Origin of the sequence: Bordetella genomosp. 1, assembly GCF_002261335.1 — a bacterium.
Classification (GTDB): Bacteria; Pseudomonadota; Gammaproteobacteria; order Burkholderiales; family Burkholderiaceae_B; genus Bordetella.
Window position 1 is genome coordinate 446,036 of record NZ_NEVL01000001.1, and the last position, 55,686, is coordinate 501,721.

At 69.7% G+C, this 55,686-nt stretch carries 53 protein-coding genes, 1 tRNA gene and 1 riboswitch (1 of these 55 running past the window's edge); of the genes, 27 read left to right on the forward strand and 27 right to left on the reverse strand.

All coding sequences use genetic code 11. The features are described 5' to 3' along the window. The 7 genes from atpG to CEG14_RS02075 form a co-directional block, all read left to right on the forward strand. Positions 1–126, forward strand: partial view of a F0F1 ATP synthase subunit gamma gene (gene atpG / locus CEG14_RS02045; protein WP_094824683.1) — the 3' end only. Its footprint begins 780 nt before the window's first position; the window shows 126 of its 906 coding nt (coding positions 781–906); its start codon lies beyond the left edge, outside the window; the stop codon is at positions 124–126. 36 nt (positions 127–162) lie between these two features. After that, positions 163–1,566 carry a F0F1 ATP synthase subunit beta gene (atpD, locus tag CEG14_RS02050; RefSeq protein WP_094824684.1) on the forward strand — a complete coding sequence of 468 codons (1,404 nt, stop codon included), beginning with the start codon at positions 163–165 and terminating at the stop codon, positions 1,564–1,566. Positions 1,567–1,575: 9 nt separating this feature from the next. Beyond that, on the forward strand, positions 1,576–2,001 hold the full coding sequence (locus CEG14_RS02055) for a F0F1 ATP synthase subunit epsilon (protein ID WP_094824685.1): 426 nt from the start codon (positions 1,576–1,578) through the stop codon (positions 1,999–2,001). 354 nt (positions 2,002–2,355) lie between these two features. Continuing rightward, positions 2,356–3,366, forward strand: a complete 1,011-nt coding sequence (locus tag CEG14_RS26540) for a hypothetical protein (RefSeq protein ID WP_256985558.1) — start codon at positions 2,356–2,358, stop codon at positions 3,364–3,366. Between the two features lie 192 nt (positions 3,367–3,558). Beyond that, complete coding sequence (gene hemE / locus CEG14_RS02065; protein WP_094824686.1) at positions 3,559–4,632, forward strand: uroporphyrinogen decarboxylase; 1,074 nt, start codon at positions 3,559–3,561, stop codon at positions 4,630–4,632. Between the two features lie 521 nt (positions 4,633–5,153). Further along, positions 5,154–7,214: a primosomal protein N' gene (locus CEG14_RS02070; protein WP_094825253.1), complete on the forward strand. Its 2,061-nt coding sequence runs from the start codon at positions 5,154–5,156 to the stop codon at positions 7,212–7,214. Positions 7,215–7,296: 82 nt separating this feature from the next. Next, positions 7,297–9,360 (forward strand): UvrD-helicase domain-containing protein, encoded by a 2,064-nt coding sequence (locus CEG14_RS02075; RefSeq protein WP_094824687.1) that lies wholly within the window; start codon positions 7,297–7,299, stop codon positions 9,358–9,360. A gap of 539 nt (positions 9,361–9,899) precedes the next feature. Here CEG14_RS02075 and CEG14_RS02080 read toward each other — a convergent pair. Continuing rightward, a complete protein-coding gene (locus tag CEG14_RS02080; RefSeq protein WP_094824688.1) occupies positions 9,900–10,295 on the reverse strand; it encodes a CPCC family cysteine-rich protein in 396 nt (131 codons plus the stop codon). A 19-nt stretch (positions 10,296–10,314) separates the two neighbouring features. Continuing rightward, positions 10,315–11,388, reverse strand: coding sequence for an alpha/beta hydrolase family protein (locus CEG14_RS02085; protein WP_094824689.1), 1,074 nt, complete (start codon positions 11,386–11,388; stop codon positions 10,315–10,317). 227 nt (positions 11,389–11,615) lie between these two features. On the opposite strand from CEG14_RS02085, the gene CEG14_RS02090 reads away from it, so the two are divergent. Continuing rightward, positions 11,616–12,401 carry an enoyl-CoA hydratase gene (locus tag CEG14_RS02090; protein ID WP_094824690.1) on the forward strand — a complete coding sequence of 262 codons (786 nt, stop codon included), beginning with the start codon at positions 11,616–11,618 and terminating at the stop codon, positions 12,399–12,401. Positions 12,402–12,428: 27 nt separating this feature from the next. On the opposite strand, the gene CEG14_RS02095 is transcribed toward CEG14_RS02090, so the two are convergent. From CEG14_RS02095 to CEG14_RS26545, 3 genes are all read right to left on the reverse strand, one after another. Then, positions 12,429–13,751 carry an ATP-binding protein gene (locus CEG14_RS02095; protein ID WP_094824691.1) on the reverse strand — a complete coding sequence of 441 codons (1,323 nt, stop codon included), beginning with the start codon at positions 13,749–13,751 and terminating at the stop codon, positions 12,429–12,431. A 4-nt stretch (positions 13,752–13,755) separates the two neighbouring features. Continuing rightward, positions 13,756–14,490, reverse strand: a complete 735-nt coding sequence (locus CEG14_RS02100) for a response regulator (RefSeq protein ID WP_094824692.1) — start codon at positions 14,488–14,490, stop codon at positions 13,756–13,758. Positions 14,491–14,629: 139 nt separating this feature from the next. Further along, positions 14,630–14,764: a hypothetical protein gene (locus CEG14_RS26545; RefSeq protein ID WP_256985559.1), complete on the reverse strand. Its 135-nt coding sequence runs from the start codon at positions 14,762–14,764 to the stop codon at positions 14,630–14,632. A 257-nt stretch (positions 14,765–15,021) separates the two neighbouring features. Here CEG14_RS26545 and CEG14_RS02105 point away from each other — a divergent pair, with 257 nt between their 5' ends. From CEG14_RS02105 to CEG14_RS02115, 3 genes are all read left to right on the forward strand, one after another. Then, the gene (locus tag CEG14_RS02105) at positions 15,022–15,711 is read left to right on the forward strand and encodes a cytochrome c biogenesis CcdA family protein (RefSeq protein ID WP_094824693.1); all 690 of its coding nucleotides are present in this window, start codon (positions 15,022–15,024) and stop codon (positions 15,709–15,711) included. A 17-nt stretch (positions 15,712–15,728) separates the two neighbouring features. Continuing rightward, positions 15,729–16,259: a thioredoxin family protein gene (locus CEG14_RS02110; protein ID WP_094824694.1), complete on the forward strand. Its 531-nt coding sequence runs from the start codon at positions 15,729–15,731 to the stop codon at positions 16,257–16,259. 83 nt (positions 16,260–16,342) lie between these two features. Continuing rightward, the gene (locus CEG14_RS02115) at positions 16,343–16,699 is read left to right on the forward strand and encodes a VOC family protein (protein WP_094824695.1); all 357 of its coding nucleotides are present in this window, start codon (positions 16,343–16,345) and stop codon (positions 16,697–16,699) included. Positions 16,700–16,855: 156 nt separating this feature from the next. Here the strand turns inward: CEG14_RS02115 and CEG14_RS02120 are convergent, their stop codons facing one another. From CEG14_RS02120 to CEG14_RS02180, 13 genes are all read right to left on the reverse strand, one after another. Further along, positions 16,856–17,281: an organic hydroperoxide resistance protein gene (locus tag CEG14_RS02120; protein ID WP_094824696.1), complete on the reverse strand. Its 426-nt coding sequence runs from the start codon at positions 17,279–17,281 to the stop codon at positions 16,856–16,858. A gap of 161 nt (positions 17,282–17,442) precedes the next feature. After that, positions 17,443–18,108: a hypothetical protein gene (locus tag CEG14_RS02125; protein WP_094824697.1), complete on the reverse strand. Its 666-nt coding sequence runs from the start codon at positions 18,106–18,108 to the stop codon at positions 17,443–17,445. A gap of 2 nt (positions 18,109–18,110) precedes the next feature. After that, on the reverse strand, positions 18,111–19,115 hold the full coding sequence (gene dapD, locus CEG14_RS02130) for a 2,3,4,5-tetrahydropyridine-2,6-dicarboxylate N-succinyltransferase (RefSeq protein WP_094824698.1): 1,005 nt from the start codon (positions 19,113–19,115) through the stop codon (positions 18,111–18,113). A 56-nt stretch (positions 19,116–19,171) separates the two neighbouring features. Next, positions 19,172–20,302, reverse strand: coding sequence for a M20 family metallopeptidase (locus tag CEG14_RS02135; RefSeq protein ID WP_094824699.1), 1,131 nt, complete (start codon positions 20,300–20,302; stop codon positions 19,172–19,174). A 31-nt stretch (positions 20,303–20,333) separates the two neighbouring features. Continuing rightward, positions 20,334–21,239, reverse strand: coding sequence for an alpha/beta hydrolase (locus CEG14_RS02140; protein ID WP_094824700.1), 906 nt, complete (start codon positions 21,237–21,239; stop codon positions 20,334–20,336). Positions 21,240–21,241: 2 nt separating this feature from the next. Further along, positions 21,242–22,252 (reverse strand): ABC transporter ATP-binding protein, encoded by a 1,011-nt coding sequence (locus CEG14_RS02145; protein ID WP_094824701.1) that lies wholly within the window; start codon positions 22,250–22,252, stop codon positions 21,242–21,244. Then, positions 22,249–23,232 carry an ABC transporter ATP-binding protein gene (locus tag CEG14_RS02150; protein ID WP_094824702.1) on the reverse strand — a complete coding sequence of 328 codons (984 nt, stop codon included), beginning with the start codon at positions 23,230–23,232 and terminating at the stop codon, positions 22,249–22,251. Before CEG14_RS02150 ends, CEG14_RS02145 begins: the two co-directional genes overlap by 4 nt. Beyond that, positions 23,229–24,149: an ABC transporter permease gene (locus CEG14_RS02155; protein ID WP_094824703.1), complete on the reverse strand. Its 921-nt coding sequence runs from the start codon at positions 24,147–24,149 to the stop codon at positions 23,229–23,231. The genes CEG14_RS02150 and CEG14_RS02155 overlap by 4 nt, the downstream gene beginning before the upstream one ends. Positions 24,150–24,158: 9 nt before the next feature. Further along, entirely contained in the window at positions 24,159–25,136 is a 978-nt protein-coding gene (locus CEG14_RS02160; RefSeq protein ID WP_094824704.1) for an ABC transporter permease, read from the reverse strand. 92 nt (positions 25,137–25,228) lie between these two features. After that, positions 25,229–26,203, reverse strand: coding sequence for a succinylglutamate desuccinylase/aspartoacylase domain-containing protein (locus CEG14_RS02165; RefSeq protein WP_094824705.1), 975 nt, complete (start codon positions 26,201–26,203; stop codon positions 25,229–25,231). A gap of 121 nt (positions 26,204–26,324) precedes the next feature. Then, a complete protein-coding gene (locus tag CEG14_RS02170) occupies positions 26,325–27,956 on the reverse strand; it encodes an ABC transporter substrate-binding protein (RefSeq protein ID WP_094824706.1) in 1,632 nt (543 codons plus the stop codon). Positions 27,957–28,700: 744 nt separating this feature from the next. Beyond that, entirely contained in the window at positions 28,701–28,934 is a 234-nt protein-coding gene (locus CEG14_RS02175) for a hypothetical protein (RefSeq protein WP_094824707.1), read from the reverse strand. Positions 28,935–29,266: 332 nt separating this feature from the next. Beyond that, on the reverse strand, positions 29,267–30,130 hold the full coding sequence (locus CEG14_RS02180) for an NAD(P)H-hydrate dehydratase (protein ID WP_094825254.1): 864 nt from the start codon (positions 30,128–30,130) through the stop codon (positions 29,267–29,269). A gap of 107 nt (positions 30,131–30,237) precedes the next feature. Between CEG14_RS02180 and CEG14_RS02185 the strand changes: the two genes are divergently transcribed. Next, complete coding sequence (locus CEG14_RS02185) at positions 30,238–31,089, forward strand: enoyl-CoA hydratase/isomerase family protein (protein ID WP_094824708.1); 852 nt, start codon at positions 30,238–30,240, stop codon at positions 31,087–31,089. A 9-nt stretch (positions 31,090–31,098) separates the two neighbouring features. Here CEG14_RS02185 and CEG14_RS02190 read toward each other — a convergent pair whose 3' ends face one another. Both CEG14_RS02190 and CEG14_RS02195 read right to left on the reverse strand, forming a co-directional pair. Next, positions 31,099–31,848, reverse strand: coding sequence for an enoyl-CoA hydratase-related protein (locus tag CEG14_RS02190; protein WP_094824709.1), 750 nt, complete (start codon positions 31,846–31,848; stop codon positions 31,099–31,101). Next, positions 31,845–32,837: an NAD(P)H-dependent flavin oxidoreductase gene (locus CEG14_RS02195; protein WP_094824710.1), complete on the reverse strand. Its 993-nt coding sequence runs from the start codon at positions 32,835–32,837 to the stop codon at positions 31,845–31,847. The genes CEG14_RS02190 and CEG14_RS02195 overlap by 4 nt, the downstream gene beginning before the upstream one ends. Before the next feature lie 209 nt (positions 32,838–33,046). On the opposite strand from CEG14_RS02195, the gene CEG14_RS02200 reads away from it, so the two are divergent. From CEG14_RS02200 to CEG14_RS02215, 4 genes are all read left to right on the forward strand, one after another. Then, positions 33,047–33,673 (forward strand): TetR/AcrR family transcriptional regulator, encoded by a 627-nt coding sequence (locus CEG14_RS02200; RefSeq protein WP_094825255.1) that lies wholly within the window; start codon positions 33,047–33,049, stop codon positions 33,671–33,673. Between the two features lie 34 nt (positions 33,674–33,707). Beyond that, entirely contained in the window at positions 33,708–34,856 is a 1,149-nt protein-coding gene (locus tag CEG14_RS02205) for an acyl-CoA dehydrogenase family protein (protein ID WP_094824711.1), read from the forward strand. A gap of 121 nt (positions 34,857–34,977) precedes the next feature. Then, complete coding sequence (locus CEG14_RS02210) at positions 34,978–36,207, forward strand: CaiB/BaiF CoA transferase family protein (protein WP_094824712.1); 1,230 nt, start codon at positions 34,978–34,980, stop codon at positions 36,205–36,207. A 42-nt stretch (positions 36,208–36,249) separates the two neighbouring features. Beyond that, a complete protein-coding gene (locus CEG14_RS02215; RefSeq protein ID WP_094824713.1) occupies positions 36,250–37,773 on the forward strand; it encodes a 3-hydroxyacyl-CoA dehydrogenase in 1,524 nt (507 codons plus the stop codon). 121 nt (positions 37,774–37,894) lie between these two features. Here the strand turns inward: CEG14_RS02215 and CEG14_RS02220 are convergent, their stop codons facing one another. Beyond that, positions 37,895–38,803, reverse strand: coding sequence for a c-type cytochrome (locus tag CEG14_RS02220; RefSeq protein ID WP_094824714.1), 909 nt, complete (start codon positions 38,801–38,803; stop codon positions 37,895–37,897). A gap of 288 nt (positions 38,804–39,091) precedes the next feature. Here CEG14_RS02220 and CEG14_RS02225 point away from each other — a divergent pair. The 3 genes from CEG14_RS02225 (at position 39,092) to CEG14_RS02235 (ending at position 41,872) form a co-directional block, all read left to right on the forward strand. Next, positions 39,092–39,166 (forward strand) — tRNA-Arg (locus CEG14_RS02225). 569 nt (positions 39,167–39,735) lie between these two features. Next, entirely contained in the window at positions 39,736–40,716 is a 981-nt protein-coding gene (locus CEG14_RS02230) for a hypothetical protein (RefSeq protein WP_143277161.1), read from the forward strand. 79 nt (positions 40,717–40,795) lie between these two features. Next, complete coding sequence (locus CEG14_RS02235; RefSeq protein WP_094824716.1) at positions 40,796–41,872, forward strand: hypothetical protein; 1,077 nt, start codon at positions 40,796–40,798, stop codon at positions 41,870–41,872. Positions 41,873–41,944: 72 nt separating this feature from the next. Here CEG14_RS02235 and panB read toward each other — a convergent pair whose 3' ends face one another. Beyond that, the gene (gene panB / locus CEG14_RS02240; RefSeq protein WP_255032078.1) at positions 41,945–42,769 is read right to left on the reverse strand and encodes a 3-methyl-2-oxobutanoate hydroxymethyltransferase; all 825 of its coding nucleotides are present in this window, start codon (positions 42,767–42,769) and stop codon (positions 41,945–41,947) included. Between the two features lie 101 nt (positions 42,770–42,870). Here panB and CEG14_RS02245 point away from each other — a divergent pair, with 101 nt between their 5' ends. From CEG14_RS02245 to CEG14_RS02255, 3 genes are all read left to right on the forward strand, one after another. Beyond that, positions 42,871–43,782: a LysR family transcriptional regulator gene (locus tag CEG14_RS02245; protein WP_094824718.1), complete on the forward strand. Its 912-nt coding sequence runs from the start codon at positions 42,871–42,873 to the stop codon at positions 43,780–43,782. Positions 43,783–43,927: 145 nt separating this feature from the next. Next, complete coding sequence (locus CEG14_RS02250; protein WP_094824719.1) at positions 43,928–44,914, forward strand: Bug family tripartite tricarboxylate transporter substrate binding protein; 987 nt, start codon at positions 43,928–43,930, stop codon at positions 44,912–44,914. Positions 44,915–44,994: 80 nt separating this feature from the next. After that, a complete protein-coding gene (locus CEG14_RS02255; protein ID WP_094824720.1) occupies positions 44,995–45,936 on the forward strand; it encodes a succinylglutamate desuccinylase/aspartoacylase domain-containing protein in 942 nt (313 codons plus the stop codon). A gap of 47 nt (positions 45,937–45,983) precedes the next feature. Here the strand turns inward: CEG14_RS02255 and CEG14_RS02260 are convergent, their stop codons facing one another. The 3 genes from CEG14_RS02260 to CEG14_RS02270 all read right to left on the reverse strand — a co-directional run bounded on the left by CEG14_RS02260 (position 45,984) and on the right by CEG14_RS02270 (position 49,195). Further along, positions 45,984–46,529 (reverse strand): lipocalin family protein, encoded by a 546-nt coding sequence (locus tag CEG14_RS02260; protein ID WP_094824721.1) that lies wholly within the window; start codon positions 46,527–46,529, stop codon positions 45,984–45,986. A gap of 137 nt (positions 46,530–46,666) precedes the next feature. Continuing rightward, positions 46,667–48,253 carry a glutamate--cysteine ligase gene (gshA, locus tag CEG14_RS02265; RefSeq protein WP_094824722.1) on the reverse strand — a complete coding sequence of 529 codons (1,587 nt, stop codon included), beginning with the start codon at positions 48,251–48,253 and terminating at the stop codon, positions 46,667–46,669. Positions 48,254–48,289: 36 nt separating this feature from the next. Next, the gene (locus tag CEG14_RS02270) at positions 48,290–49,195 is read right to left on the reverse strand and encodes an alpha/beta hydrolase (RefSeq protein WP_094824723.1); all 906 of its coding nucleotides are present in this window, start codon (positions 49,193–49,195) and stop codon (positions 48,290–48,292) included. A gap of 41 nt (positions 49,196–49,236) precedes the next feature. Here CEG14_RS02270 and CEG14_RS02275 point away from each other — a divergent pair, with 41 nt between their 5' ends. After that, the gene (locus tag CEG14_RS02275; protein ID WP_256985561.1) at positions 49,237–49,800 is read left to right on the forward strand and encodes a hypothetical protein; all 564 of its coding nucleotides are present in this window, start codon (positions 49,237–49,239) and stop codon (positions 49,798–49,800) included. A gap of 27 nt (positions 49,801–49,827) precedes the next feature. On the opposite strand, the gene CEG14_RS02280 is transcribed toward CEG14_RS02275, so the two are convergent. Further along, a complete protein-coding gene (locus tag CEG14_RS02280; protein ID WP_094824724.1) occupies positions 49,828–50,064 on the reverse strand; it encodes a response regulator transcription factor in 237 nt (78 codons plus the stop codon). A gap of 117 nt (positions 50,065–50,181) precedes the next feature. Here CEG14_RS02280 and CEG14_RS02285 point away from each other — a divergent pair, with 117 nt between their 5' ends. Next, positions 50,182–51,075 carry an AEC family transporter gene (locus CEG14_RS02285; protein ID WP_094824725.1) on the forward strand — a complete coding sequence of 298 codons (894 nt, stop codon included), beginning with the start codon at positions 50,182–50,184 and terminating at the stop codon, positions 51,073–51,075. Positions 51,076–51,079: 4 nt separating this feature from the next. Here the strand turns inward: CEG14_RS02285 and CEG14_RS02290 are convergent, their stop codons facing one another. After that, a complete protein-coding gene (locus CEG14_RS02290; RefSeq protein WP_094824726.1) occupies positions 51,080–52,081 on the reverse strand; it encodes an Ldh family oxidoreductase in 1,002 nt (333 codons plus the stop codon). 125 nt (positions 52,082–52,206) lie between these two features. After that, positions 52,207–52,287: riboswitch (SAM riboswitch) on the forward strand. Positions 52,288–52,297: 10 nt separating this feature from the next. On the opposite strand from CEG14_RS02290, the gene metX reads away from it, so the two are divergent. The 3 genes from metX (at position 52,298) to CEG14_RS02305 (ending at position 55,573) form a co-directional block, all read left to right on the forward strand. After that, positions 52,298–53,581 (forward strand): homoserine O-succinyltransferase MetX, encoded by a 1,284-nt coding sequence (gene metX, locus CEG14_RS02295; protein ID WP_373454163.1) that lies wholly within the window; start codon positions 52,298–52,300, stop codon positions 53,579–53,581. Next, entirely contained in the window at positions 53,578–54,192 is a 615-nt protein-coding gene (metW, locus tag CEG14_RS02300) for a methionine biosynthesis protein MetW (RefSeq protein ID WP_094824728.1), read from the forward strand. Before metX ends, metW begins: the two co-directional genes overlap by 4 nt. Positions 54,193–54,310: 118 nt before the next feature. Next, positions 54,311–55,573 carry a muropeptide transporter gene (locus CEG14_RS02305; RefSeq protein WP_094824729.1) on the forward strand — a complete coding sequence of 421 codons (1,263 nt, stop codon included), beginning with the start codon at positions 54,311–54,313 and terminating at the stop codon, positions 55,571–55,573. Positions 55,574–55,686 lie beyond the last annotated feature (113 nt).

The window sequence follows — 55,686 nt, forward strand, 5'->3', positions numbered from 1 at the left end:
ATGAAGGCCGCCTCGGACAACGCCAAGAAGGTCATCGGTGAGCTGCAACTGGTCTACAACAAGACCCGTCAAGCCGCGATCACCAAGGAAATTTCGGAAATCGTAGGGGGCGCTGCCGCGGTGTAACCCGGCAGTATCCCGTCAAAATATCAAGGAATCGACATGAGCAACGGAACCATCGTTCAGTGCATCGGCGCCGTGGTGGACATTCAGTTCCCCCGCGATAGCATGCCCAAGATCTACGAAGCGCTCACCCTGGCCGACGACGAGGGTTCCTCGTTCGCGGAAAAGGGCCTGACGCTCGAAGTGCAACAACAGCTCGGCGACGGCGTGGTGCGTACCATCGCCCTGGGTTCGTCGGACGGCCTGCGCCGCGGCATGAAGGTCGCCGGCACCGGCGCCCCGATCTCGGTCCCCGTGGGTCACGGCACCCTGGGCCGCATCATGGACGTGCTGGGTCGCCCGATCGACGAAGCCGGCCCGATCGCTTCGGAAGAAAAGCGCGCCATTCACCAGGCCGCCCCGAAGTTCGACGAGCTGTCGCCCTCCGTGGAACTGCTCGAAACCGGCATCAAGGTTATCGACCTGGTCTGCCCGTTCGCCAAGGGCGGCAAGGTGGGTCTGTTCGGTGGCGCCGGCGTCGGCAAGACCGTGAACATGATGGAACTCATCAACAACATCGCCAAGCAGCACAGCGGCTTGTCGGTGTTCGCTGGTGTGGGCGAGCGTACCCGCGAAGGCAACGACTTCTACCACGAAATGGAAGAGTCGAACGTTCTCGACAAGGTCGCCATGGTGTTCGGTCAGATGAACGAACCCCCGGGCAACCGTCTGCGCGTGGCACTGACCGGCCTGACGATGGCCGAGAAGTTCCGTGACGAAGGCCGTGACATCCTGTTCTTCGTCGACAACATCTACCGCTACACCCTGGCCGGTACCGAAGTGTCGGCACTGCTGGGTCGTATGCCGTCGGCCGTGGGCTACCAGCCCACGCTGGCCGAGGAAATGGGCGTTCTGCAAGAGCGCATCACCTCGACCAAGACCGGCTCGATCACCTCGATCCAGGCCGTGTACGTGCCTGCCGACGACTTGACCGACCCGTCGCCCGCCACGACCTTCCAGCATCTGGACTCCACCGTCGTGCTGTCGCGTGACATCGCCTCGCTGGGTATCTACCCCGCCGTGGATCCGCTCGATTCCTCGAGCCGCCAGCTCGACCCGCAAGTCGTGGGCGAAGAGCACTACGCGGTGGCCCGTGGCGTGCAGCAGACGCTGCAGCGCTACAAGGAACTGCGCGACATCATCGCGATTCTGGGCATGGACGAACTGTCGCCGGAAGACAAGCAATCGGTCGCCCGCGCCCGCAAGATCCAGCGCTTCCTGTCGCAGCCGTTCCACGTGGCTGAAGTGTTCACCGGTTCGCCGGGCAAGTACGTGCCGCTGGCCGAAACCATCCGTGGTTTCAAGATGATCGTCAACGGCGAGTGCGATTCGCTGCCCGAGCAGGCCTTCTACATGGTCGGCACGATCGACGAGGCCTTCGAGAAGGCCAAGAAACTGCAATAAGGACCTGTTATGGCTACCCTGCATGTCGATGTGGTCAGCGCGGAAGAAGCGATCTTCACCGGTGAGGCGAAGTTCGTGGTTCTGCCTGGCGAGTCGGGCGAGCTGGGCATTCTGCCCGGCCACACCCCGCTCATTTCGCGCATCCGCCCCGGGACGGTCAAGATCGTCCGTGCCGACGAAGGCGAGGAAACCATCTTCGTCGCCGGGGGCATTCTGGAAGTGCAACCTGGCAGCGTGACCGTCCTGGCCGATACGGCCATCCGGGCCGCTGACCTGGACGAAGCCCGTGCCGTGGCGGCGCGCGAAAAGGCGGAAGACGCCCTGCGCAACGCCAAGAACAAGGAAGACATCGCCGTGGTCGAGGCCGAGCTCGCCATGCTGGCTGCGCAAGCCGCCGCGGCCCGTCGTCTGCGTTCGGGCCGTTCTTCGCACTGATCCATTGCGGTACGCCGGGTCTGTCCCGGCACACGACAAAGGCGGCTTCGGCCGCCTTTGTCGTTTCCGGCCTCCGCGCAGGAAACGAGGCGCCGCGCGCGGGTTGGCGCATCTGCCGCGCCCTCGGCTCGTGCCAGGCCGTGGCCGCGCTGCGCGCGTGCGCCGGTGCGGCCACGTCGGCGGGCTCGGGCCTGCGTCCGAATCAGGGCAGCGCGGGGCGGGCGCCTGCCGCGCCGCAACACCCGGTATGCCGCCCGGGCGCTACGCGTAAACCGCATTGCGGTCACCGCGCATAGGCAGCCCCGATCGACCTCTCTAGCCTGTGGTTTCGTTCCACCACACCAGGAGGTCGTCATGCGTGAGGTCCGAGAGTATGCGGTCGTGATGGCGCCAGGCCGTGGCGACTGGGTCGAGCAGTGGCTGACGGCGCCCAGCCATCAGGCCACGGCGCGTTTCTTCCCGGTCGATCCCTGCGCGCATGGCGATGGCTCGCCGTGCTGGCTGGCCCAGGCCACGCTGATGCTGCGCCGTTTCGATGCCTGCCTGCTGCCGGTCGAGCCCGCCACCCTGTCGTGGGCCCGCACCGCGATGGCCGGCGCGCGAGCGCATCTTGGTACGCCGGTGCTGGCGCTGGTGCGCAAGGTCCGCGCCGCGGGCGTCCTCGATCTCACCGAGCTCGGCGTGGCCGATTACCTGATCGCGCCGCCGGGCGCCGAAGAGCTGCGCGTGCGCACCGAAATGGCGCTGGCACGCCAGCGCGTCCGGCCCTCGCTGGCAGACGTGCTGCCGGAGATCCCGGCGCCGGCGGCCGCGCCCGCTCAGGTCACCAACGGGCTGGCCTGGCGCTACGACGTCGCCCAGGGGGTGTTCCAGGATCCCGCCGAAGAGGCCGAGGCGCAGTCCGATGCCGCGCTGGCCGGCCCACAGGCCGCCGCGCCCGTCTTCACCCCGCCGGGCGTGGTGTTCGATATCGCGTCGGTGCAGTTGCTGCGCGAGCATCTGGCCGTGTTGCGCGAGCCCGCGCCGCGCCTGATCGACCCGCATGCCGAGGCCGACCCGGATACCGATCCCGATGCCGACTCGCCCGTCGGCGCCTGGGACGACACCGATCAACTGATCGATTCGCCGTTCGGGCAGGCCAAGGCCGAGATGGCGGGGCGCTTCGAGCGCGCCTATCTGCATCGCTGCCTGCTGCGTCATGGCGGCAACGTCACGCAGGCCGCGCGCGCCTCCGCCAAGCACCGGCGCGCCTTCTGGGCGCTGATGCGCAAGCACCAGATCCGTGCCGCGCCTTACCGCGCGCTCGAGCAGGGCGCCATGTCGCCCTGGCTCGACGCCGACGCGATCAAGGCGGCCTTGCGATGAGGCCGCCGCGCATCCCGGCGGTGCCCGTGCCCGCGTCCGCGCCCGCGCCCGCGTCCGCGTTCGCGCTTCTCGGCGCGCGCCGCGGCAGCGCCGCGCGGGCATTGGCGTGCATGCGCGGCGCGTTGGAGGCAGGTCAAGGGACACATCCGATTCGGGCGGTAAAATCCAGGCTTCCCTTTGACGAGGTCAGTCGTGTCCGCTCCCCTGAAGAACGATGTGTTCCTGCGCGCCCTGCTGCGCGAGCCCGTGCCGTATACGCCGATCTGGCTGATGCGTCAGGCGGGCCGCTACCTGCCGGAATACAACGCCACGCGCTCGCGCGCCGGCTCGTTCATGGGGCTCGCACAGAATCCCGACTACGCCGCCGAAGTCACGCTGCAGCCGCTGGCGCGCTATCCGCTCGATGCGGCCATCCTGTTCTCCGACATCCTCACCGTGCCCGATGCGATGGGCCTGGGCCTGTCGTTCGCGCCGGGCGAGGGCCCGCGCTTCGCCACGCCGGTGCGTACCGAGGCCGACGTGGCGCGCCTGGCCGAGCCCGATCTGGATCGGCTGCGCTATGTGTTCGACGCGGTGCGGGTGATCCGGCGCGAGCTCGACGGCCGGGTGCCGCTGATCGGTTTCGCCGGCAGCCCCTGGACCATCGCCTGCTACATGGTCGAAGGCCGGGGCAGCGACGACTATCGCCAGATCAAGACCATGCTCTACGCGCGTCCCGACCTGGTGCATCGCATGCTCGAGATCAACGCGCGCGCCACCGCGGCATACCTCAACGCCCAGATCGACGCGGGCGCGCAGGCCGTCATGCTGTTCGACAGCTGGGGCGGCGTGCTGGCCGACGGGCTGTACCAGCAGTTCTCGCTGGCCTACACCCGACAGGTGGTGCAGGCGCTCAAGCGCGAAAACGAAGGCCGCCGCGTGCCGGTCATCGTCTTCACCAAGGGTGGCGGCCTCTGGCTCGAAGAAATCGCGGGCTGTGGTGCCGATGCCGTCGGCCTCGACTGGACCGTCAACCTCGGGCAGGCGCGCGAGCGCGTGGCCGACCGGGTGGCGCTGCAGGGCAATCTCGATCCCATGACGCTGTTCGGTGGCGCGCAGGCCATCCGCCAGGAGGCCCGCCGCACGATCGACGCATTCGGCGAGGTGGGCAAGGGCGGCCACGTGTTCAATCTGGGCCATGGCATTTCGCAGTTCACGCCGCCGGAAGCGGTCACCGAACTGGTCGACGAAGTCCATGCCTACAGCCGGGCTTTCCACAGTAAGTGAGTGGCCGCTAGCCCCGAAATGGGCGTAAATTGAGCATGGCCCCTTATAGTTGTGCACAGCAGCGACGCCATCGGTGTTTACCCGTGAAACAAAGGCCCGGCTCTTGCTTTACAGCATAAGTTCATGAATCAAAACGATTTTTCGCGAGGGTTGGCAAATGGCGGGGCGGGAGCCTCAAAATTTCCATCCTCCGAAATTCGGCTTGTTCGGCGTTTTTCCCCAAAGTTATCCACAGGCGCTCCGATTTTGATCGCACTTCACTCGGATCCGCGTCACCTTAGCGTCATCATCCAGAATTCACTTTAAGTTTGAATCCGTCCCTGCCCCTTCTCGATCTGTTGTCCGACCCCGAGTCGGCCGCAGCCTCGGCCCCCGGCGATGTCGGGCCCGGGGGCGGTGAGGCGCCTGCGGCCCCGGCCAAGCCGCCCAAGGGGCGCAAGCGCAGCGCCTCGCGCACCGCGGCGGGTCGCGACGCCGACGGCGCCGATCCGGCGGCGGCCGCGCCGGCTGACGCGCCCGAGATCGACGCCGGGCCGCCGGTCTGGCACCGGGTTGCGCTCGACGTACCGCTCGACGGGCCGTTCGACTACCGTGCCACGGAGCAGATTCCCGCCGGTTCACGCGTGATCGTGCCGTTCGGCCGGCGCCAGATGGTGGGCGTGGTGGTCGGCCACCCCGACGCGCCCGCGATCGATGCGGCCCAGGTCAAGGCCATCGAGCAGGTGTTGCAGGATCTCCCGCCGTTTCCCGACGACTGGCTGCGGCTCGCCACCTTCGCCGCCGAGTACTACCAGCGTCCGGTGGGCGAGGTGATGCTGCCGGTGTTGCCGGGGCCGCTGCGCAAGCCCACGGCCTACCAGGGCAAGCGGTCCGGCCTGGGGCCGGTGGCCCGCCTGGACGCGCGCAAGACGCGCAAGGCGCGCGGCGAGGCCACGCCCGACCAGGCGCCGTCGCTCAACGAGGCGCAGCAGCAGGCGGCCGACGCCATCACGGCCATCGAGGGCTTCAAGGCGGTGTTGCTCCATGGCGTGACCGGCAGCGGCAAGACCGAGGTCTATCTGCACGCCGCCGCCCACGCGCTGGCGCAGGGCCGCCAGGTGCTGCTGATGGTGCCCGAAATCAATCTCACGCCCCAGCTCGAGGCGGCGCTGCGCGCGCGGCTCGAGGCCGTGGTCGGCACCGACGGCGTGGCGGTGATGCACAGCGGGCTCTCCGACGGCCAGCGTGTCGAGGCCTGGGCGCGCGCGCAACGGGGCCAGGCGCGCATGGTGCTCGGCACGCGCATGTCGATCTTCGTGCCGCTGCCCGACCTCGGCCTGATCGTGGTCGACGAAGAGCACGACACCTCCTACAAACAACAGGAAGGGCTGCGCTATTCGGCCCGCGACCTGGCCGTGTGGCGTGCCCACGACCGCAACGTGCCGGTGGTGCTCGGGTCGGCCACGCCTTCGCTCGAAACCTGGAACCACGCGCAGCGCGGGCGCTATCTGCTGCTCACGCTGCCCGGCCGCGCCCGCGCGGCCGAGCTGCCCAGGATGCGGCTGGTCGACACCCGCCGGCTGCAACTCAAGCACGGCATGTCGCCGCAGCTGATCGATGCCATCACCGATCGGCTCGCCCGGGGCGAGCAGGCGCTGGTGTTCCTCAATCGGCGCGGTTATGCGCCGGTGCTGCATTGCGCGTCGTGCGGCTGGATCACGCACTGCCCGCGCTGCTCCACCTACACCGTGCTGCATCGCGGCCAGGGTAGCGGCTACCGGCTGCATTGCCATCACTGCGGCTACCAGGCCCAGGTGCCGCGCGCCTGCCCCGAATGCGGCGACCAGGATCTGCAGCCGATGGGACGCGGCACCCAACGCATCGAAGAGCATCTCGCCGAGCTCTTCCCCGAGGCGCGCATCTCCCGCATCGACGCCGACAGCACGCGCAAGAAGGGCAGCGCGCAATCCCTCTTCGCCGCGGTGCACGCGGGCGAGGTCGACATCCTCGTCGGCACGCAGATGGTGGCCAAGGGCCATGATTTCGCCCGCCTCGGGCTGGTGGGCGTGCTCAACGCCGATTCGATGCTGTTCGCCCAGGACTTCCGCGCGCCCGAGCGCCTGTTCGCGCAGCTGATGCAGGTGGCGGGCCGCGCCGGCCGCCATACCGGCGGCGGCGAGGTGCTGATCCAGACCGGCTACCCCGAGCAGCAGGTCTATCAGGCGCTGCTGCGGCACGACTACGCCGGCTTCGCGCGCCATGCCCTCGAAGAGCGCGAAGACACCGGCATGCCGCCCTTCGCCTATCAGGCGTTGCTCACGGCCGAGGGGCGCGAGCTCGCGCAGGCCTTGGCTTTCCTGCAACAGGCGCGCGATCTCGCCGAAGGGAGCGCGCTGCCCGGCGCCGAGGCGATTACACTCTACGATCCCGTGCCGCTGCGTGTGGTGCGGGTCGCCAACGTCGAGCGCGCGCAGCTGCTGGTCGAGAGTGCCAGCCGGCCGGCGCTGCAGGCCTTCCTGCGGTTCTGGCTCTACGAGCTGCAGCCCCTGGCATCACAGGCGCGCGTGCGCTGGCAGCTCGAAGTCGACCCCATGGAGATCTAGCCGCCCGCGTGTCCGCATGCGCTCGCGCTTGCGGGTGCGCCGCCCGCCGTCGTCCCTCCGCTGCTTTTCCTTCTGCCCCGCAATGTCCCAAGATACCCCGATCGGCCATGGCCTGAATCCCGCCCAGAAAGAGGCGGTGCTGTATCTGGACGGCCCCTGCCTGGTGCTGGCCGGCGCCGGCAGCGGCAAGACCCGCGTGATCACGCAGAAGATCGCCTACCTGCTGCGCGAATGCGGCTATATGGGCCGCAACGTCGTGGCCCTCACCTTCACCAACAAGGCCGCGCGCGAGATGGCCGAGCGCGTGAAGGAGATCGTCGACCGCAAGCTCGCCAAGGGGCTCACGATCTCGACCTTCCATGCGCTGGGCGTGAAGCTGTTGCGCGAAGAGGCCGTGCACGCCGGCCTCAAGCCCACCTTTTCGATCCTGGATGCCGACGACGCGCTCGCGATCATCCAGGAGCTGCTCGCCACCACGGACCGGAACCGCCTGCGCGAAGTGCAGGGCATCATCTCGCTCTGGAAAAACGCGCTGCTCGAGCCCGACCAGGCCGCCAACGTGGCCGTCACGCCGACCGAGGTCGAGGCGGTGCACATCTATCGCAGCTATGCCGCCACGCTCGCGGCCTACCAGGCGGTCGACTTCGACGACCTGATCCGCATCCCGGCATTGCTGCTCGAGAGCAACGAGGAGGTCCGCACGCGCTGGCAGAATCGCGTGCGCTACCTGCTGGTCGACGAATACCAGGACACCAACGTGTGCCAATACCGCCTGGTGCAGCTGCTCACCGGCATGCGCGCGATGTTCACGGCCGTGGGCGACGACGACCAGGCGATCTACGCCTGGCGCGGCGCCACCATCGAAAACCTGGCCAAGCTCACCACCGACTACGACAACCTCAAGCTCATCAAGCTCGAGCAGAACTACCGCTCGGTGCAGCGCATCCTGCACGCGGCCAACAACGTGATCGAGCGCAATCCCAAGCTGTTCGAGAAAAAACTCTGGTCCGACCTGGGCTACGGCGAGCCGATCCAGGTCACGGCCATGGAGGGCGACGAGCACGAGGCCGAGTCGATCGGCATGAAGCTCTCGGCCGCGCGCTTCGAACGCCAGGCCGAGTGGCGCGACTTCGCCATTCTCTACCGCAGCAACCATCAATCGCGCATTCTCGAGCAGGCGCTGCGCAACCTGAAGATCCCGTACACGATCTCGGGCGGCCAGAGCTTCTTCGACAAGGCCGAGGTGCGCGACATCCTGGCCTATTTGCGGCTGGTGGCCAACGACGAAGACGATCCGGCCTTCATCCGCGCCGCCACCACGCCCAAGCGCGGCATCGGGCAGGCCACGCTGCAGGTGCTGGGCACCTACGCGGCCGGCCGCCAGATATCGCTGCTGGCCGCGGTGGCCGAGAGCGGCATCGAGGCGCAGCTCGCGCCGCGCCAGCTCGAACCGCTGCGCACCTTTGCCGAGTTCATCCGTCGCATCCAGTGGCGCGCCGGCCGCGGCGCCGACGGCAGCAGCACGCGCGCGGCCGAGCCCGCGGGCCCGCTGCTCGACGATCTCGTCGAGGCGATCCAATACGAGCGCTACCTCTACGACATGTTCGACGAACGGCCGGCGCAGACGCGCTGGCAGAACGTGCTGGAGCTCACCGGCTGGCTCAAGCGCAAGGCCGATGAAGACGGCATGACGCTGTTCGAGCTGGTGCAGCACGTCGCGCTGGTGACCATGCTGGAGCGCGGCGAGGACGAGGAGGAGCCCGACGCGGTCAAGCTCTCGACCCTGCACGCGTCCAAGGGTCTCGAGTATCCGCACGTCTATCTGGCCGGCGTCGAGGAAGGGCTGCTGCCCCACCTCGGCCGCGACGAGGAAGACACCGACCCCGACAGCGCCGCCAATTCGCTGGCCGTGCGCATCCAGGAAGAGCGCCGGCTGATGTACGTGGGCATCACGCGCGCCAAGCGCAGCCTGCATCTGTCCTGGTGCAAGCGCCGCCGCCGCGCCCGCGAAGATCGCGCCTGCGAACCCTCGCGCTTCATCGAAGAGATGGGCCTGGAGCAACCCGGCATCGTCGAAGACGACGCCACCGCCGCCCTCACCCCCAAGGCCCGCCTCGACATGCTCAAGGCCCTGCTGAAGAAGTAACCCGAGCCCCCGCGCCGCCTGCCGCCCCACCCCGAAAAGGTGTCAGACTGCATTTATCGAAAAGGTGTCAGACTGCATTTTCCCGGCCGCCCCGCGTGCGCCGAAAAATGTAGTCTGACACCTTTGTTTTAGGCCCCGCGGACTGCAGTGGTGCTGTCGAACGCGCGGTTCGGGAAATGCAGTCTGACTCATTTTTTCAGGGGGCGCCGCGTCGACTCCACGCAACCCCCGAGGGCCCGTCCTTCTTCATCGCGATGCATCGCTCGGCGCGCGTAGACCCGTCGAAAAGGTGTCAGACTGCATTTATCGAAAAGGTGTCAGACTGCATTTTTCCAGCCGCCCCGCGTGCGCGGAAAATGTAGTCTGACACCTTCGTTTTGGGCGTCGCGGGCCGCTGTGGTGCGGTCGAACGCGCGGTTCGGAAAATGCAGTCTGACTCCATTATCAGAAAATGCAGTCTGACTCATTTTTGGGCGCTCCTTTTCGGGCGCGCTCTTCCTGCGAGCGGGTGGCGGATGCGGCGCCAGGGGAAGCGGGAGTCAGTCGTCGTCGAGCGAGAGGCGGCTGGTGGCGCGGTACATGCGTTCCAGGCGCAGGGCCTCGGCGGCGAGGGCGTCGCGGGTGTCGGCGGGGGCGTCGCGCCACGCGTCGTAGGCCGCCATCAGCTCGCGCTTGATCTGCTGTTGCGCGGGCGTGATGGGGCGGCGATGGCCCTCGCGGTACATGACCAGCCGGCGCGCGAAGTTCGAGCGCGCCTCGGCCAGCGAATAGTCGCCGTTGGGGCCTCCGCGCACCTCGGCGGCGTCGGTTTCGCCCTGGCCGTCGTCTTCCCAGTCGCACAGCAGGCAGATCTCGAAATCGGCGCCCTGGTCCAGCGTGGGGTAGCCGCAACAGGGACAATCGGCACGCGTGAGCGGGGTCAACGGCATGAGCATCGGGCGCTTGCGGCGCGGGTCAGAGGTGGTCTTGGAAGAAGGCCTTCACCGACGCGTTGAGGCGCTGATGGAAGGCCTGGCGATCGAAGCCGGCGGCGTCGCGGCACAGGCTCGGCAGCTGCTTGCGCTGCTGCGCCGCGCAGGCCGGCAGGAACGCATGATGGCTCGCCTGCTTTGCCAGATGATAGTCCGGGTCGCGCGGCAGGTTGCGTTGCAGTGCGGTCACGTCGGACGGCACGATGCCGTCGCCGCCGAACTGCGAGGCCCAGATCTGCACCGGCACGTCCACGCGCGCCAGCCCCGGCCGCGAAAACAGATTCAGCGGGTCGGCCAGCACGATGGCCTTCACGCGCGGGTCGGGCTCCGGCAACACCGGCCAGGCGCGCCGCGCGATCTCGCCGCACCACGGAATACTGGCCGCGCCCTGGCAGAACGGCGTGAGCAGGCTCAGGTCGGGCTGCGCGCCCGCCAGCACCAGCGCGTCATAGCCGCCGCGCGAATAGCCGAACACCCCCACGTTGTACGGGATCAGGTGGCTCGCGTAGCGCCAGTGCTCGGTCATGAAATCGATCAGGCGGCTCAGGTCGCCCGGGCGGCTGGCGAACACGTCGAGGTGGCCGCGCCGCGCCATGTCGTGGGCGTTGTCGCCGCGATGCTCGATCGCCGCCACCACGAAGCCCGCGCGCGCCAGCGTCTCGGCGGTGTCGCGATGGCCCAGGTACGAGCCCCCGCTGCCGTGCGAGAGGATCACCAGCGGCCATTGCCGATGCTTGGGTGGGTCGCAGGCCAGCAGGCCCTGCAACGTCGTCGGGCCCAGCGCCGCCGCGCCCTGGGGTGCGGCGCAGGGATACCAGACCGCGCCGGCCAGCGCCGGTAGGCCCGCCGCCGGGGGAATCCGGATCAGGCCGAAGCCGGTGGCGTGCGCCGCCGGCAGGAGCGCCAGCGCGGCCAGCCACAGCAGGAGCGCGCGGAGCGGGCGCCACCGCGCGCGCGGCGGGCGAGCGGCCGGGCAGGGCGATCGATCGAGACGGCGGGGGCGGGGCGCGGCGGGGCCTGGGCGCGCCGCGGAGAGAGCATGGAGATTCCCGGGCATGACGACGAGGTGACGAACTGCGGACCAGCGGGCAGCGTAACGGACGGGCCCGCCCCGCCAATCCGCCGATCAAGCCCGCATCCGGGCCGGTCCACGGCGTATCGGGCCCGCGTGGGGCCGTTTACGTTGTCAGTCCGGTTTACAGGGCGGCCATTGCGCCGTTAGGATGATCCGGCGAGCCGCCGTGCGTACGCGCGGCCGGCCGTGTATCCGAAGGAGAGCTAGCGGTGGATCCTGATCGTTTCAGTCATCCGCATGCCCGGGTGGAACTCTCCCCCGAGGGCGTGGCCACGGTGCGTATCGTGGATGCGGGCAGTCTCAACATCCTGGGCAGCGCGGTCATCGCGGGCCTGACCCAGGCCTTCAACGACCTGGCCGGGCGCGCCGCGGTGCGCGTGGTGATCCTGCGAGGCGACGGCGAGCGCGCCTTCGTGGCGGGCGCCGACATCAGCGAGATGGCGACGCTCGACAACACGCGCGCCCAGCGTTTCATCGCGGGCCTGTGCGAGCTGTGCGACACGGTGCGCTTTTTCCCCGTGCCTGTGATCGCCCGCATCCCGGGCCATTGCCTCGGCGCCGGGCTGGAGCTGGCGGCCGCCTGCGACCTGCGGCTGGCCGGCGACGCGGCGCGCTTCGGCATGCCCGAGGTCGAGGTCGGCATTCCGTCGGTGATCCATGCCGCGCTGCTGCCCGCGCTGATCGGTGCGGCGCGCGCGCAGTGGCTGCTGCTCACCGGCGAGTCCGTCGACGCCGCCACCGCCCAAGACTGGGGACTGGTGCACCGCGTGCTGCCCGACAGCGAGCTCGACGGCGCCGTCGCTGCGCTGGCCGCGCGGCTGGCCGGCTTCGGCCCGCAGGCGCTGCGCCAGCAAAAGCGGCTGCTGCGCCGCTGGGAAAAAATCAGCGTCGACGAGGCGATCGCCGACAGCGTGGCGGAGTTCGGCGCGGCCTTCGACACGGGCGAGCCGCAGACCCACATGCAGGCCTTTCTCGCGCGCAAGGCCGCGCGCTGAGGTCCGGCGCGGCAGCCTGCCACCGGCTCAGGCCGGTGGCGCTTCCTGGATCCGCAACTCCGCCGCCAGGCCACCGCCCGGCCGATTGGTGAGGAGCAGCGCCGCGCCCACGCCGGCCGCGAGCTGGCGCGCGATCGCGAGCCCGAGCCCGGTGCCGCCCGTGCCGCGGTTGCGCGAGGCCTCCACCCGATAGAAGGGCTGCAGCACCGCATCGAGCTCGGCCTCCGGAATGCCCGGGCCGCGATCGAGCACGTACACCGACACATCCTGCGGCCCGCGGCGCTCGACGCGCACCTCGGCGCTGCCGGCGAACTTCAATGCGTTGTCGATCAGGTTGCCGAGCACGCGCCGCAGCGCGTGCGGGCGGGTCGCGAGCGGTCCGCCGGCCTCGCCCGCGAGCGTGACGTCGCGCCCGGTGTCCTGGTAGTCGCACACCAGGCTGTCGAGGAACGCGGCCAGGTCGATGCGGGCCGGCGCCTCCTGGTTGCCCTGCGCGCTGCGCGCGTAGTCGATGCCTTCGCGGATCAGGCGCTGCACCTCGTCGAGGTCCTGCTCGAACTTGGTCTTCTCGGCGGAGTCGTCCATGAACTCGGTGCGCAGCTTCATGCGCGTGATGGGCGTCTGCAGGTCGTGCGAGATCGCGCCCAGCATGCGCATGCGTTCGGCCAGGTGCGCGCCGATGCGCGCCTGCATGGCGTTGAACGCGGCGCTGGCCTGCGCCACCTCGCGCGGGCCGGTCTCCGAAAGCGGCGGCTGCTTGCGTTCCAGGTCGATGCCGTCGGCGGCGTGCGCCAGCCGCGTGAGCGGCCGCACGGCCAGCCGCACCGCCAGCCAGGCGCACAGCACCAGCAGGCCGAGCTGCAACGCCAGCACCAGCGGCAACCAGCGGGCCAGCGGCGGCATCTGCAGATGGATGTCGAGCACCGCCTTGCCGCCGTCGCCCAGCGTGACCTCGGCCTGGATGTGGCGCGGATCGCCGGCCATCGCGCGGATGCTCAGCGGCCGCTCCTCGTGCAGCGCCGCGGCGATCGCCGCGGCCGCGCTGCGCGCTTCCGGCAGCGTCAAGGGCTGGTCGGCCTCGGCCGGGCCGAGCAGGTATTGGCGATTGCCGTTGGACAGGCGCGCCAGCCAGGCCGGGCGCTCTGCTGCCGGCAGCCGGTCGAGCACGTCCATCGCCACGGCCACGTCGCGCTCGAGGTCGCCCAGCATCATGGTGCGGGTGGCGTCGTAGCGCTCGTAGAACAGCAGCGCGAACGACATCGTGTGCGCCAGCACGAGGCCCGCCACGAAGATGAGAAACAGGCGGGCCACGAGGGTGCGCGGCCAGGGCCGCTCGAGCGTCAGGCGCATGGCGTCAGTCTTCGCTCACCTCGACCGCGGCGGAAAACACATAGCCCTCGCTGCGCACGGTCTTGATGTACATGGGCTCGCGCGCGTCCTCGCCCAGGCGTTGGCGCAGGCGGCTCACCAGCAGGTCGATCGAGCGGCCCATGAAGTCGGCCTCGCGGCCCTGCGTGAGGTTCAGCAGCTGATCGCGATTGAGCACCCGCTGGGGATGATCGAGAAACACGCGCAGCAGCCGATATTCGGCGCCGCTCAGCGCCACGATGGTGTCGTCGGGGTCGAGCAGGTGGCGCGCGGTGGTGTCGAGCCGCCACTGCCCGAAGCGGATCTGCTGCGCCGATTCGGTCACCTGGAAGTTCGGCGGTAGCATGCGCGTGCGGCGCAACACCGCCTTGATGCGCGCCAGCAGTTCGCGCGCCACGAAGGGCTTGACCAGATAATCGTCGGCGCCCATCTCCAGGCCCAGCACGCGATCCATGTCGTCGCCGCGCGCGGTGAGCAGCAGCACCGGGATCCTGCGGTGCTTGCCGGCGCGCAGCTCGCGGCACAGCACCAGGCCATCGTCGCCGGGCATCATGATGTCGAGCACGATCAGGTCGACCGCCGTGCTGGCCAGCTGCTGCCACATCTGCCGGCCGTCGGCGGCGAAGGTCACGTTCAGGCCGTTCTTGCGCAGGAAATTGCCGGCCAGCTCGCGGATCTCGCGATCGTCGTCGACGATCAGGATGTGGTCCACAGGGTCCATTGCTTTGCCTCGGATGCTCGGTCGGCGGCACGGTGCCGCCCTGGGAGACGAATGTAAGCCAAGCCGGCGCCGTCGAGAAGGCCGCTTTGTATGCCAGTGTATCGACCTCCCCGGCGCGACAAACCGGCTTGCAGGGCGCTCAGTCGCTTTCGTCTTCGCCGGGCCGGCGGGCGCGCGGCTGGCTGCTCGCGATCAGCTCGCATTGCAGCGGCCGCACCGCCTCCACGCTCAGTCCGCCGAACAGCAGCAGCATCACCGCGATCAGCCGTTTCATGAGGGCGCTCCCACCGGAAGGCGCGTGCCGCCATGGCAGGCGCCGGCGCAGGGCGGGCAGGGCTTCGGTGCGTTCATGGTCGCTCCTTCGGAGGGGGATGAGCGCGTTATACCGGGCCCTGCGGCCGCCTGTGTGTCGCACTGTACCGGCCGCCCGCAGGCGATACACGCGCTTGAAAAAAACCCGTTTTGCGGCACAGCCCGGATACGTGCGGCGCGTGAAATGCGTTCCATCGACAACCCGATCGGAACGCCACCATGGACATCGTCAGTTCCCCCGTTGCGCTGCTGGCAGGCATGCTCACCGTCGCTTCGCCCTGCGTCCTGCCGCTGCTGCCCATCCTGCTGGGCTCGTCGGTCGAGCAATCGCACCGGATGCGTCCCGCCTTCGTGGTGGCCGGCTTCGTGCTCGCCTTCGCCGCGCTCGGCATCGCGCTCAGCCTGCTCACCAGCATCAGCACCGGCACGCACGAGGCCGTGCGCAACGTATCGGTCGCGCTGCTGGCCGTGTTCGGCCTGATGCGCATCTGGCCGCAACCCTATGACTGGCTGATGGCGCGCATCGGCGGGCCCATCTCCCGGCTCGCTGCCGTGGGCGACCGCGCCAGCAACGGCAACGCGGGCGGCTTCCTGCTCGGGCTCTCGCTCGGCGCCGTCTGGACGCCCTGCGCCGGCCCGGTGCTGGCCTCGATCCTGGTGCTCGCCGCCAAGGCGCAGGACCTGGGCCATTCCAGCCTGCTGCTGTTCTGCTACGCGCTGGGCGCAGGCATCCCGATGCTTGCCATCGCCTATGGCGGCAAGGTCGCCGCGACCCGCGTGCGCGGCATCGCCCGACACAGCGTGACGCTGCAGCGCCTGTTCGGCCTCCTGCTCGTGCTCACCGCCATCGCCATCCACTTCCAGTTCGACGTGCAGGCCTACGCCTGGATCGCCAACCTGTTCCATTGACCCGCAAGGAGACCACCATGTTCAAGACCCTCAAGCATCTCGCCCTCGCCTCGCTGCTGTCGTTCGGCGCATTGCAGGCCCTGCCCGGCGCCCATGCGGCCGGCAGCCCCATGCCCGCGCCGGAGTTCACCGGCATCGAGAAATGGCTCAACAGCGAGCCGCTCACCCTGGCAGGCCTGCGCGGCAAGGTCGTGCTGGTCGACTTCTGGACCTACACCTGCATCAACTGCATCCGCACGCTGCCCTACGTCACCGACTGGTATCGCAAGTACAAGGACCAGGGCCTGGTCGTGGTGGGCGTGCACACGCCGGAGTTTCCGTTCGAGCGCCTGACCGCGAACGTGGAGAAAGCCATCGGCCGCTTCGGCATCACCTATCCGGTCGCCCAGGACAACAAATACGCCACCTGGGACGCCTACCGCAACATCTACTGGCCCGCCGTGTACCTGATCGACAAGCAGGGCAACGTGGTCTATCGCCACTTCGGCGAGGGCAACTACAAGGAAACGGAGGCGGAGATCGTGCGGCTGCTGGGCGAGCAGGGGTGAGCGGCTGGCTCGCGGGGCAGGGCGCGAGCGCGCCCTGCCGTAAGATGCGGGCGGTGTGACCTCTCGCTTCCAAGGACTCCGCAATGAACCCGCAGCATCACGACCATCGCATCGACAACATCGAGTTCAACGTCGCCGACATCGCCCGCAGCAAGGCGTTCTATGGCGAGGTGTTCGGCTGGACCTTCACCGACTACGGGCCGACCTACACCGAGTTCAGCGACGGGCGCCTGCAGGGCGGGTTCACGACGGGCGAGGCGGTGCGGCCCGGCGGGCCGCTGGTGATCCTGTATGCGGACGACCTCGAGGCCACGCAGCGCCGGATCGAAGCCGCCGGCGCTCGCATCAGCCGCGCGACCTTCGCGTTTCCGGGCGGCCGCCGCTTCCATTTCATCGATCCCGACGGCTACGAGCTGGCGGTCTGGACGGCGGCGCAGTAAACCGCGCCGGCCCGCATCGCGCGCACCACGCGCGAGCGGGTGCTCGAGCAAGACAACGCGCGGGCCTCGCATCGCGCGCCCCAAAAGCCGCAAGCCCTCGCAGCATGGCGCGGGCTTGCGGCTCTGGAGGGGCGCGTCGTTCGCGCCGGGCACGCGTCAGCGGATCTCGAAGTCCACCGCGATGTTGCCCTGGATGGCCCGCGAGTACGGGCAGGTCTGGTGCGCGGTGTTGACCAGCCGCTGCTTCTGCTCGTCGGCCAGCCCGGGCAGGGTGATCGCCAGCGTCACGGCCAGTGCATAGTGGGCGCCGCCGGCGGTCTTGCCCAGCGACACACTGGCGTCGATCGCCACGCCAGCGGGAAACGCGATGCCGTGGTGGCCCGCCGCGAGCTTGAGCGCGCCCATGAAGCAGGCCGAATAGCCCACGCCGAACAGTTGCTCGGGATTGGTGCCGGGCCGGCCGGAGCCGGGCGGGGAAAGGCGCACGTCGAGCGCGCCGTCACTGCTCTTGCCGCTGCCCTCGCGGCCGCCTTCGGTGTGGGTGTGGGCGGTGTACAGCACGTGCTCCAGGGTCGTCGTCATGATGGCTCCTCGGTGGGTGGGTGGAAGGAAACGACCCACGCATTGCACCAGCGCGCTGTATCGGGGATGTGTGCGCACGCAACGATCCTGCGTCCGCAGGTATCCCGCGCGGGCGCCGCATACAGTGCGATACGAAACGCAGGCAGCGGCGCTGCCGGACGTCAGCGCGGCGCGGCGACGGCAATGCCGAGCGCCGCCAGGGCCGCGGCCACGCCGGGCGCGGGGCTGGCCAGCACCGGCACGCCCGCGGGCCAGCCAGCCGCGGCCGGCGCCATCGAGGCCTGCGCCAGCACCACCACGTCGGCGCCCGCGCGGGCGCGTGCCGCCGCGGTGCGGACGGCGTCCAGATAGGCGGGCAGGTCGCCCGCCTCGAAATGCGGCCAGGCGTCGTGCACCAGAAAATCGCGGATGACGACGTCGCGGCCGGCGCGGCGGGCCGCATCCTCGAGCAGCGCGCGCGTGGGCGCGAGCGTGCTGGCGAGCGCGGCCACCAGCGCGATGCGGGGGCCCGACGCCACGGCCTCGGCGGCCATGGCACGGTCGATGCGCTGGACCGCGTAGGGCCGGCCGGTGAGCGCCTCGGCCAGCGGGCCGAGCGTGGAGCAGGTGCACACCACCAGCCGCGCCTGCGCCGTCGCGGCGGTGTCGTCGAGCGCCTGCGCAAGCGCCGCGCGCACCGCGGGCGTGGGCCCCTCGGCGCGGGCCCGCGCCAGCAGGTCCGCATGCACCGCATGATGGGCCTGCACGCCAGGCGCCAGGCGCGCGAGCAGCGCCGTGAACGGCGCCACGTGCGCGGGCGAGGTGTGCAGGAAGGCCAGCGCGGCCATGCTCAGTGGCCGGCGTGCAGATCGGGATTGAGCGTGCCCCAGGCCGCCGTGCGCACGATGGCTTCCACCACGCCGCTCTGCGAGTTGCGGCGGAACAGCAGGCCATGCTGGCCGGACAGCGACACCGCCTTGACCACCATGCCCTCGGGCATCAGCACGCGGGTGCCGGCGGTGATGTAGCAGCCCGCCTCCACGACGCAGTCGTCGCCCAGCGCAATGCCCACGCCGGAGTTGGCGCCCAGCAGGCAGCGCTTGCCGATCGAGACGACCTGCTTGCCGCCGCCCGACATGGTGCCCATGATGGAGGCGCCGCCGCCGATGTCGCTGCCGTCGTCCACCACCACGCCGGCGCTGATGCGGCCCTCGACCATCGAGGCGCCGAGCGTGCCGGCGTTGAAGTTGCAGAAGCCTTCGTGCAGCACCGTGGTGCCGGGCGAGAGATAGGCGCCCAGCCGCACGCGGCCGGCGTCGGCGATGCGCACGCCCGGCGGCACCACGTAATCGGTCAGGCGCGGGATCTTGTCGATGCCGTAGATGTCGAGCAGCTGGCGCGCGCCGCGCAGTTGCCAGCGCAACGATTCGACCTGCTCGACCTTGCACGGGCCGGCCGAGGTCCAGGCGGCATTGTTGAGTACGCCGAACAGGCCGTCCACGTTGACCTCGTGCGGGCGCAGCAGGCGGTGGCTCAACAGGTGCAGCCGCAGGTAGACGTCGTGCGGGTCGCGCGGGGCGTCGGCGCAGCTGGCGATGTGGGTGCGCACGGCCACCACGTCCACGTCGCGGCGCGCATCGGTGCCCAGCCCGGCCAGCGCGTGCTCGCCCAGTTCGGCGCGCACCTCGTTGTCGCTCAAGCGCTCGGTGCCGGAGGCGGGCAGCGGCTCGTCGAGCAGGCGCGGGCGCGGATACCAGGTGTCGAGCACCGTGCCGTCGCGTGCGATGGTGGCGATACCGCAGGCCACGGCGCCGATGGCGCGCGGTTCGGGGCGTTCATAGGCAGGGACGCTCATGGCGTTCTCCGGCAGGAAGAGGGCGGGGCATGGCAGGCGCCATGCCCCCGGTCAGATTACGCCAGGTCGCGCAGCAGCAGGTGCCAGAAGCGCGCGCGCATCTCCAGCGTGGACACCAGGATGTACTCGTTGAGCGTGTGCGCGCCGTCGCCGTCGGCGCCCAGGCCGTCGAGCGTGGGCACGCCCAGGGCCGAGGTGAAGTTGGCGTCGCTGCCGCCGCCCGTCATGGGCGCGTCTTCGAGCGGGAAGCCGGCTTCGGCGGCATAGCCCTGCACCAGGGCCAGCAGCGCGGCCGATTCCGGCGTCTTTTCCATCGGCGGGCGGTTCAGCTCCACGTCGATGTCCAGCTCCACGTCCGGACCCACGGCGCACAGCTCGCGCATGCGGCGCAGCACGTCCTGCGCGGCGCCCATGTCGGGCACGCGGAAGTCGACCACGCAGCGGCACAGGGCCGGCACGGTATTGGTGGTGGTGCCGCCGGCAATGGTGCCCACGCTCACGGTCACGCCGCGGTCGTAGTCGGTCATGGCCTCGAGCGCCAGCACCTGGTGGGCCATCTCGCGAATCGCGCTGCGGCCCTTCTCGTGCTGCATGCCGGCGTGGGCCGGACGGCCCTTGACGCCCAGGCGCAGCATGCCGGTGCCCTTGCGCGCGGTCACGCACTTGCCGCCGTTGGGGCGGGCCGGTTCGCACACCAGGCCGTACTTGGCCTGCTTGGCGTAGTGCTCGATGTGCTCGCGCGAGGCGTGGCTGCCGGTTTCCTCGTCGGGCACCATCAGGAAGTCGATCGGCAGGCGGGTACCGTTCTTGCCGGCCAGGCCGGTCATGCCGGCCAGCGCCAGCACGATGCCCGACTTCATGTCGTAGGTGCCCGGGCCGTAGAGGCGGTCGCCGTCGATGCGCACCGGGTTGTCGTTCAGCGTGCCGACCGGATGCACCGTGTCCAGGTGACCCAGGATCAGGATGCCGGGGCGGGTGTCGCCATGCTCGCGCGTGGTGGCGTAGACCATCGGGCCGACCTGCGCGCCCAGCGGCACGACTTCCACGCGCATGCCCACGGCGCGCGCCTTCTCGGCGGCCAGGTGGGCCATGGCGGTGACGCGCTCGGGCATGTGCGAGGGCGACTCGCACTGTGCCCAGGTCTGGATGTCGGAGACGAGCTGATCGGTGTTCGGAAGCGAAGACATGGTTTACGAGGCTCAGGAAGTAAAGGGGGGTTCAGGCGACCTGGTCGCCGGCAAGACGGGCCAGGGTCGCGGCGTCGGGCATGCCGCCGTCGAACCACAGGCTGGCGGCCACCGCCGACATGGCGCGGCCGTCGTGGCCGATGCCCGGCACGGTCTGCAGGGTCCAGTTGAACGGCACGCCGCGGCGCTCGGCCTCGCGCTTGCCGGCGTCGAAATAGAACTGCGCGCGGGCGTAGCGGTGCGGGCCCTGTCGCAGCGCTTCGGGCTGGCTCGGCAGGTTGGGGTCGTCGGTCGCGGTGTCCTGGTCGCCGGCGAGAATGGTCATCGGGTAGGCCAGCAGGCGCTCCACGTGCGCGTCGGTCAGGCCGACGCCGCCCATGCCTTCCGGATAGCGCAGGTCCAGCGTGGGCAGCGTGTACCAGCCCGGATTGCCGGCCGTCACGGCGGCAAACGGCTCGTGCGACTGGCTGCTCATCAGGCGATGGACGAACTGGCCGCCCGCCGAGTGGCCGAACAGGTACACCGGCTTGGCCAGCGACACGTCCGAGGCGCGCAGGTCGGCCAGCACGCGCGCCACCAGCGCGTAGGTCCAGCCGTCGATGTGGCGCGGGTTGCCCGAAGGCGTGAAGACGCGGCCGTTGTTGTAGCTTTCGACGCCGGGCCAGATCTCGTCGGAGAAGGTCAGCGCGACGATCAGCAGGCGATGCTTGTCGGCGGCCGGGATCCAGAAATCGCGGTATTCGTCGCCGTTGCGCAGCACGCCGTGCTGCACGATCACGACCGGATCCTCGGGCTGGTAGCCGTACGGACGGTAGGTGTTGAGCGTGAACGGACGATCGGCGTTGCGGTCTTCGTCGATGTACGGAAAGCTGTTGCGGCCGGCATGGCCGAGTTCGATGGCGATGCGTTCGGCGTTGGTGAGTTCAACGGGCTTCATGATCAGGCAGTGGCCTCGTTCAGGTGGCAGGCCGACACGTGGCCCGGGGCGATGGTTTTGAGCTCGGGCACCTGCTCGCGGCAGCGCGGCATGGCGTGCGGGCAGCGCGGGTGGAAGGTGCAGCCCGAAGGCGGATTCAGGGGCGAGGGGATCTCGCCCTTGATGGGGGTGAACTGGCGGCCGCGGCGGCCCACGTCCGGCACCTCGGCCATCAGGGCCTGGGTGTAGGGATGGTTGGGACGGGCGAAGATCTCGCTGGCGCTGGCCTGCTCCACGATGCGGCCGAGATACATGATGGCGACGCGGTCGGAGATGTGGCGCACCACGCCCAGGTCGTGGCTGATGAACAGATACGTGAAGCCGTGCTGCTCGCGCAGGTCCATGAACAGGTTGATCACCTGCGCCTGGATCGACACGTCGAGCGCGGCCACGGGTTCGTCGCACACCAGGAACTTCGGCGCCACCATCAGCGCGCGGGCGATGCCGATGCGCTGGCGCTGGCCGCCCGAGATCTGGTGCGGGAAACGGTCGCGGTATTCGCGGTCCAGGCCCACCTCGGCGAGCGCGCGGTCGATGCGGCCGGGGATCTCGGCCTTGGGCGCCAGCTTGTGCACCTTGAGCGATTCGCCCAGGATCTGGCGCAGGCGCTGGCGCGGGTTCAGCGAGGCCTGCGGATCCTGGAAGATCATCTGCACGCCCAGCGTGTAGGCGAGCTTGTCGGCGCCGCGCAGGTCGTCGACCGGGCGGCCCTGGTACAGCAGCTCGCCCTCGGTCTGGTGGTGCAGGCCGGCCACGACGCGGCCCAGCGTGGACTTGCCACAGCCGGATTCGCCGACCAGGCCCACGACCTCGCCGCGCGCGAGACTCAGCGAAACGCCGTTGACGGCGTGCACGGTGCGCTTGTCGATCGGCCGGCCGGCCAGCGCCAGGATGCGCTGCGCGACATCGGGACGGTTCTCGAAGCGCTTGTGGACGTTGCGCAGTTCGATGACGGGAGTTTCGGCTTGGGTCATGCGGATACGGTCTCGCTGGCGATGGGCACGTAGCAGCGGTAGCTGCGCGAACCTTCGGTGGTGATGGCCGGCGCCTTCTCGGTACAGCGCGGGATCACGTTGGGGCAACGCGGGCGGAACGCACAGCCCGAGGGGCGCGCCGAGAGGCTGGGCGCCATGCCGTTGATCTGGTGCAGGCGCTCGCCGGGCTGCGTCTGGGCCGGCATCGAGTCGAGCAGGCCGCGCGTGTAGGGATGGCGCGGATTGTCGAGGATCTCGTCGACCGGACCCACTTCCACGATGCGGCCGGCATACATCACGGCCACGCGGTCGGCCAGTTCGGCGACCACGCCCAGGTCGTGGGTGATCCAGATCAGCGCGGTGTCGTGCTCGCGGCAGATCTGCTGCATGCGGTAGAGGATCTGGCCCTGGATCGTGACGTCGAGCGCGGTGGTGGGCTCGTCGCAGATGATCAGGTCGGGGCGGTTCAGCATCGCGATGGCGATGGCCACGCGCTGGCGCATGCCGCCCGAGAACTCGTGCGGGAAGCTGTGCAGGCGCTTCTGGGGCGAGGGGATGCCCACCATCTCGAGCGCCTCGCGGCAGCGCTCCAGCGCCTGCGCCTTGGACACCTTGGCGTGGGTCTGGATCGCCTCGATCATCTGCTCGCTGATGCGCAGCACCGGGTTGAGCGTCATCAGCGGATCCTGGAAGATCATCGCGATGCGGTCGCCGCGCAGCTGGCGCATGCGCTCCTCGCCGGCGGCGCGCAGGTCCTCGCCCTTGAAGCGGATCTCGCCCTCCACCACTTCTCCCGGTGGATCGATCAGGCCCAGCAGCGAGAAGCCGGTGACCGACTTGCCCGAGCCCGATTCGCCCACCAGGCCCACGATTTCGCCGCGGCGCACGGTGAGGTCCACGCCGTCGACGGCCGGCCAGGCGCCGGCTTCGGTATGAAATGCGGTGCGCAGCCCGCGCACGTCCAGAAGAATGTCGCTCATGCTCGTCGCGGATCCAGGGCTTCGCGCAGGCGGTCGCCCACGATGTTGATGGTGAGGATGAGGAGCAGCAGGGCCAGGCCGGGGAACATGCTGATCCAGTAGTCGCCCGACAGCAGGTACTGGAAGCCGTTGGCGATCAGCAGGCCGAGCGAGGGCTCTGTGATGGGCACGCCCACCCCGAGGAACGACAGCGTGGCTTCGAGCGCGATCGCGGTGGCGATCTGGATCGTGGCGAACACCATCACGGGGCCCATGCAGTTCGGCAGCAGATGCACCAGCATCACGCGCCAGGCGGGAAAGCCCAGGTTGGCCGCCGCCTCGACGTATTCCTTGCGCCGCTCCTGCAGCGCGCGGCCGCGCATGATGCGGGCGTAATGCGCCCATTGCACCACCACCAGCGCCAGGATCACCTTGTCGACGCCGCGGCCCATCATGGCCAGCAGCACCAGCGCGACCAGGATGGTGGGAAAGCCCAGGATGAAGTCGACCAGGCGCATCAGGATCGCGTCGACCACGCCGCCGACGTAGGCGGCCACCAGGCCGACCAGGCTGCCGATCGCGGTGGCCAGCACCACGGCCGACAGGCCCACCATCAGGCTGATGCGCAGGCCATAGAGGATGGCGCTCAACATGTCGCGGCCCTGGTCGTCGGTGCCGAGCCAGTAGAAGCCGCCGTCCATCATGGGCGAGCGCGGCGGCAGGCGGCCGTCGAGCAGGTTCAGGTTGGCGAGGTCGTAGGGATTCTGCGGCGCGAAGTAGGGCGCCACCAGGATCAGCACCACCAGGATCAGGAGCGCCAGCGCAGAGCCGCGCACCGTGGGACGCGCATGCAGCTTTTTGAGGATCTTCGCGCGCTGGGGCGTGTGCTCAAGCGGCGGCATGGTCCGGGTGCGGCCGGGATTGGGTTGGGAGGACATGTCGGAACCTTATTGAGCGGGGGCCACGAGCTGCACGCGCGGGTCGAGCGCGGCGTACAGGATGTCGACGACCAGGTTGATCACCACGAAGATCAGCGTGACCAGCATCACGTAGGCCACCACCACCGGGCGGTCGAGCTGGTAGACGCTGTCGATCAGCAGCTTGCCCATGCCGGGCCAGGCGAACACGGTCTCGGTGATGGTGGAGTAGGCGATCAGGGTGCCGAACTCCATGCCGATCACGGTCACGACGGGGATCAGGATGTTGCGCAGGATGTGGCGGCGCACGATGCGGCCGGGCTTGATGCCCTTGGCCCGCGCGAACTTCACGTAATCCTGGGTCTGGGCCTCGGCCACGCCGGTGGCGGTCATGCGCAGCACCAGCGCGATGTTGGCCAGCGCCAGGTTCACCGCCGGCATCATCACGTGCGACCAGCCGTCGGCGGTGAGGATCGAGAACGGCACGCCGAAGACGCTGACCGTGTCGCCGCGGCCCGACGAGGGCAGCCAGCCCAGCCACACCGAGAACATCAGGATCAGCATCATGCCCTGCCAGAAGTTGGGCAGGGAGAAGCCCAGCACGGACGAACCCATGATGGTGCGGCCCAGCGGCTTGTCGCGATGCAGGCCCGCGACCAGGCCGAGCGGGATGCCGATCACACAGGTCAGCGTGATCGCCACCAGCACCAGTTCGAACGTGGCGGGGATGCGCTGCACGATCAGCTGGATGGCGGGAATGCCGTGCACGAACGAGGTGCCCAGGTCGCCGTGCAGCGCGCGCCACAGGAAGCCGGTGTATTGCTGCCACACCGGCAGGTCCAGCCCCAGACGCGCGATCATGGCCTGGCGCGCCTCTTCGCTCGCCTCGGGGCTGACCAGCAGCTCGATCGGATCACCCACGGCGTAGACCGCGAGAAAGACCACCAGCGACACCGCCAGCAGTACGAACAGGCTCTGGATCAACCTGCGCAAGATAAACAAGGCCACGTTATGGATTCCTGGGTGGTCTCAACACGGCGCCGGTCCGGGACCGGTCGCCAACGAAATGCACGGCGGCGCGCATCAAATAAAACAAGGGGTCAGGCGATTTCCTGGGCCAGCCGCACCACGGTCACGCCGGGGCGCAGATTGCTCAGCGACGGCATGATCAGGACGCAGCGGTCGTAGGGCGTGACCACCGGCTCGCCATCGGACCAGCCGATCACGGTGCCGGCCTGCGCAAGGCATTCCAGCCCCTTCCAGGGCTGGGCAAAACGGAAATCGGTGCTGCGGGCGGCGATGGCGTGCGTGACGCGCAGCGCCTGCTGGCGGGCCGCGGCGGGTTGCAGCCAGCCGGCCGGGATGTCGGCGGCGTCGACGCAGCCCGAGGCCGGCAGGAAGCGCGCGAGCTGGTCGAGCGCCACGTCGCGGCTGGCGGGATCGCCGTGGAAGCCGCATTCGATCAGCAGCGAACGGGCCTCGGGGTCGCCCTCGACGGCGAAACGGCCGTGGTCGCGCAGGCGCACGCCGGCGGCATGGCCGGCATCGGCCACGATACAGGCCGGATTGCCCAGCGCCAGCGCCAGCTCGATGTTGCGCGGCGCCAGGCCGGTGAGCTGCAGCGGCACGTCGGCATTGCTCATCGAATGGAAGTCGAGCAGCCAGTCGGCCTGCGCCACCCAGGGCGCGAGCTCGCGCGCGCGGGTGACGTCGGGCGTGTTGCTGGCGTCGGCCAGCCGTTCGGCGCTCCAGACCCGGTTCATGTCTTCTTCGACGAAGCGCGACGCGGCGTAGTTCGCCGCGTCGAAGCGGTCGAAGGCGGCCAGGTTGCAGAAGGCCAGCGTGAGCTTGCCGCGGCGCGGCGCCAGGCCGGCGGCCAGCAGCGCCTTCAGGGCCCAGGCGCCGCACAGCTCGTTGCCATGGATCAGCGCGGTGACGAGCACGTGGCGGCCGGCCACGCCCGAATCGAAGTGCCAGACACCCGGCGTACCGGTATTGCCCACGCGCTCCTGGCGCAAGTCCGGACAGGGAAGCTCGAAGGGGCGGGGCGTGGCGGGGGGATGGGCGGCAGACATGAAAACTCCGGCAAAGCACAGCGATTGTAATGGGGTTGCACAATCGCCCTGCCAAAAGGCAAGGGCGCCGCCTTCTGGCGGCGCCCTTCATGCGGGCAGCGCGGGGCTGCCCGGGTCATGCTTACTTCTTGTCGGCGGGTTTGACCGACATGGCCAGCGTGTACTGATCGCGGCGACCTTCGTAGGTCAGGCCCTTCTTGAACGCCCAGATGGTGCTCTCGAAGTGCAGCGGCACCAGCGGCACGTTGTCGAGCGCGATCTGCGTGGACTGCTGCAGCAGCTTCTCGCGTTGCGCCGGATCGACGGTCACGATGGCCTGCTGGTAGACCTTGTCGAAGTCGGCGTTGGAGAAACCGCCGTAGTTGCTGGTGCCCAGGCCCTTGGGCGAATCCAGCGAGGCGACCCACAGCTGGAACAGGCCCGACGCTTCGCCCACTTCCGAGGGCCAGCCGCCCATCGAGAAGCTGAACTCACGCTTGGCGCGCTTGGGGAAGTAGATCGAGGCGGTCATGGCGTCGACGTTGGTCTTGATGCCCACGCGCGACAGGTACTGCGCCACGGCCTGCGCCACCTGGCCGTCGTTGATGTAACGGTCGTTGGTGGTGGAGATCGTCAGCTCGAAGCCGTTCGGGTAGCCCGCTTCGGCCAGCAGCTTCTTGGCGCCTTCCGGATCGAACTTGATCTCGGGGGCGTTGGGCACGCCGCCGAACATGCCTTCGGGCATGTATTGGTTGGCCTGGGTGGCCACGCCGTCCATGATGCGGGCGACGATGGTCTTGCGGTCGATGGCCATCGAGATGGCCTTGCGCACGCGCAGGTCCTGCAGCGGGTTCTTGCCGTCGGCGGCCTTCACGAACGGGCTCTGGGCACGGCCGATGTCGGGCTGCAGGAAGATCAGGCGGGTCGAGGGCGTGGCGATGTAGCCGTAATTGGCGTTGCTCTTGATGCGCTGCAGGTCGCGCGCGGCCGGGTTCTCGATCACGTCGAAATCACCCGAGAGCAGGCCGGTCAGGCGCGGGCCGGCATTGGGCACCGGCACGAACTTCACGTCCTTCCAGGCCGGCTTGTCGCCCCAGTAGTTGTCGTTGCGGGTCAGCTCGATGCCGGTGCCCTTCACGTACGACTTCAGCAGGTACGGGCCGGTGCCGATGGCGTCCTTGCCGTTGTTGAAGTCGGCCACGGTGGGCCACTTGCCGGTCACGCCGCAACCCTTCTTCGGGTCGAACGTGAGCTTGCCGTGTTCGACGATGCCGTTCCAGATGATCGGCAGGCTGCGCGCGAATTCGGCGGGCAGCAGCGGCAGCGGATCGGCGGTCTTGATGATGACCGTGTGGGCGTCCGGCGTCTGCACGTCGGAGATGCGCTTGGTCGTGTCCATGTACGACTGCGAGATGTTGGTCTCGTTGTTCAGCGTACGGCAGATGGTGAACAGCACGTCTTCGGAAGTGAACGGCTTGCCGTTCGAGAACTTCACGTCGTCGCGCAGCTTGAATTCCCAGGTGGTGTCGTCCAGCGGCTTCCACGAGGTGGCCAGCGCCGGCTTGAGCTTCATGTTGGCGTCGCGGCCCACCAGCGAGTCATAGACGTGCGCCGCGAAGGCGTCGTTCTGCGTCTGCTTGTGATAGTGGGGATCGGCCGAGGTCGGCTCGGACGACAGGGCAATCTTGATCGACTGGGCCAGGGCCGCGCCGGCGGGCACGGTGGCGATGCCGACGCCCGCGGCCAGCAGGGCCAGGGTGGTGCGCAACTTCATGAGGGAGACACTCCGGGTATACAAGGCCCGGATTATCGATACCCCATTTACACGTTGTCAACGCACGGCACCCCCGGCATGGACACCCGGATTCCGTCCTCATAGGGGAAAAACGGGGTCATATCAGGGGAAACCCCGGCTCGGCGCGAGAAAAAGGTGACGCAAGAGGGGAGGGGGAGGGGCGTCGCACCCGGCGATCACCGGGTGCGGCGCGGGCGGCGCCGTGGAGGGAGAGAGCGGCAACCGCGCCATCCGGGCCGGGTGTGTTGCGCAGACCTTGCAACGGATGGGAACCACCCCCGGGACTTCGCGCAGCGGCGCGTACGGTCCCGGGGTCCTGCAACTGCTGCCGGGGCGCCTTGCACGCACTTCCGGGTCATGCCACTACAACAACAGGTACTGCTTGATGCGACTGCGTTTACTGCCACTGCGACTTGCGGTGCTGCGTACTGCGGGTCCTGCAACTTCGTCTTGCGGGTACGGCGTACTGCATTACGGCAACTTCAACTGCGGGTCATGCGAACTGCCACTTCAACTGCTGGGAGCGATTTACTGCACCTGCGGTAATGCCACTTCAGACTGCGTACTGCACTTCGACTGCGGGTACTGCCACTCATCCGCGCGCCGCCGGAGAGTGCGGCGCGCCGGGGTGGCTGATGCGATGCTGCCGGCATCGGCCACCGTTACTGCAACCGCCAGAGGCGGGTACTGCCTAGGAAATTCGGTTCGAACCGGTCGACCGGATTACCACTGCGAGCCGCTGTAGCGGGCGCTTTGGGCGCGGGCGCGGTTCATCGATTCATTCACTTCTTCCACGAAGTCGAAGAACACGGCGACGGCGTGGGCGATCTTGGCACCGGCGGCCTTCAGGGCGGCCAGGGGGTGGGCGTCGGGTTGCGATTCCATCGCGCCGCGCAGCAGGTCGCGTTCCAGCGAGTCGGTCAGGCGGGCGTTTTGGTTCAGGGTCAGGTCGGTCATGGTGTGCTCCAGTGATGTGTCGTCTCGGTAGAAACCATTATAGGGATAACCCTAGGCCATCGCAAGAACATTCTAGGGGTTTTCCCTAGGGATGTTGTAAATAGCCATTTCTCGAGGCGAAACAGGCGCTTGGGCCGGTGACCGAGGCTTTTAGGGACAGGTCGAAGCCAGGCATGGGAGGGACGCGGGTGGCCCGCGCAGGCGGCACCGCGCCCCGGGCGAGGGCGGTTGTCTATATAGAGAGCAGGGAGGGAGGCGGCCGGGAGGGCGGGGCGGCGCGGGCCGCCGTCCCGGCGTGGCGCAGCGGCCGACGCCGCCGCGACGGCCCTGCCTCAGCGGCCGTTGCGGATCGCGCGGGCGGCGTCGGCCAGCTCGCCGGCCGTCAGGCCGATCGGGCCGATGCCGGCGCGCACCAGGGCGTCGGCGGCCGCGCCATGCAGCCAGACGGCGGCCGGCACGGCGGTGGCGGGCGGCAAGCCCTGGGCCAGCAGCGCGCCCAGCATGCCGGCCAGCACGTCGCCGGTGCCGGCGGTGGCCAGGCCCGGATTGCCCGAGGTGTTGATGAGGCAGCGCTGGCCGTCCGGCGCGCACACCAGCGTGCCCGCGCCCTTGAGCACCACCCAGGCCTGGTAATGGCGCGCGAGCGCCCGGGCGGCGTCGGGGCGGCCATTCTGCACTTCGGTGGTCGTGTAGTTGAGCAGCCGGGCCGCTTCGGCGGGGTGCGGCGTGAGCACGACCGGCCCATCGCCCCAGGCGGGCGTGAGCGCGCCGCGCGCCAGCAGGTTGAGCGCGTCGGCGTCCAGCACCATCGGCGCGTCGCCACGCGCGGCAAACACCGCCGCCAGCGCGCTCACGGCCTCGGCGCCCATGCCGATGCCGCAGCCCACCGTCCAGGCCGACACCGGCAGGCCGGCGTCGAGCAGGTCACGCGCGCTGCGCACCATGAGCTCGGGCTGCAGCGGGTCGCAGGGCAGGGGCGAGGGCTCCTGCACCAGGCCCACCAGCACCTTGCCCGCGCCCAGCCGCAGGCCGGCGCGCGCCGCCAGCAGCGCCGCGCCCGTCATGCCGGCGGCGCCACCCACCACGGCGAGCGTGCCGTAGGTGCCCTTGTGGCCGTCGGCCGCACGCGCAGCGAACAGCGCCGGGAAGTCGTCGCGGGAGATCGGCGTGGCGGCGGGCGAGGGTGTTTGCGGCATGAACGTTCCGGGCTGGCGCATCGTGGGCTTTCCACTATAGTGCCCCAAAACGACCGCGGCCCGCAGGCCGCCACAGACCGGGCGCGGCGCGCCCGCGGGAGAGACGCATGACGCAAGCCAACCCGGACGCGGGCCTGCCCGGCCTCGATCATTACGCACGCTACGAGGCGCTCAAGTTCCGGCGTCATCCGCACGGCGTGCTCGAGCTCGTGATGGGCGCCAAGGACGCCTCGGGCAAGCTCTCCACCGCCGATCACCGCATGCACCGCGAGCTGGCCGACGTGTGGCGCGACATCGACACGGATCCCGACACGCGCGCGGTGGTGATCCGCGGCGAGGGCAAGGGCTTTTCGGGCGGCGGCGACCTGGGCCTGGTGCAGGACATGGCCGACGACTTCGACGTGCGCGCCCGCGTGTGGCGCGAGGCGCGCGACCTGGTCTACAACGTGATCAATTGCGGCAAGCCGGTGGTGTCGGCCATGCATGGCGCGGCGGTGGGCGCGGGACTGGTGGCCGGCCTGCTGGCCGACATCTCCATCGCCACCCCGGATGCGCGCATCATCGACGGCCACACCCGCCTGGGCGTGGCGGCCGGCGACCACGCGGCCATCGTGTGGCCGCTGCTGTGCGGCATGGCCAAGGCCAAGTACTACCTGCTGCTGTGCGAAACCGTGACCGGCGCCGAGGCCGAACGCATCGGCCTGGTGTCGCTGTGCGTGGAGCAGGACCAGCTGCTGCCCAAGGCCTTCGAGATCGCGACGCGCCTGGCCACCGGATCGCAGACCGCGATCCGCTGGACCAAGTATTCGCTCAACAACTGGCTGCGCCAGGCCGGCCCCACGTTCGACACCTCGCTGGCGCTCGAATTCATGGGCTTCGCCGGCCCCGACGTGCGCGAGGGCGTGGCTTCGCTGCGCGAAAAGCGACCGCCCGCGTTCGGCACCGACGCGCCGTTCTGAGACCTGCGGTCAGCCCTTGCGCGCGGCGAAGAAGCGCGCAAAGGCGGCCTGGGCCTCGTCGCTCTGCAGGCGCGCGCGGAACTGGCGCGCCTCTTCGTCGAGCGTCTCGTGCAGTTGCGGGCGCAACGAGCGCTTGAGCAGGGCCTTCGACACGCGCAGCGCCGCGCGCGGCTGGGCCGCCAGCCGGGCCGCGGTTTCCTGCGCCCGCGCCAGCGCGCCGCCGGCCGGCGTGACCGCGTTGGCCAGGCCGTGCGCCAGCGCCTCCCGCGCGCCGAACTTGTCGCCCAGCAGCAGCCACTCGGTGGCCTGGCGCGCGCCCGCGATCTGCGGCAGCAACAGGCTGGAGCCGCCCTCCGGGCACAGGCCCAGCGCCGCGAATGGCAGGCGCAGCACGGCGCCCTCGGCCACGTAGACGAAATCGCAATGCTGCAGCAGGGTCACGCCCACGCCCACCGCATTGCCCTCGACCGCCGCGATCACGGGCGCGTCCAGGTCGATCAGCGCGCGCAGGAAGGTGAGCGCGGGGCTGTCGCCCTCGGGCCGGTCGGCCTGGAAGTCGCGCAGGTCGTTGCCCGCCGTGAAGTGGCCGCCCGCGCCGGTGAGGATGACGGCCGCGACGCCGGGGTCGCCCGCGGCCTCGCGCAGGCCGGCCGTGAGCGCATCGTAGGCCGCGCGGTCGAGCGCGTTGCGTGCCTCGGGCCGGTCGATGGTGAGGGTGAGGACGGCGCCGTCGCGCGCCTGGCGCACCGGGCCGCTCATGCGAAGGTCCGGGCGGCGAGGGCCGCGCGCGCCTGCTCGAATTCGCGCGCCAGGTTGTCGACGATGGTGGCGGCCGGCTCCACGCTGGCGATGCTGCCCACGCCCTGGCCCGCGCCCCAGATGTCTTTCCACGGCTTGGCCCGGCCGCTGCCGAAGTTCGACGCGCCCGGGTCGGGCTGGGGCAGGTTGGCCGGATCCAGGCCCGCGTTGACGATGCTGGCCTTGAGGTAGTTGCCGGGAATGCCGGTGAAGAACGGCGTGTACAGGATGTCGGAGGCGCTGGCCTGCACGATGGCGTCTTTGTAGCCCTCGGAGGCATTGGCCTCGGCGCTCGCGATGAAGCGCGTGCCCATGTAGGCGAAGTCGGCGCCCATGGCCAGCGCGGCCAGCACGTCGGCGCCGGAGGTGATCGCGCCCGACAGGATCAGCGGGCCGTCGTAGAAGCGGCGCACCTCGTTGACCAGCGCAAACGGGCTCAGCGTGCCGGCGTGGCCGCCCGCGCCCGCGCACACCAGGATCAGGCCGTCGACGCCGGCCTCCAGCGCCTTTTCCGCGTGGCGCAGCGTGGTCACGTCATGGAAGACCTTGCCGCCCCAGTTGTGGATGCCGGCCACCAGGTCGCCCGGCGCGCGCAGGCTGGTGATGATGAAGGGCACCTTGTGGCGCTCGCACTCGGCCAGGTCGTGCTCGAGCCGGTCGTTCGATTGATGGATGATCTGGTTCACCGCGAACGGGGCCACCACCGCCCGCGGATGCGCCTTGCGGTGGGCCGCCAGCCCCTCCTGGACCTCGGCGAGCCAGTCGGCCAGCAGCGTCTGGGGGCGGGCGTTGAGCGCGGGGAAGGAGCCCATGATGCCGCTGGTGCTCTGCGCGATCACCAGCTTGGGATTGGACACGATGAACATCGGCGACGCGATCACCGGCAGGCGCAGGCGGCCGTAGAGATCGTTGACCAAAGCGTGCGGAGTCGTCTCGGCGCGGGCATTCATGGGGCGTTCACCTGTGCGTAAGAGGTCGGAAGAGAGGTTGTGGAAAGCGCGGGCGTGACGCCGAGGGTAACCCCGGACGCGGCCGCGCTTGAACCCGTGAAACAAGTCTGCCTATAATTACCTACCGGTCGTCCGGTAATTAACCCAATCATTTAACGGCAAGCCGCGAATCCGTGTCAATGCGGGCGCGCCCGCAGCCGCCCGAACCCATGTCCGCAGACTCCGCAGCCCCGCCCAAGCGCGCCCGTGCCGGCCGGCCCCCGACGCTTCCGGCCGCGCGCGAGCGCATCCTCGCCGAAGCCGCCCGGCTGTTCGCGCAGAGCGGCTACGAAAACAGTTCGATTGCCGACCTGGCCGGCGCGCTGGGCGTGTCCAAGGCGGCGATCTATCACTACTACCCCACCAAGCAGGACATCTACGACGCCATCATCCTCGAGGTGCTGGCCGGCCTGAGCGCCGCCGTCGATGCCGCGGTGGCGCAGGCGGCCGAGCCGCAGGCGCAGCTGCGCGCCTTCATGCTGGCGCATGCCGATTACTTCGAGGCCCACCACCCGGAGTTCGTCACCATGCTGGTGGGCTACTCGGGCATGGCGCTGCCGGAGCAGGCCGACGCCGCGCGCCTGCGCGATGCCTACGAGCAGCGCCTGCGCGGCATTCTCGACGAGGGCGTGCGCAGCGGCGCGTTCCGCGCGCAGGAAGTCGCCGCCACCGGCCGCGCCGTGCTGTCCATGCTCAATTGGATGGTGCGCTGGTACAAGCCCGGCCAGCGCGACAGCGCGCGCGCCATCGCCCAAGGCTATTTCGATCTGTTGACCCGGGGGCTGCTGGCCGCCTGAGGCGCCGCTCCCGCATTCTGCAAAGGTAAGCATCATGGCTCTCGATCAAGAAACCCTCACGCTGCTGCTCGACGCGGTGCGCCGCTTCGTCACCGAACGGCTGGTGCCGGCCGAGGAAGAACTCGCCAGCAGCGGCGCGGTGCCCGACGACATCGTGCGCGAGATGCGCGAGCTGGGCCTGTTCGGCCTGTCGATCTCGCCCGAGTATGGCGGGCTCGGCCTCACGATGGAGGAGGAGGTGCGCGTGGTGTTCGAGCTGGGCCAGACCTCGCCGGCCTTCCGCTCGCTCGCGGGCACCAACATCGGCATCGGCTCGCAGTCGATCGTGCTGGCCGGCACCGACGCGCAGCGCGAGCAATACCTGCCGGCGCTGGCGAGCGGCGAGCTGATCGGCTCCTTCGCGCTCACCGAGCCGGACGCGGGCTCCGATGCGATGTCGCTGCGCACCACCGCGCAGCGCGACGGCGACCACTACGTCATCAACGGCACCAAGCGCTACATCACCAACGCCCCGATCGCGGGCCTGTTTTCGGTGATGGCGCGCACCGCGCCCGAGCGCCGCGCCGATTCGATCTCGTGCTTCCTGGTGCCGGCCGGCACGCCCGGCATGACGCTGGGCAAGCCCGACAAGAAGATGGGCCAGGCCGGCGCGCTCACCTGCGACGTGGTGTTCGACAACTGCCGCGTGCCGGCCAGCACGCTGCTGGGCGGCCAGGAAGGCAATGGCTTCCGCACCTCGATGCGCGTGCTCGACAAGGGCCGGCTGCACATCGCCGCGCTGTGCGTGGGCATCGCCGAGCGCCTGCTGCGCGATGCCGTGCGCTACGCGCTCGAACGCAAGCAGTTCGGCCAGCCCATCGCGGAATTCCAGCTGGTGCAGGCCATGATCGCCGACAGCCAGGCCGAGCTCTATGCGGCGCGCTCGATGGTGCTCGACGCCGCCCGCATGCGCGACCGCGGCGAGAACACCACCATGCAGGCCGCCTGCTGCAAGATGTATGCCACCGAGATGGTGGGCCGCGTGGCCGACCGCGCGGTGCAGATCCACGGCGGCGCAGGCTATATGGCCGAGTACGCGGTCGAGCGTTTCTACCGCGACGTGCGGCTGTTCCGCATCTTCGAGGGCACCACGCAGATCCAGCAGCTGGTGATCGCGCGCGAGGCGCTCAAGGCCTACGCCTGAGCCCGTCGCCCGGGGGCGCAGGATGTGCGCCGGCTGCACAATCTCGTGCACAAAACGGAACACATCCGGCGGGCCCCGGGGCTAATATGCCTGATTCCCGATGCCTTACGCAGACCCCACCATGTCGCAACGTCCCGCTCCCCTGACCGGCATTCGCGTGCTGGACCTGACCCGCGTGCTCGCGGGCCCCTGGTGCACCCAGAACCTGGCCGATCTCGGCGCCGAGGTGATCAAGATCGAGCGCCCGGGGTCGGGCGACGACACCCGTGCCTGGGGCCCGCCCTACCTCAAGAACGAGGCGGGCGAGAACACCTCCGAGGCCGCCTATTACCTCTCGGCCAACCGCAACAAGTTCTCCGTGGCGCTCGACATCGCCTCCGAACGCGGCGCCGCGCTGGTGCGCGAGTTGGCCCTGCAGAGCGACATCCTGGTCGAGAATTTCAAGGTCGGCGGCCTGCGCAAGTACGGGCTCGACTATGACAGCCTGAAGGAAGTGAACCCGCGCCTGATCTATTGCTCGATCACGGGCTTCGGCCAGACCGGCCCCTACGCCAGCCGCCCGGGCTACGACTTCATGATCCAGGGCATGGGCGGGCTGATGAGCATCACCGGCGAGCGCGACGACCTGCCCGGCGGCGGCCCGCAGAAGGCGGGCGTGGCCGTGGCCGACCTCATGACCGGCATGTACTCCACCGTGGGCATCCTGGCCGCGCTGCACGAGCGCAACCGCAGCGGCCTGGGGCAGCACATCGACATGGCGCTGCTCGACTGCCAGGTCGCGATGCTGGCCAACCAGAACCTCAACTACATGACCTCGGGCGTGGCGCCCAAGCGTGCCGGCAACGCGCACCAGAACCTCGTGCCCTACCAGGTGTTCGCGGCCGCCGACGGCCACCTGATCGTGGCGGTGGGCAACGACAGCCAGTTCCGCAACTACTGCCGCGTGATCGGCCTGCCCGAGCTGGCCGACGACCCGCGCTTCGCGATCAATCCGCAGCGCGTGCGCAACCGCGAAGTGCTGGTGCCGCTGCTGGCCGAGCGCATGGCGAGCGGCGCGCGCGACACCTGGCTGACCGAGCTCGAGCGCGCCGGCGTGCCGGCCGGCCCGATCAATACGGTCGACCAGGTCTACGAAGACCCGCACGTGCTGGCGCGCCAGATGAAGCGCGAGCTGCCGCATCCGCTGGGCGGCACCGTGCCGGTGGCGGCCAGCCCGCTCAAGCTCTCCGGCAGCCCGGTGCAGTATCACCGTGCGCCGCCCGTGCTGGGCGAACACACGCGGCAGGTGCTCAGCGGCATGCTGGGCCTGTCCGACGACGAGATCGACGCCCTGGCGCGCGGCGCTGACTGAGCCCGGGCCAGGCAACATTCCAATAAAGCAGGAGCAGAGACGATGGCAGAGATTCAAACGCTGGGCGTGGTGGGCGCCGGCGCCATGGGCCGGGGCATCGCCCAGATCGCGGCGCAGGCCGGCCTCACCGTGCGCTTGTACGACACCAGCGCGCAGGCGGTCGAGGCCGCCCGCAGCGCGCTCGCCGACACCTGGGCCAAGCTGGCCGCCAAGGGCAAGCTGAGCGCCGAGCAGGTGAGCGCGGCCCAGGCCAACGTGGTGCCGGCCGCCGACGTGGCGGCGCTGGCCGACTGCGACCTCGTGATCGAGGCCATCATCGAGCGGCTCGACATCAAGCGCGAGCTGTTCGCCCAGCTCGAGGCCGTCGTCGGCCCCGACTGCATCCTGGCCTCCAACACCTCCTCGCTGTCGATCACGGCGATCGCGGCGGGATGCAAGACGCCGCAGCGCGTGGCCGGCTATCACTTCTTCAATCCGGTGCCGCTGATGAAGGTGGTCGAGGTGATCGACGGCCTGCGCACCGAGCCGGCCGTGGGCGACGCGCTCATGGCGCTGGCGCGCCGCATGGGCCACACGCCCGTGCGCGCCAAGGACATGCCCGGCTTCATCGTGAATCACGCCGGCCGCGGCATGAACACCGAGGGCCTGCGCGTGGCGCAGGAGGGCGTGGCCACGTTCGCGCAGGTCGACGCGGTGATGCGCGAGCAGGCGGGCTTTCGCATGGGTCCGTTCGAGCTGCTCGACCTCACCGCGCTCGACGTCTCGCATCCGGTGATGGAGTCGATCTATCGCCAGTTCTTCGACGAACCGCGCTTCAAGCCCTCGCCCATCACCACGGTGCGGTTTGCCGGCGGCCTGATCGGCAAGAAGGCGGGCGAAGGCTTCTACACGTATCGCGACGGCCAGAAGCAGGTGCCGGCCGAGCCCGCGGTGCCGGCGCTGCCGGCCGGCCTGAAGGTCTGGGTCAGCCCGGCCCATGCCGAGGGCCAGGCGCGCGTGCGCGCGCTGCTGCAGGCCAATGGCGTGGAACCGGTTGAGGGCGCAACCGCGCCGGCCGACGCGCTGATCCTGGTCACGCCGTTCGGCGACGATGTGTCCACCAGCGTGGCGGAGCAGGGCCTGGACGGCGCGCGCACCGTCGGCGTGGACGCGCTGCATGCGTTCGAACCCACGCGCCGCCGCACCGTGATGGTGTCGCCGGCCACGCAGCCGGCCTGGCGCGACGCCGCCCATGCGCTGTTCGCCAAGGATGGCGCCGCCGTCACCGTGATCGACGATTCGCCCGGCTTCGTGGCGCAGCGCATCGTGGCCTGCATCGTCAACATCGCGGCGGACATCGCGCAGCAGCGCATCGCCACCGCTGCCGACATCGACCGTGCCGTCACGCTCGGCCTGGGCTATCCGCAGGGCCCGCTCGCCATGGGCGATGCGCTGGGTGCCGCGCGCATCCTCGAGATCCTGCGCAACGTGCAGCGCGTGACCGGCGATCCGCGCTATCGCCCCAGCCTGTGGCTGCAACGCCGCGTGCAGCTCGGGCTGTCGCTGCTGACCGACCACGCCGCCTGAAGGCTGCGCGCGCAACGAAAAACGCCAGGCATTGCCTGGCGTTTTTCGTTGTCACCCGGGGTGCGCGCTGCCGCGTGGGGCAGGCGTCGTGTGGGGCCGTGTCGGGCGCTTCCTGGTGCGCCTACTTCGCGGCGTCGACCATGTACTGCACGGCGGCGCGCAGGTCGTCGTCGGAGGCGTTGACGGCGCCGCCCTTGGGCGGCATCGCGCCCTTGCCGGTGTGCACGACCTTCAGCATTTCGTCCATGCCGGTGGCGATGTAGGGCGCCCACGCGGCCTTGTCGCCAAAGCGCGGCGCGTTGGCGACGCCCGTGCCGTGACAGGCGAAACAGGTGGATTTGTAGAGCTTCTCGCCGGCCGCGTTGGCGGTGGCGGTGTTGGCGGGGGCGGCGGCGGCGGCGGGCGCAGCGGGCGCAGCGGCGGGCGCCTGGGCCTGGGGCGCGGGGGCCGGTGCGGCGGCTGCCGCCGGCGCCGCAGCAGCCGGGGCCGCGGCTGCAGGCGCCGCGGCGCCTTCGGCCTTGGGCTCTTCCGGCTCGGGGAGCGAGCCGCCCGACTTGTTGGCCATGTAGACCACCGCGCGCGCGACTTCAAAATCGGACAGGGCGGGGTTGCCGCCCTTGGCAGGCATGGCGCCCTTGCCGTGCAGCGCGACGTTCATCATTGCCTCGAAACCGGTCTTGATGAAGGGCGCCCAGGCGCCGTTGTCGCCCACTTTCGGGGCCCCTGCCACGCCGGCGGCGTGGCAGGCCATACAGACCGACTGGAACACCTGTTCGCCGGTCTTGAACACCCGCGGCGCGTTGGCATCGATCAGCTCGAAGCCCGCCACCGGTGCGATCCGCCGCGCGATGGCCTCTTCGGACAGGCTGGCCGATCCCGCGCCGACCTTGGTGCCGGAGGCGACCATGCTGACCAGCAGCAGGATGAGGAGAATGGGAATGACGAACGCCAGAACGACGGTGACAGCCAGTTGCTTGGGCGTTTTGATGGGCGAGTTGTGTTCTTCGACGTGTTCCTGCTCGTTGCTCATGACCAAATCCTGCTAATCGGGTACAGGGGCGCCTTGCGGCGGCAGCAGACTTGCGACAACCAGATTCGACAACAACACTACGAGGGGGGCCCAGACAGCGCTTCTTGAACGGGCGCCTTCATGCAGATTCCAGGCCGCGGCGGGGAAACCCGGGCCAACCTGAAAAGCAAACGCTGGATTATATAACGTCATATCGGGGGCGAAACCCGTATGCGCGGGCATTCCCCGATGCCGCCGCGCGAGACGCGCAGGCACGACCCGCAAAAGCAGGTACAATACCGCCTCTCTGTGCCCGTAGTTCAATGGATAGAATGAGAGTTTCCGAAGCTCTTGATACAGGTTCGATTCCTGTCGGGCGCGCCAGAATTTCGATGATTCGGGTGTAAGTTCGGTCGGGTTTGCGTTTCGGCTTTGCCTGAAGCGTCGAGCTCGATCCCGGCGCAGGCCCCCCGCATGCCAGTGCGGCGCGCGGCCCGCCGGACACCCGCCTCCCTCCGTGGCACGCGCCGCGGCAGATGCCTCCTCCCTCGCATCCCTCACGCCCCTTGCACCGCTTCCGGTCCTGGCGCCGCGCCATGCGCGCTCGTATCGCTCCCTCTTGCCCTGTTGGCCGCACGCCGGTGCATGCATCGCAGCGGCGAGCCACGGCCGTCGTTGCCGCGTCCGACACCCATCGGTCTGAAGTGCACGGGATCGTCTCTCTCCCAATCCAAGCGCGACTTACCATCGCTATGCTGCCCTGAACACGGGTGCTGGAGTAGACCATCGTGATAAGCCGAGATAGGTGGCGGTCATGGCGATCCCTCGCAGCGATCTGCATCGTTGCGTTCGCCCCTTCATATGCTGCGGTGGCGGGATCCGAGAAAATCCAGTCGGTCGATCTCACGGCGCAGGGCGCCGAATTGCCGCGTGGAGGGCGGTACATCCATTCGTTGAGCCTCGATCCCGAAGGGACGCGTTGGCTGTTCGTCGAATGTGCTGAAGAGCAGCGCCGTCCTTGCGAAGTCATGCGATATGACCTCGATTCGAGCCGCCTGTATCGGTACGCGCTTCCAGCGGGATACCGCTATGACGTGGCCACGTACTCACCCACGGGCAATTTCATCCTCGTCAGTCGCCAACCTCTTGCCGATGGTTCAACCGCGGCTCTGCGAGCAGGGGCGGCGGCCAGCGAGATTCTTGTCATGCATGCCGACGGCAGTGGCCTGCAGGTATTGCCGTTGCGCCCCGGTATCAAGCTGGCGGCATTCATGTCGCGCGACGAGTCCCAAGTCGCCTACTGGCGCGCAAATCGCATGCATCCTGAAAATCATCGCATTCCCTTCTCCGACATGGAGATCTGGGAGTACAGGTGCGGGGCGCGTTCAGATGAACGGTTCGCGCCAAAAGCAATCGGCATGTTCGGTGGTGGACCGATCCAGTATTTGTCGGGTCAGGAGATTCTGTTTCACACCTATGGCGGATCGCCGCGCTTCGAAGACGCGAACTTCGAAAAAAAATACGCCTCGAGCGAGATTTATCGAATTCGACGGGACGAGGTTGGCGCGCTCGTACCCGTGGTGATCGCCGGGTTCATAACGACGACACTGCCGAGTGTCGACAAGTCCGGCAACCTGTACGCGTGGGGAGCGCTTGCCACCAATCGCAATCTTGGGCTCATACGCACCACGCCCGACGGTTCCAGCACGATCTGGCACCTGTCAGCACAACCCAGTGAGATGATCGTTTCCGCCTCCGGTGACGACGTGGCGATCGTCTATTTGGATAGGCAGGAAAAAAGGGGTTCAGCCGAAACGACGGGGCTTGCGCGATTCTCTCCCTCGTCGTCCGTCATGCATCCCGTATCCATCCCGCCATTGAAAAGCGCGACGGAGATTCCCGTCGTTCCGGGTGCCGCGTGGTGCCTGCAATGAAGTGACGCCCGGATCTCTGGGCGCACGCAACCGCATCGGCTACGATGCCGCAACCATTGCACGGTGCGGGAGTCTCGCCATGGCGGTATCGGGTTTCGGCATTACCTCGAGGGGCGTGTGGGGCCTGCTGGCCTTCGCGCTGGCCGGCGCGACGCCGGCTGTCGTGCAGGCCCAGGCCGCGCCGAGTGTCACGGCGCCTGCCGGCACGCGCATCGTGGTGCCGCACACGCCGCCGCGTGCCAAGCGCATCTTCGATGCGGCCGATCGCAGCAGCAGGCTGATGGATCGCTGGAACGACACGCGCATCGCGGCGGCGGTGGAGCCGGGGCTGGTCGAGGCCTTGCAGGCGCGCGGATGCGCGCTGGGGCGCGACCCGGCGCGCTACTTCGTGCCGGCCTACCGCGCCTACTACGACACCCTGCGTGCCGGCTTCATCGAGCAGGCGCGCGCGGATCGTGCGTCGCCGCAGCAACAGGCGCAGATGGCGCCGCTGCTGTGGGCGGTGGCGCAGCTCGACGAGGCCCAGTACCAGGAGGTGCTGGACTGGTTCACCAGCGCCGGTACGCGCGAGGCGCGGCAATACTACGATCTCTTCACGGCCATCGGCGACCTGCAATCGGGCGGCCTGGCGCCGGGCAGTCGCGACCCGGTCTACGTGATGCTGTTCGACTTCAAGGAAGCGGTGGCGGCCGGGGGGCTGACGCAGCCGGTGACGGCCGCGATCCGCCGGCTCGACGCGGCCCAGGCCGATGCATTCCAGACGGTCGACCGCAATGCGCGGCCCACCGAGGCGCGCCGCGCACAATGGGACGGCCTGCTGCGCTGGTTCGCCGCCAACGGCCAGGCGCTGTCCGGCGAGCTGTTCAATCACACCCTGTCGCAGCAGCAGCGCGACGCGATGATCGGGTTCAATCATGGGCGCTACACCGCCGCCATCGCTGCCGGGGTGTCCGCGCTGCAGGCCTGGCGCGCGCGCGAGCAGGCCGGACAGCCGCCGGCAGGCAACAAGGAGCTGGCGGGGCGCGAGATCGACCTGTACTTCGGCAAGCCGATGAACAGCTACCCGGCGGATACGGCCACGGAGCCGCTGGCTTGGTTGCGCACGCAATCGGCGCGCTATCTCGAGCAGCACAAGGCGGCGCTGTGCCCGGGTTGAACCGCGACACGGCCAGCGCAACCGCGGCGCGAGGCGCGCGCGGCATTTCGCTTTGAAGCGTCTTTGTGCGCCTCAGCCCGCCGGCTTGGCGGGCGCGCAGTGTTCCGGCCCGGGAAACCGCCCCGCGCGCACGTCGGCCGCGTAGGCCGCGACCGCCGCGTCGATGGCCGTGCCGATCTCGGCGTAGCGTTTGGCGAAGCGCGGCGTGAACTCTGCGTAGAGGCCGAGCACGTCTTCGGTGACGAGGATCTGGCCGGCGCAGGCGGGCGATGCGCCGATGCCGATGGTGGGCACCGGCAGGGCCTGCGCCAGCTCGCGTGCCAGCGGCTCGACCGTGCCTTCGATCACGATGCAGAAGGCGCCGGCATCGGCGATGGCGCGGGCGTCGTCGCTGACCTGGCGCGCCTCGTCGCCGCGGCCCACCGTGCGAAAGCCGCCGTGGCCGTGCACCGATTGCGGCTTCAGGCCGATGTGGCCCACCACCGGGATGCCGCGCTCGACCAGGAAGCGCACCGTATCGGCCATCTCCACGCCGCCTTCCAGCTTGACGCAGCTCGCGCCGGTCTCGGCCATGATGCGGGCCGCGTTGCGATAGGCCTGGCGCGGATCCTCCTGGTAGCTGCCGAAGGGCATGTCGACCGCGACGCAGGCGCGGCGCGAGCCGCGCATCACCGCCTGGCCGTGCGCGATCATCATGTCGAGCGTGACCGGCAGCGTGGTGTCCATGCCATAGACCACCATGCCGAGCGAATCGCCCACCAGCAGCAGGTCGCAGTGCGGATCGAGCAGGCGCGCCATCGGCGCGGTGTAGGCGGTGAGCGCCACGATCGGCCGCGCGGGATCCCACTGCCGCAGCTGGCGCGTGGTGATGCGCTTGAGGTTGGGGTCGATGCTCACGGACGTCTCCCTGGTGTGGCGTGTGCTATACAGCGGGCTTGCAGGCTCGCGGCCGATTGTAGACGTGCCGCGCCCGCGTGCCCTCATTCCGGAAGCCCGACATGGCCGATCTCAAACTGTTCGAAGACCTGATCGCGCTGGCGCAGACCGGCAGCTTCGTGCGCGCCGCCGAATTGCGCCACGTCACGCATCCCGCGTTCGGTCGCCGCATCCGTGCGCTCGAGGCCTGGGCCGGCGCGCCGCTGGTCGAGCGCGAGCGGGCGCCGGTGCGGCTCACGGCGCAGGGCGAGGCCCTGCTCAAGACCGCCACGCAGGTGGTCGAACGCGTCGGGCTGGTGCGCAGCCGGATCCGCTCCAGCGGCCCGGCCGGCGAGGCGGTGGTGCGCATTGCCACCGGGCGCAGCCTGGCGCGCACGCTGGTGGCCGACTGGATCGCGCGGCTGCGCCTGCGCTCGCCCAAGGTGCTGGGCGAAGGCACGCAGGTCGAGATCTCGACCGGTCGGATGCAGGACATGACGCAGCAACTGGAGCTGGGTCGCGCCGACCTCTTGTGCGGCTACGAGCATCCGGCGCTGTCGGTGGACCTCACCCCGGGGCGCTACCGCTACATGACCCTGGGCACCGACCGGCTGGTGCCGGTGTGCCAGGTCGACAGCCGCGGCCGGCCGCGCCACGCGCTGGCCGAGGGCGGCACGCCGGTGCCGCTGATCACCTATGTCGGCGGGCTGTCGATGGCGCGCATCGTGGGAGACCGGCTCGACACCTTTCCGTATGCGCTCACGCCCTTCATCCGTTGCGACTCGCTCGATGCGGCGCATGGTTTGGTGCAGAAGGGGCTGGGGGTGGGCTGGTTGCCGTGGTCGATGGTGGGCGGCGACTGCCGCCGCGGCGCGCTGGCGGTGTTGGGCGGCCGCGCCGAAGAGGTCAGCTTCGAGGTGCGGCTGTACCGGCCGCGCGCGCGTCTCTCCGACCTGGCCGAGGCGGTGTGGGACGCGACCCAGCGCGGCCAGTGAGGCGGCCGTGGCAAAACCATATCGGCACCGAAGCGTGCCGATACGGCACCTGAGGCCGGAAGACGCCGGCGCACAATTCCTGGGCAATCCGTCTTCATAACAGGCGCGGACCGAAGCAGGCCGCGTCGCCACAGGGAAATAAATCATGTTCGTTCCGCGCTTTCTGCGGGCGGCGTTCGCCGCCGCCTGCGTCTCCGCCGCGCTCGCGCCGCAACTGGCGCGCGCCGCCGACTACCCCGACCGGCCCATCTCGCTCATCGTGGGCTATCCCGCGGGCGGCAGCGTGGACCTCACCGCCCGGCTGTTCGGCGAAGCGCTGTCCAAGGAGCTGGGGCAGAGCGTCGTGATCGAGAACGTGGGCGGCGCGGGCGGCACCATCGGCGCGCAGCGGGTGGCGCGCGCCCAGGCGGACGGCTATACGCTGCTGCTGGGGTCGACCAACGAAATGGTGATCGCGCGCATGATCAACGCCGCGGTCAAGTACGACGGCGCCAAGGACTTCACAGCGCTGGGCGTGATCGCCTCGCAGCCCATGCTGCTCGCGGCCTCGAAGGCCTCCGGCGTGACCACGGCCGCGCAGTATCTGGAGCAACTGCGCGCCAAGGCGCCCGGCACCTTCAACTACGGTTCGTCGGGCGTGGGCACCACGCTGCATCTCGCGGGCGAGATGGTGAACCAGGCCACCGGCACGCGCGCCGAACATGTGCCGTATCGCGGCGTGGCGCCGCTGGTCACCGACCTGATGAGCGGACAGCTCGACTTCGGCATGCTGGTGCTGTCTTCGGGCCTGCCGCAGGTGCGGTCCGACAAGATCGTGGCGCTCGGCGTGACGGAGAAGAAGCGTTCGCCGGTGGCGCCGGACGTGCCCGCGCTGGCCGAGACGCCGGGGTTCGAGAGCGTCGACATCAACGTGTGGTTCGCGCTCTACGGCCCGACGGGACTGCCGCAGCCGGTCGCGCAGAAGCTTTCCGCGGCGCTGGGCAAGGTGCTGCAGTCGGAGGCCTTCCGCGCCAAGATGCAGGAGGCCGGCGGCGAGCTCTCGCGCCCGGGGCTCGATCCGGTGGCGTTCCAGGCCGCCGAGACCGCGAAGTACGGCGCGCTGGTCAAGGCCGCCCACATCGAAGCGCAGTGACATCACCGGCGCGAGCGCGCCGGCTTTCCACCTACCGAGGAATCGACGCCGCCTTGGCTTGCCCGGCGGCGTCACGCATCATGGCATTCACACTCACCCAACCCGACCTCGGCGCCGAGCGCGCCGGCAACACCGGCACGCCGGGCGTCTGGCATTTCGATTCGGGCGTGCCGGGGCGCAACCTGACGATCTCCGCGCTGGTGCATGGCAACGAACTGTGCGGCGCCTGGGCGCTGAAGGACCTGCTCGCCACGGGCCTGCGGCCGCGCCGCGGCAGCCTGACACTGGTGTTCGGCAACCTGGAGGCGTTCGACCGCTTCGAGCCCGCGCGGCATGACGCCTCGCGCTTCGTCGACGAGGACATGAACCGGGTCTGGAGCGCGGCGCGCCTGGCCGATCCCATCACCCGCGAGCGGCGCCGCGCCTGCGAACTGGCGCCGTGGATCGCGCGTGCCGACTGGCTGCTGGACCTGCATTCGATGCACGAGCCGGGCGAGCCGCTGCTGCTCACCGGCACGCTGCCGCGCAACATCGAACTGGCGCGCAGTCTGGGCGCGCCGCGTCACGTGGTCGTGGACGCCGGCCACAAGGACGGGGTGCGCATGCGCGACTACGCGCAGTTCGGCGATCCGCAGGGCGAGGCCTGCGCGCTCCTGATCGAGTGCGGCTTCCACGGCGATCCGGCGGCGCGCACCGTGGCGCGCGACATGTGCGCGCGCATGTTGACGGCGGCGGGCCTGCTTGACGAGGCGGACCTGCCGGCGGGCTGGCGCCAGCCCGCGCCCGAGGCGCAACGGGTGCTGGAGGTGACCACCCCGGTGGTGGCGCCGTCGATGGACGTGCGGTTCGCGCAGGACTGGCAGGGCCTGGAGACCTTCGAGGCGGCCGGCACGGTGCTGGGCTGGGCCGATGGCGAAGCCTTCGTGACGCCCTATGACCGCTGCACCCTCATCATGCCGTCGCTGCGCCAGCTCAAGCCCGGCGTGACCGTCGTGCGGCTGGCGCGCGACTACGCCGGCTGAGCGGGTCCGGACGTGCAACGGGCCGCTGCGTGCGGCCCGTTTGCGGTTTACTGCTGCGGCGTGTAGCGCAGCTCTTCGAAGGTGTAGCCCTGGTCGCTCGCGGCCTTGAGGGCGAGGTCGAGCTGATCCTTCGGCAGTTGCGGCGAGCGCGACAGGATCCAGAGGTATTTGCGGTCGGGCGTGCCGATCACTGCCCAGCGGTATTCCGGGTCGAGGCCGATCACCCAGTAGTCGCCCTTGAACGGCTTGAAGAACGACACCTCGAGCTTGGTGTTGTTGCTGCCTTCGACCACCGTGGCGGTGCCGTGGGCGGAGTCGATGCTGCCGTCCTTGGTGCGGCAGCGGTTGGTCACCGACACGGTCTTGTCGGGATTGGCCGCGTACTCGGCGGTGGTGTCGCCCACGCACTGACGCTGGAAGAACATCGGGAAGTTGGCGATCTCGTACCACTTGCCGACATAGCGCGAGAGGTCGACGGCGGGAACGGTCTGCACGGGCGGGGCGGCCACGGCGGCGGCGCCGAGCGTGGCGCCGGCGAGCGCCAGGCAGGCATGCGCGCACAGGCGTGCGCGGCGGACGGCATTGCGTAGCATGGAAAGTCTCCTTGGTGGCGGCGCCCTGGCGGGCGCCCGGCCGCGCGGCCAGGCCGCGGCGGTGTCACCCCTCAAGAATACCGCGCCGGCGCGGCGCGGCGCGCGCGCGGGCGGGCGCCGGCCTGGCGTGCGGTATTTCAGCCGGCTTCGCGGGCCGGCAGCGGGTTTTTCAGGGCCGCGTGGTAGCGCGCCACGTACTCGTCGAAACCGATGGTGTCGGCCGCTTCGATGCGGGCCTGTTCGGCGCTCGATTCGCGCGCGGCCTCGGCGTAGCGCTCGGCCTGCGCGGCGGGCAAGGGTTGCGCGCGCAGCGTGTCGGCGTGGCGGCGGCTCTGCGCCAGCGAGTAGGCGTGGAAGGTCTGCTTGCCATCGCGCAGCGCGGCCAACAGGCGCGCCGACGGGGTGAGATCGGGATTGGCGAGCTTGACCCGCTGGCCTTCGAGCGCGCGCGCATAGGCATCGCCGCCCAGCGCCGCGTCGTAGAGGGCGGCGTAGGGCGCGATGGCGTCGAGCAACTCGTTGCCCCATTGCGCCAGCGCGATCGGCTGGCATTCGCGGTTGAGCATCAGGCCCGGCTTGCGGCCTTCTTTCACGACCACCGAGAAGTTGTCGGCGCTGCGCTGGCAGAAGCCGTTTTCGGTGAAGTAGGGGCTGTCGGACATCGCGCAGTACAGCAGGAACGCGTCGACGAAGCGCGCGGTGTCGGGCGCGAGGCCGGCGGGCTGTTCGGGATCGATGTCGAGGCAGCGCACCTCGACGTATTGCACGCCCCGCTCCGCGAGCGCGGTGATCGGGCGCTCGCCGCGGCCGGTGGCGCGCTTGGGGCGGATGCTCGAGTAGTACTCGTTTTCGATCTGCAGCACGTTGGTGTTGAGCTGGACCCACTCGCCGTCGCGGCGCGTGCCGATGGCCTCATAGGCCGGCCAGGGCTGCGTGACCGCGCCGTAGATGCGCGCCAGGAACGTGTTCAGATCGTTGTAACAGGGCTTGAGCTGCGACTGCGCATCGCTCTGGTAGCCCAGGTCGCTCATGCGCAGGCTGGTGGCGTAGGGCAGGTAGAGCGTGTCGGCATCGAGCTGCTCGAGCGGGTGCGCGCGGCCGCGCAGGAATTCGCGCGACAGGGCCGGCGCGGCGCCGAACAGATACATCAGCAGCCACGAGTAGCGCGTGAAGTTGCGGATCAGGCCGATGTAGCCGCGCGAGCGGCTTTCCTGCACCGAGGTGCCGGCCGGGTCGAGCAGCGACCAGATCTCGTCGGGCAGCGAGTAGTTGTAGTGCACGCCGGCGATGCACTGCATCGTCTTGCCGTAGCGCGCGGCGAGGCCGCGGCGGTAGACGTGCTTGAGCATGCCGGTGTTGGAGGTGCCGTACCAGGCGATCGGAATATCAGCCTCGTCCGGCAGCTGCGCCGGCATCGATTGATTCCAGATCACCTCGTCGCCGAGCTGGCTGTAGACGAAGCGGTGCGTGTCGGTGAGCTCTGCCAGCAGGGCATCGACATTGCCGTGCGTGCCGGTGATCAGCTCGAGCAGCGCTTCGGAGTAATCGGTGGTGACGTGCTCGTTGGTCAGGGCCGAGCCCAGACCCGCCGGATGCGGGGTGCGGGCCAGCGCGCCCTGGGGGTCCACACGCAGGCCTTCCTTTTCGACGCCGCGCAGGGTCTGCGCGAGAAGGGCGGGATTGGCCTGCAGGCGGGCCAGGCGGGTTGCGGCGGTATCAATCACGGATTGTTCTTGTAACGGTAGGGTCGAGGCCGGATTTTACGGGGAGCCGGCCAGCTCTGCCGGGCTTGCCCCGGGAGCGGGCAGGGGAATTTGATCCAGTGTGCTCCCAAACTGCCCGTCCAGCCAGCCGTGCAGGTCGGCCAGGACGGCCTCGGCGATGGCGGGGGTTTCGTTGAAGAGCTCGTGCCAGGCCGAGTCGTACCAGCGTAACCGCAACAGCCCGGCCGGCGCACGCTGGGCAAACAGCCGGCTGCCCTCGGGCGCCACGATGCTGTCGTCGCCCGCCACCAGCAGCAGCGTGGGATGGCACAGCATGGGCGCCTCGGCGAGCACTTCGCGGCCGGTCTCGTCGATGAAACGCGCCAGCCGTCCCGTGATGCAGCGATGCACCAGCCGGTCGGCCTTGAAGGCCGCCACCACCTGGCGGTCGTGCGAGACCTTGGCCGGCGTCAGGCCGTAGGGGATGCGGGCATCGGGATGATGATCGGCCAGCCACTGCAGCGCGCGCCGGGTCCAGCCGGGCACGCGCACCATGAAGGGCGGGCTGGCCAGCACCAGGCCAGCGAGCCGCACGCGATGGCGCAGACCCAGCCGCACCGCGACCAGTCCGCCCAGGCTGTGGCCGATCACCACGGGCGGGCGGCCCCACTCGGCCGTACAGGCCTCGATGCAGGCCGCGGCGTCGTCGACCAGGTCGTCCTGGCGCCGCAGGCTCGCGGGCGCGCCGGCCGAATGGCCATGACCGCGGTGGTCGTGCGCGGCCACGCGCCAGCCCTGCGCGGCCAGCGCGCGCGCCACGTGGTCGTAGCGGCCCATGTGCTCGGACAGGCCGTGCAGCAGGTAGATGCCGCCCTCGCGCGGGCGCACGCCGGCGGCGGGCGCCCAGCGGTATCGGGCGAGACGGGTGCCATCGGCTGCGTAGGTGTAGGAATTCGGCGACACTGTAGAGACCTGTCTAGGGAAGGGCCGGGGGCCGGACAAAGATGATTTCACTGCGGTTTGGTTTCATCCTCAAGAATCGCGCGCAACCCGGGCGCGGCGGGACGGCCCTGTGGGCCGGACTGATGGCGCTGCTGCTGGCGGCGTGCAGCCCGAGTTACAACTGGCGCGAGCTCACGGTCGCCGACGGCCGCGTGCGCGCGGCCTTCCCGGCCAAGGTCCGCAGCGAGACGCGCGAGCTGCCGATGCCGGGCCACACGCTCGCCTTCACGCTGAGCTCGGCGCAGGTGGGCGACGGGGTGTTCGCCATCGGCCACGCGGTGCTGCCGCCGGACCTGACGGCGCAGGCGCGCCGTCAGCTGGGCGAGGCCGCGCAACGCTCGCTCTATGCGCGGCTCGGGCTGGCGCCGCCGGCCGACCTGCCCGCCTTCGGCGCCGTCATGCATCTGCGCGCGCCGCCGGGCGAGCCGGCGCGCTGGCTGCACGCGCGGGTCTGGGTGAGCGACGGCCTGCTGGTGCAGGCGGTGGCCGCCGGCACCGTGGCGGGCCTGCCACAGGCCGAGGCCGAGACCTTCCTGAAATCGGTGGTGCTGGCGCCCGCGCCCTGAGCGGCTGCGCCGATGGGCGCGCTGCCGTTATGATTCCGGACCTGGGCCCGGCGGCGGGTGTGCCGCGAGCAGGCCCAGTTGCAGGGCACGCGCCACGGCGGCGCAGCGATTGCGGCTGCCGAGCTTGCGGCGGGCGTTGGCCAGGTGGAATTCCACGGTGCGTGGGGTGATGCCGAGGTGGGCGGCGATGGCCGGGCTGGGCAGGCCGGCCGCGGCGTAACGCAGGCATTGCAGCTCGCGCGGGGTGAGCGTGGGCGGGGTCATGAGCGGCCTGGAGGTCGGCGGACGATGCTGCCGTGCCGCCTGCGCACTGTCGCCAGCCGATCCGCGCCCGCATCGCCCCGACGATTACTTTTCCCTTTTTACGTAGAGCGCAGTTCCATGTTTGCCATCGCGCAGTTTTATATGTCCGCCGTCGTGATGCTGGCGCCGCTGCTGACCTGCGTGGGCATCGGGGTGTTCTGGGGCAAGCGCGACTATCCGTTCGGCGGCGCCTTCGTCACGATGCTGGTGACCTCGGTCACCACGCCCGCGCTGGTATTCCACACGTTCGTCACCACCGAGCTCGACGATCGCGCGCTCGGCGACATCGCGATGGCCTCGCTGCTCGCGCTGGCGCTGTGCGCACTGATCTGCGCCGTGCTGCTCAAGGTGCTCAAGCTGCCGGTGCGCAAGCTGCTGCCCACCGCCTTCATGCCGAACGCCGGCAACCTCGGCCTGCCGGTGTCGCAGCTGGCCTTCGGCGACGTGGGCCTGTCGGCCGCGGTGGCCTTCTTTGCCGTGAATTCCTTCGTGATGCACACGCTGGGCGTGCGCCTGCTGCCCGGCGCGAGCACCAGCGGCGGCTGGCGCAGCCCGGTGCTGGTGGCCGCCGTGGTGGCGGTGGCGCTGCGGCTGACCGGCATCCCGGTGCCGCACTGGATCATCGAGACCGCGAGCATGCTGGGCGCGGTCACGGTGCCGCTGATGCTGCTGAGCCTGGGCCATGCGCTCGCGCTGATCCCGTCGAGCGGGCTGCGCACCGGCGCGGTGGTGGGCATGATGCGGCTGGTGGTGGGCATTGCCGCGGGCTGGGCGGCCGTCTGGATGCTGGGCCTGACCGCGCCGCTGGCCGGCGCGCTGGCGCTGCAGATGGCCATGCCCTGCGCCGTGGTGAGCTACATGTACGCGCGGCGCTATACCGACATGGGCGACACCGCCGCCGGCGCCGTGCTGATTTCCACCGTGGTGTTCCTGGTGTTCGCGCCGGCGCTGCTCTGGTTCACCCGCCACTGAGCCGTCAGGCCGCCGCCGCCCGCAGCTGTTCGAGCAGGGCGTCGGGAATCTCCACGCCGCCGCCGAGCGCGGCCTCGCGCAGCGCGACGCGGCGCGTGCCCGGCAGGCGCACCTCGTCGTCGGCGAGCATCGCGTCGATCAGCGTGTCGACCCGGTCCAGATAGGCCTCGTTGCCCGCCAGCGCCACCGGGTCGATCGCCAGGAAGGCCTGGCCCAGCTGCGCCGGGCCGCCTTCGTTGACGAAGAACGATTCGTTCTCGAAGCCGAAGCGCGCGCCCGTGAGGGCCACCACCAGCAGTTCCACCACCAGCGCCAGCATCGCGCCCTTCGCCCCGCCGGCCGGCAACATGCTGCCGGCCAGGGCGGCCTTGGCATCGGTGGTCGGCCGGCCGTCGGCATCCACGGCCCAGCCCAGCGGAATCGACTGCCCGTCGCGCGCGGCGATCACGAGCTTGCCGCGCGCCGCCTCCGACAGCGACATGTCGATCATCAAGGGCGCGGCGCCGCGGCGCGGAAAGGTGGCGGCGATCGGGTTGGTGCCGAACAGGGCGCGCTTGCCGCCCCAGGCCGGCATCGCCGCCGGCGAGTTCGAGAAGGCCAGGCCGACGAGCCCGGCGGCCGCCAGGGTCTCGAGATGCCACGCGGCGGCGCCGAAGTGATGGCTGTTGGTCACGCCGACGAAGGCCACGCCCTGCGCGCGGGCGCGTTCGGTGGCCTCGCGCAGGGCCAGCGCGCAGGCGGGATAGGCCAGGCCGCTGCCGGCGTCGACCAGCGCGGTGGCGCCGTGGGCGCGCGCCAGGCGCGGCACCGCGTCGCCGCGCGCGCGGCCGGCGCGCAGATGGCCGCCGTAGGAGGGCACCCGGGACACGCCATGCGAAGACAGGCCGACGCTGTCCGCGTAGACCAGCGCGCGTGCGGTGTCGTCGGCCATGGCCGGGTTGGCGCCGGCCGCGCGCAGGGCGGCGGCGGCGAGCGATTGCAGGGTGTCGAGGTCGATGCGTGCCATGGCGGAATCCAGGGTCGGGCGCAGGGGTGTCCGGCGGAAGAGCGCATCGTGCCATGAAGGCCGGCGCCACGCACGCCCGGCCGGCCCGCTTGCATCGGGGTGGGGCGGGGGTGCTAGAATTGCCGCTCATTGTCGGCGCCGATTTGCCTGATCCGCTTGCGGGCGCCTCTTATAAATCCAGCTAAAGAGGTCTATGTGACCAGCCCAGCATCCTCTGTGGCGAGCGTCGCGCATGCCGCGCCCTCGTCGTCCCAATCGCCCGTTTCGGGCAACGCCGCCGGCAACCCTGCCGGCAATCCCGCCGCCACCGCCGCGCCTGCCGCCGTCGGATCCGCCGGCGTCGTGTCCCCCGTCTTCCTGCGCTTCGACGAACCCCTGGCCCTGGCCAACGGGCAGAGCCTGGCCGGCTACGAGGTCGCGGTCGAGACCTACGGCACGCTCAACGCCGAGCGCAGCAATGCGGTGCTGGTGTGCCATGCGCTCAACGCCTCGCACCACGTGGCCGGCGTCTCGGCCGACGATCCCAAGGACATCGGCTGGTGGGACAACATGGTCGGTCCCGGCAAGCCGCTGGACACCAACGTGTTCTTCGTGATCGGCGTGAACAACATCGGCTCGTGCTTCGGCTCGACCGGTCCGGCCAGCATCAATCCGGCCACCGGCCAGCCCTGGGGCGCCGCGTTTCCGGTGCTCACCGTCGAAGACTGGGTGCATGCGCAGGCGCGCGTGGCCGACCATTTCGGCATCGCGCGCTTCGCCGCCGTGATGGGCGGTTCGCTCGGCGGCATGCAGGCGCTGTCGTGGGCCGTGACCTGCCCGGAGCGCGTGGCGCACTGCGTGGTGATCGCCAGCACGCCGCGCCTGTCGGCGCAGAACATCGGCTTCAACGAAGTGGCGCGGCGCGCCATCATCACCGACCCGGATTTCCACGGCGGTGACTACTACGCCCACAACACCGTGCCGCGCCGCGGCCTGTCGGTGGCGCGCATGATCGGCCACATCACTTACCTGTCGGACGACGACATGGCCGAGAAGTTCGGCCGCACCCAGCGCGCGCCCGCCGAAAACGGCGCGTATCGCTATGGCTACGACGTGGAGTTCGAAGTCGAGTCGTACCTGCGCTACCAGGGCGAGAAGTTCTCGCGCTACTTCGACGCGAACACCTACCTGCTGATCACGCGCGCGCTCGATTACTTCGATCCGGCGCGCGCGACCGGCGGCGACCTGGCGCGCGCGCTCAAGCCCGCCAGCGCGGAGTTCCTGCTGGTGTCGTTCTCGACCGACTGGCGCTTCCCGCCCGAGCGCTCGCGCGAGATCGTGCGCGCGCTGCTCAAGAACGGCAGCCCGGTCACCTATGCCGAGATCGACGCGCCGCACGGCCACGACGCCTTCCTGCTCGACGACGCGCGCTACCACGCGGTGATGCGCGGCTACTATGAGCGGATCGCGCTCGCGCTGAACCTGCGTCCCGTGCCCCAGAACCAAGGATTGCCCGCATGACCACCCAGCCCAACGCGGGCGCGTTGCCTGCCCTGCGTCCCGACCTGGCCCGCATCGCCAGCTGGATCGAGCCGTCCTCGCGCGTGCTCGACCTGGGCTGCGGCGACGGCGCGCTGCTGGCCTATCTGCGCGACGCCCGCCAGGTGTCGGGCGCCGGCGTCGAGATCGACGACCATCACGTGATCGAGTGCGTGCGGCGCGGCGTGCAGGTGGTGCAGCAGAACCTCGAAGACGGCCTGGCGCTGTTCGACGACAAGCAGTTCGAGACCGTGGTGCTGTCGCAGACGCTGCAGTCGATGCACCGCACCGAGAAGATCCTGCGCGAGATGGCGCGGGTGTCGCGCTTCGGCATCGTGTCGTTTCCCAATTTCGGCTACTGGCCGCACGGCTGGTCGATCCTGCGCGGCCGCATGCCGGTGACGGGCCAGATGCCCTACCAGTGGTACAACACGCCCAACATCCACCTGTGCACGCTGCGCGACTTCGAAGACCTGGCCCGTTCGCTCGATCTGCGCATCCTCGAACGCGCCACCTTCAACGAAGACCGCGAGGTGCGCGTGCTGCCGAGCTGGCGCAGCACGCTGGCGGTCTACCGCTTCGCCGCGCCCTGAGCCCGCCCCGGTGCCCGCGCCGGTCCCCACGCCGGTGCCCGCGCCGGGTTGGTAATATGCCGGTTGTTGTTGCAGGCCGGCGCGCGAGGCGAGCCGGCGCCATCGAAGGAGCCGCGCCATCGCCGACCTCACTCAGGCCTCCCGGGTCTATCTCAATCGCCGCGTGGCGCCCCTGCTGGTGCTGGGCTTCGCCAGCGGTCTGCCGCTGGCCCTCACCAGCGGCACGCTGCAGGCCTGGGCCACCGTCGACGGCGTCTCGCTGCAGCAGATCGGCTTTCTCACGCTGGTCGGCACCGCCTACACCCTGAAATTCCTCTGGGCCCCCTTGGTCGATCGCTACGCGCCGCCGCTGCTGGGCCGCCGCCGGGGCTGGATGCTGCTCACGCAGGTGCTGCTCGCCATCGCCATCATGGCCATGGGCCTGATGTCGCCGTCGCAGGCGCTGCTGCCGCTGGCGCTGCTGGCCGTGGCGGTCGCGTTCCTGTCGGCCACCCAGGACATCGCCTTCGATGCCTATTGCACCGACGTGCTGCACAAGTCCGAACGCGGGGCGGGCGCCGCGGTCAAGGTGCTGGGCTACCGGCTCGCCATGATCGTGTCGGGCGGGTTGGCGCTGATCCTGGCCGACCAGTGGCTGGGCTGGGGGCATACCTATGTGCTCATGGGCCTCCTGATGCTGCTGTGCGTGGTGGCCACGCTGATGGCGCCCGAGCCGGAGGTGCCCGCCGCCACGCCGCGCACGCTGGGCCGGGCGGTGGCCGAGCCGTTCCGCGAATTCTTCAGCCGCCGCGGCGCGCTCACGCTGCTGCTGCTGATCGTGCTCTACAAGCTCGGTGATGCCTTCGCGGGCGCGCTGTCCACCACCTTCCTGATCCGCGGCGCCGGCTTCTCGGCCGGCGAGGTCGGCACCGTCAACAAGGTGCTGGGCCTGGTCGCCACCATCGTGGGTGCGCTGGCCGGCGGCGCCATCATGACGCGCTGGGGCCTGTATCGCTCGCTGATGGGTTTCGGCCTGCTGCAGGCGGTGTCCAACCTCGGCTACTGGTTCATCGCCATCAGCCCCAAGAGCCTCGTGACCATGAGCCTGGCCGTGGGCGTCGAGAATCTCTGCGGCGGCCTCGGCACCGCCGCCTTCGTGGCGCTGCTGATGGCGATGTGCAGCCAGCAGTTCTCGGCCACGCAGTTCGCGCTGCTGTCGGCGCTGTCGGCGGTGGGCCGCACCTACCTCGCGGGGCCGCTCACGCCGGTGCTGGTGGGCTACATGGGCTGGCCCGGGTTCTTCGCCGCCACCGTGCTGATCGCGGTGCCGGGGCTGGTGCTGCTGTGGCTGCGGCGCCAGGACATCGACGCGCTCGAAAACGAAAACGCCACGTCAACCTGAACGCCGGGCGCGTTGTCGCGCCCGTGCAACCATGGTGTGTTCCTCAAGTGTCCACGCACTGCAACGGTGCTAATGTAGCGGCCTGCGTTACCCGCGCATCCGGTCTCGGAGAG

What these genes read in the sequence shown, in the direction of transcription:
- atpD (WP_094824684.1), top strand. Translation starts at nt 163, where the DNA reads ATGAGCAACGGAACCATCGTTCAGTGCATCGGCGCCGTGGTGGACATT.
- CEG14_RS02055 (WP_094824685.1), top strand. Translation starts at nt 1,576, where the DNA reads ATGGCTACCCTGCATGTCGATGTGGTCAGCGCGGAAGAAGCGATCTTC.
- CEG14_RS26540 (WP_256985558.1), top strand. Translation starts at nt 2,356, where the DNA reads ATGCGTGAGGTCCGAGAGTATGCGGTCGTGATGGCGCCAGGCCGTGGC.
- CEG14_RS02075 (WP_094824687.1), top strand. Translation starts at nt 7,297, where the DNA reads ATGTCCCAAGATACCCCGATCGGCCATGGCCTGAATCCCGCCCAGAAA.
- CEG14_RS02080 (WP_094824688.1), bottom strand. Translation starts at nt 10,295, where the DNA reads ATGCTCATGCCGTTGACCCCGCTCACGCGTGCCGATTGTCCCTGTTGC.
- CEG14_RS02085 (WP_094824689.1), bottom strand. Translation starts at nt 11,388, where the DNA reads ATGCCCGGGAATCTCCATGCTCTCTCCGCGGCGCGCCCAGGCCCCGCC.
- CEG14_RS02095 (WP_094824691.1), bottom strand. Translation starts at nt 13,751, where the DNA reads ATGCGCCTGACGCTCGAGCGGCCCTGGCCGCGCACCCTCGTGGCCCGC.
- CEG14_RS02100 (WP_094824692.1), bottom strand. Translation starts at nt 14,490, where the DNA reads ATGGACCCTGTGGACCACATCCTGATCGTCGACGACGATCGCGAGATC.
- CEG14_RS26545 (WP_256985559.1), bottom strand. Translation starts at nt 14,764, where the DNA reads ATGAAACGGCTGATCGCGGTGATGCTGCTGCTGTTCGGCGGACTGAGC.
- CEG14_RS02105 (WP_094824693.1), top strand. Translation starts at nt 15,022, where the DNA reads ATGGACATCGTCAGTTCCCCCGTTGCGCTGCTGGCAGGCATGCTCACC.
- CEG14_RS02110 (WP_094824694.1), top strand. Translation starts at nt 15,729, where the DNA reads ATGTTCAAGACCCTCAAGCATCTCGCCCTCGCCTCGCTGCTGTCGTTC.
- CEG14_RS02115 (WP_094824695.1), top strand. Translation starts at nt 16,343, where the DNA reads ATGAACCCGCAGCATCACGACCATCGCATCGACAACATCGAGTTCAAC.
- CEG14_RS02120 (WP_094824696.1), bottom strand. Translation starts at nt 17,281, where the DNA reads ATGACGACGACCCTGGAGCACGTGCTGTACACCGCCCACACCCACACC.
- CEG14_RS02125 (WP_094824697.1), bottom strand. Translation starts at nt 18,108, where the DNA reads ATGGCCGCGCTGGCCTTCCTGCACACCTCGCCCGCGCACGTGGCGCCG.
- dapD (WP_094824698.1), bottom strand. Translation starts at nt 19,115, where the DNA reads ATGAGCGTCCCTGCCTATGAACGCCCCGAACCGCGCGCCATCGGCGCC.
- CEG14_RS02135 (WP_094824699.1), bottom strand. Translation starts at nt 20,302, where the DNA reads ATGTCTTCGCTTCCGAACACCGATCAGCTCGTCTCCGACATCCAGACC.
- CEG14_RS02140 (WP_094824700.1), bottom strand. Translation starts at nt 21,239, where the DNA reads ATGAAGCCCGTTGAACTCACCAACGCCGAACGCATCGCCATCGAACTC.
- CEG14_RS02145 (WP_094824701.1), bottom strand. Translation starts at nt 22,252, where the DNA reads ATGACCCAAGCCGAAACTCCCGTCATCGAACTGCGCAACGTCCACAAG.
- CEG14_RS02150 (WP_094824702.1), bottom strand. Translation starts at nt 23,232, where the DNA reads ATGAGCGACATTCTTCTGGACGTGCGCGGGCTGCGCACCGCATTTCAT.
- CEG14_RS02155 (WP_094824703.1), bottom strand. Translation starts at nt 24,149, where the DNA reads ATGTCCTCCCAACCCAATCCCGGCCGCACCCGGACCATGCCGCCGCTT.
- CEG14_RS02165 (WP_094824705.1), bottom strand. Translation starts at nt 26,203, where the DNA reads ATGTCTGCCGCCCATCCCCCCGCCACGCCCCGCCCCTTCGAGCTTCCC.
- CEG14_RS02170 (WP_094824706.1), bottom strand. Translation starts at nt 27,956, where the DNA reads ATGAAGTTGCGCACCACCCTGGCCCTGCTGGCCGCGGGCGTCGGCATC.
- CEG14_RS02175 (WP_094824707.1), bottom strand. Translation starts at nt 28,934, where the DNA reads ATGACCGACCTGACCCTGAACCAAAACGCCCGCCTGACCGACTCGCTG.
- CEG14_RS02180 (WP_094825254.1), bottom strand. Translation starts at nt 30,130, where the DNA reads ATGCCGCAAACACCCTCGCCCGCCGCCACGCCGATCTCCCGCGACGAC.
- CEG14_RS02185 (WP_094824708.1), top strand. Translation starts at nt 30,238, where the DNA reads ATGACGCAAGCCAACCCGGACGCGGGCCTGCCCGGCCTCGATCATTAC.
- CEG14_RS02190 (WP_094824709.1), bottom strand. Translation starts at nt 31,848, where the DNA reads ATGAGCGGCCCGGTGCGCCAGGCGCGCGACGGCGCCGTCCTCACCCTC.
- CEG14_RS02195 (WP_094824710.1), bottom strand. Translation starts at nt 32,837, where the DNA reads ATGAATGCCCGCGCCGAGACGACTCCGCACGCTTTGGTCAACGATCTC.
- CEG14_RS02200 (WP_094825255.1), top strand. Translation starts at nt 33,047, where the DNA reads ATGTCCGCAGACTCCGCAGCCCCGCCCAAGCGCGCCCGTGCCGGCCGG.
- CEG14_RS02205 (WP_094824711.1), top strand. Translation starts at nt 33,708, where the DNA reads ATGGCTCTCGATCAAGAAACCCTCACGCTGCTGCTCGACGCGGTGCGC.
- CEG14_RS02210 (WP_094824712.1), top strand. Translation starts at nt 34,978, where the DNA reads ATGTCGCAACGTCCCGCTCCCCTGACCGGCATTCGCGTGCTGGACCTG.
- CEG14_RS02215 (WP_094824713.1), top strand. Translation starts at nt 36,250, where the DNA reads ATGGCAGAGATTCAAACGCTGGGCGTGGTGGGCGCCGGCGCCATGGGC.
- CEG14_RS02220 (WP_094824714.1), bottom strand. Translation starts at nt 38,803, where the DNA reads ATGAGCAACGAGCAGGAACACGTCGAAGAACACAACTCGCCCATCAAA.
- CEG14_RS02235 (WP_094824716.1), top strand. Translation starts at nt 40,796, where the DNA reads ATGGCGGTATCGGGTTTCGGCATTACCTCGAGGGGCGTGTGGGGCCTG.
- CEG14_RS02245 (WP_094824718.1), top strand. Translation starts at nt 42,871, where the DNA reads ATGGCCGATCTCAAACTGTTCGAAGACCTGATCGCGCTGGCGCAGACC.
- CEG14_RS02250 (WP_094824719.1), top strand. Translation starts at nt 43,928, where the DNA reads ATGTTCGTTCCGCGCTTTCTGCGGGCGGCGTTCGCCGCCGCCTGCGTC.
- CEG14_RS02255 (WP_094824720.1), top strand. Translation starts at nt 44,995, where the DNA reads ATGGCATTCACACTCACCCAACCCGACCTCGGCGCCGAGCGCGCCGGC.
- CEG14_RS02260 (WP_094824721.1), bottom strand. Translation starts at nt 46,529, where the DNA reads ATGCTACGCAATGCCGTCCGCCGCGCACGCCTGTGCGCGCATGCCTGC.
- CEG14_RS02275 (WP_256985561.1), top strand. Translation starts at nt 49,237, where the DNA reads ATGATTTCACTGCGGTTTGGTTTCATCCTCAAGAATCGCGCGCAACCC.
- CEG14_RS02280 (WP_094824724.1), bottom strand. Translation starts at nt 50,064, where the DNA reads ATGACCCCGCCCACGCTCACCCCGCGCGAGCTGCAATGCCTGCGTTAC.
- CEG14_RS02285 (WP_094824725.1), top strand. Translation starts at nt 50,182, where the DNA reads ATGTTTGCCATCGCGCAGTTTTATATGTCCGCCGTCGTGATGCTGGCG.
- CEG14_RS02290 (WP_094824726.1), bottom strand. Translation starts at nt 52,081, where the DNA reads ATGGCACGCATCGACCTCGACACCCTGCAATCGCTCGCCGCCGCCGCC.
- metW (WP_094824728.1), top strand. Translation starts at nt 53,578, where the DNA reads ATGACCACCCAGCCCAACGCGGGCGCGTTGCCTGCCCTGCGTCCCGAC.